This window comes from Paracoccus sp. S1E-3 (assembly GCF_013868135.1).
In the GTDB taxonomy this organism is placed as follows: domain Bacteria; phylum Pseudomonadota; class Alphaproteobacteria; order Rhodobacterales; family Rhodobacteraceae; genus Paracoccus.
Map to the genome: position 1 here is coordinate 1 of NZ_JACEMU010000005.1, position 53,717 is coordinate 53,717.

A 53,717-nucleotide genomic window follows, 5' to 3' on the forward strand; every position below is an offset into this window, starting at 1 on the left:
CCGCCATCAATACACCACCACCGAGCGGATGGATTCGCCCGAATGCATCAGGTCGAAGCCCTTGTTGATGTCTTCCAGCTTCAGCGTGTGGGTGATCATCGGGTCGATCTCGATCTTGTGGTCCATATACCAGTCGACCAGCGTCGGCACATCGGTGCGGCCGCGCGCGCCGCCGAAGGCGGTGCCTTTCCACACCCGGCCGGTGACCAGCTGGAACGGCCGGGTGCTGATCTCGGCCCCCGCCGGCGCCACACCGATCACCACCGAGACCCCCCAGCCGCGATGGGTGCATTCCAGCGCGTCGCGCATCACCTTCACGTTGCCGGTGCAGTCGAAGCTGTAATCCGCGCCACCGATCTGGTCGAAGGGCGTCTTGGTCAGATCGACGATCGCCTGCACGACCGAGCCCTCGATTTCCTTGGGATTGATGAAATGGGTCATGCCGAAACGCTCGCCCCATTCCTTCTTGTCGTTGTTCAGGTCCACGCCGATGATCATGTCGGCCCCGGCCATCTTCAGCCCTTGAATGACGTTCAGCCCGATGCCGCCCAGACCGAAGACCACCGCCTTGGCGCCGATCTCGACCTTGGCGGTGTTGATGACCGCCCCAATGCCGGTGGTGACGCCGCAGCCGATATAGAAGATCTTGTCGAAAGGCGCGTCGTCGCGCACCTTGGCCAGCGCGATTTCCGGCATCACCGTGTGGTTGGCGAAGGTCGAGCAGCCCATGTAGTGATAGATCGGCGTGCCATCCAGCATCGAGAACCGCGTCGTGCCGTCGGGCATCAGCCCCTGGCCCTGGGTCGACCGGATCGCCGTGCACAGGTTGGTCTTGCGCGACAGGCAGGACGGGCATTGCCGGCATTCGGGCGTATAAAGCGGGATCACGTGATCGCCCGGCTTCAGCGAGGTGACGCCCTCGCCCACCTCCAGCACCACGCCCGCGCCCTCATGCCCGAGGATCGAGGGGAAGATGCCCTCGGGATCGGCGCCGGACAGGGTGAATTCATCGGTGTGGCAGATGCCCGTCGCCTTGATCTCGACCAGAACCTCGCCCTTCTTCGGGCCCTCGAGGTTCACCTCCATGACGGTCAGCGGCTTGCCGGGCTCCAGGGCGACTGCGGCGCGGGTTCTCATCTGGATTCTCCTTGTTTTCAATCTCGAAACAGGCTGTCGGCCATCGGGGGTTGGGCCGCGCCGGAAGGGGCCGGTCTTACCTGTTGCTAACCTAGTTTCGCAGGGCAGAGAGGCGCAATCAGACCAAGGTTGGAGAAGCGGTCAACCCTCCTGTTTTTCCGGCGACAATACCGCCGGTTGGCCGTCCAGCCGAAGCTTGGTGGCGGAGAGCGCTTCCGCCTCGGTCTGGTCGTGCGTGACCAGCAGCAATCCCGCACCGCTGCGTTCCAGAAGCCTGTCGGTCAGCGTCAGCATCCGGTCGCGGGTTTCGGGGTCGAGCGAGGCGAAAGGCTCGTCCATGACCAGCACGTCCGGCCCCGCCGCGAAGGCCCGCGCGAGCGCCAGCCGGCGCTGCTGTCCCAGCGAGAGTTGGCGCGGGAAATGGCTTTCGAGACCGGCGAGCCCGACAGCGCCCAGCCAGTCGCGGGCGACCGCATCCGGCGCCCCGGTAACGAGGGTCAGGTTCGACAGCGCGTCACGCCAGGGCAGCAGGGTGGGTTCCTGAAAGACGACCGCCAGCCGGGTGTCGCCCTGCCGGTGCAGATCCGCCGCATCATCCAGTCCGGTGACGATCCGCAGCAGGGTGGATTTGCCGATACCCGACGGCCCCAGCACCGCGAGCCTTCGGCCCGGCGCAAGCTCCAGCGTGACCGGGCCGAGGACCTGATGCGGCCCGAAGGCCTTGCCCGAGAGTTCAATTCTCATCGCGACGCCAGCGGTTCGCCCGCCGCTCCCATGGCCGCAGGATCACATAGTCGATGGTCAGCATGACGATGACAAAGCTCAGCGACCAGGCCATCACCTGCGCCACATCGAACATCTGGAAATACATATGCAGTTTGAAGCCGACGCCGTTGGAGCGGCCAAGAAACTCGACCACCAGCACGATCTTCCAGATCAGCGCGATACCGACCCGCGCGGCCGAGGCGAAATGGGGCGCAAGCTGCGGCAGGATCACATGGCGCAGACGGTCCAGCGGGCGCATGTGATAGGCCCGCGCCATGTCGTCCAGATCCGGCCGAAGCGCGCGGGTGCCGTCGCGCATGATGACGGCGACCAGCGGGATCTTGTTGATGGCCACGGCCATGATCGCGGCGACCTCGTTAAGGCCGATCCAGATATAGCAGAGCACGATCACCACCAGCGCCGGGATGTTCAGGGTCATCACCAATATCGGGTTCAGCCACGCGTCGGCCTTGGCCGAACGACCCAGCCACAGTCCGATCACCGCGCCAACGCCCATGGCCAGAACGAAGCTGGCCGCGACCCGGAACAGCGTCATGCCGGTCTGAAACCACAGATCGCCCGAAACCGCCGCCCGCCAGATCAGCCGCGCGACCGTCCACGGCGCCGGCAGGGTGCGCGGCGTATCGACCAGAACCGCAAGCACCGCCCAACCAAGAACGATCGCCGCCACCGAGGCCAGCGCCGGCAGCCAGACCGGCACCCCTGCGGCCCGGCGCGCGCTGAAGATCGCTCTGGTCATGCTCATGGCCTGCTGCTGGGTGAACCCATTTCATGCCGCGCCGCAGGTCGCCGCGCAAGCGGATGGCTCGGGCGTGGTGCGATCACGGCTGCCAGAACAGACCCTCGGGCAGCGCCGGCAGGCCGCCGGTCAGTTCCTCGCCGCCCAGCTCTGCCATCACCTTGAACATGGCGTCGGCCCCCGCCACATCGACCGGCCCGGAGGGCGGGATTCCGGCGCGCCAGCCATCGCGCAGCGCCACGAATTCGGCGTCGTCCGCGGCATTCATGATCGGACGCAACTCGTCCCAGACCGCATCGTCCGAACCGAGTTTCTGCTTGGTTTCTCCAACCGCCTTGGCGAAAGCGACGGCCAGATCTCGATTTTCGGCAATCCAGGCTTCCGACAGGACATAACCGAGCAATGGCGTGCGTGGATCGAGGCCCAGATCCTTAGCCGCGTCCGAGACCGAGATCACTTCGCGCATGCCCGCCGCCTTCATCTTGGCCATGAAGTGCCAGAAGTTGATCGCACCGTCGACTTCACCCGAAAGCGCGGCCTGCATGATCAGGGGCGGCGCGCCGAAAACCTGTTCGGTGACCGCGGCCAGATCCTCGCCATTGGTCTTGCGGTTCCATGCGCGCAGGATCAGCCATGATTTGTCGACGGGACCGCCGGCGATGCCGATCTTCTTGCCCTTCAGATCGGCCAGCGACTGGACCGGACTGTCGGCGCCGACCAGCACTCCGCCGACCGCCGTCGAATAGGGCAGAAACACGAAATCGCTGCCGGCGGCGCGCTGCTGGGCCACCCAGAGCAGATCCGAGACGATCGCATCCACCGCGCCCCCCTGCATGGCCACCTGCGTCGCCGGATTGCCGGCAAACTCGGTCGTCTGCAGGTCGAAGCCGTTCTCGCGATCGATTCCGAGATCCTGCATCACCTGTAATTCCCACATCACCGTGCCACCGGCCAATGTGCCGACATTGATCGCCTTCTCCTGCGCGACAGCCGTATCAGCGAACGATGCCGCCGCCAAAGCCAGCACCGTGGCAAATCTGCGAAGGAATGTCATGCGCTCCCTCCCGAAGCCTTGTTCGATCAGGCTGGCATGAAGCCGCACGCACCAAAATGCGACTTTGGTCTGATCAGAAGCAGACCAGCTCGGCCTCGGCATCGGCGCTGCGCAATTTGTCGACAGCGGCCGAGAGCATCCCCGCGCCTCGATACATGGACGCCCTGTCCCCCGGCACCTGCTGCATGCGCAAGACGGTCTCGCCCGCGACATAGTCATCGAAGGAAATCAGCGCACCGATCTCGTCGATCTTGCAGGAGCATCGGCGCAGGTTCTCGGGGGAATGTCCGTTCGCCTCCATGCAGAGCAGAACGAAGCGGACCCGATCCTCGGTCGGAAAGTCGTTCGCGGACACCGCTGTCTGGGCGCTGGCCGGCAGCGCCAGCACGGTGATGATGGCGGCGTGAAAGGCCGCGAGCGGTCGAAAATCAGTCATTGTCCATTCTCTCCCGCGACCGGATTCAGCGTCAGGTCAAGGACATAGGGGCGGCCGGTGGGCGTTTGATCGCCGGTCTCGGCCCGCAGGTGCCGGATTGGATCGGTAGGATCGGGGCCAAGGTCGAAGCGCAGCGACAAACTGGCGAAGCCACCCATGCGCGCCGCATTTTCGTCATCCGCAAAGGGCGTCAGAACGACCGCAACCCCTTCAGGCGCCCGCGTGACCTGGGCGCCCGCCCCCATACCGTCGCGTATCCGGTTGCGGATATAGAAAGGGCTGCCGCCGGTCATCCGCGCCATGTCGCGTGTCAGCGCCTCAAGGAAATAGACCACCACCGGATCGCCGGCCGAGATCGGAAACCGGCTTAGGGGGCGCGTTGCCGCATCATTGCGTTCCGACATCTGAAGGATCTGGCTGCCGTCCGCATCGGTCCGCGGTTCCAGCAACAGCTCGCTCTGCGTTGCGCCCGCATCACTGTCACGACTGATCCGCCAGACCAGCCCGGTCGCCGGGGGGTCCCACGGCGCGCGGTCAGCGAAGACGAGATCACTCGCCTCGGAAGTCCAGGCGGCGACCGGCAGGACGAGCGCCAGAAGCACCCAGATCATTCGCGGCAAGGACATCAGCGTTCACCTCTGTTCACGGACAGCATTTTCAAGGGCCGCGCGCAACTGCGTCACGGAGATCGGCTTGGCATGGGCGGGAATACCCAGATCGGCGCAGGCCTCGACCGTGGCGTCATCCAGCCTGGCGGTGACGATAACCCCCGGCACCACGCCGAATTTGTTACGCAGCCCCGCGATCGCCAGCAGGCCGGTATCGCCGTAGCCGAGGTTATAATCGGCGATGATCACATCGGGCGCCGGGGCCGGATCAGCAAGGGCATCCGCGCTGGAGCCGAAGCTTGCGACCCGCATCCCGAACGAATCGGCAAGCAGATGTTCGTAGGCATGGCGCAATCCGGCATCATCCTCGATCAGCATGACCGTCAATCCGCCCAGCCCTTCCGGGACCGGCGCGGCGTCGGCGCTCGCCGTCTCGAAGATTTCGCGTTCGTCGGCCAGCGGCAGCCCGATGCGGAACATCGTGCCGCGTCCGGGGCGGGATTTCATCTCGATCGGATAGCCAAGGCGCCCGCAGGCCCGGCGGACGATTGACAGCCCCAGTCCCATACCGCTCACGCCGTCATTCGGCAGCCGCTGGAATTCGTCGAAGATCCGGCTGCGGTCGGCTTCGGCGATTCCCACGCCGGTGTCATGCACCTCCATCCAGATCCGGTCGCCATCGTGCCGAACGCCCAGCAGGACCTTTCCGGCGGGGGTGTATTTTATCGCGTTGGACAGAAGGTTCTGCGCTATCCGCCGCAGATAGACCATATCGCTTTCGACCGTTGCCGAGCTTGTGGCGACCTTCAGTTGCAACCCCTTGGCCGCCGCGATCGGTCCGAACTCATCCGCCAGCCGTCCGAACATCTCGCCCATCGCGACGGGCTGAAGGTTGAACCGGATCCGGCTGGAATCGAGCCGCGCGATCTCCATGACCGATTGCATCAGCTCCTCGACCGAGGCGAAAGCGCTGCCGAGCCGCGTCAGAAGGCCCCGCTGCTGCGGGGACAGCGGCGTATCGCCCAATGTCTCCAGATACAGTTTGGCCGCGGCAATGGGTTGGATCAGGTCATGGCTTGCGGCACGCAGGAAGCGTGTCTTGGACCGGTTCGCCTGTTCGGCCGCGGCACGGGCCAAAGCAAGTTCCTGATTTCGGTCGCTGAGGTTCTGCAACGCCTTTTCAAGGTCCCGGTTGCGCGCCGCGACCTCCTTTTCCAGCGCCGCTGCCGCCTGAAAAACCGCCCATGCCGAGCCTCGCCGACTTTCGATCCGGGAAAGCCGGTCCAGCAACACTTCGTTGATGCGCTCCAGCTTCTGCTGACGGCGGGTGGCATCGTCTTCGTCACGCAGCACGGTCGTCACCATCCGCAGCCTTTCCCCCTGGCGGCATGAACGCCAGTCCCACGAAGGTCTGGTTCACGTGCAAACCTCCATGCTGCTCGCCCAGCGTATTGAACCCAACGATGCGATAGCGGCCGAAAAGCTCGGCCAGTTCCGACGCATGACGGCTTTTTTCGACCGCCAGCCGACGCAGGATGCAGTCGAAGCCGAGCACCAGTTCGGGAAGCTGCGGCAGCTCCGAAAATGCCGCATCCATATCATCGAAGATATCGTCACTCGCTTCCCCCAGCGTCAGCAGGCTGCCCGGCTCGACCGCCGACATCAGTTCCAGCCCCCCATCGGCACGGACCCCGGCGATGGCGCGGACATGATACTGATCGGCGATGTGAAGCAGCAACGGATAACGGGCAAACAGCATCGGCGAAAGCGAGGCGCGCGGCACGCCGATCAGCCGCGCATATTCCTCCGCCGCCGGTTCGTCGTTCAGCCGCATGATGTTGCGGTCGCTGTCATTGGTTGCCGTGACGACCATACGCTGCGATGTCGGCGTGAAATGCGAGAAGACGACCTCGCGCACGTGAAGGTCGGTTTCCACCATGCAGAGCAGGGCCGAGTCCCGCAGCAGCTGCCTATCCAGCACCATGCAGGCCGCACTGGAATCGCCCATGTCGCCGACCGTCCCGCCCACCACATTCAGCCACGGCAGCGAGGCATCCAGCGTCGCGATCACCACCTCCTCCTGCCCGGCATCGGATTGCGTCAGAAGGATGCCGAAGCTGTTGCGCGCCGGGTCGGCGGAAAAATCTCTCGCGGCTTGGCGCAGCCGGTCCATCCATTCGGTCACCGGCAGGCGTGAGACGTCGGAAAGCTCGACCACGCTGGCCCGGAAGCTGACCTGCGGAAACATCACCGCGACCGAGCGGTCGTGCAGATAGCCGCCGTGATGGAACTCGCCCATCGATGAGCAGGCGATCAGTCTGCAACCTTCGGGCAAACGCGGTAACAGGCCATCGGCGATCGCCTGCAGGCGTGGCGCGGCCGAAACGAACAGCAATACCAGTATCGGCCTGATCGCCCCTGCGGCGGCGTCCAGCTCGGCGATGGCGGCGGCAGCATCCTCGGTGGCAAAAGACAGGCTCACCGGCGCGGCATGCCCCGGTCCGAATCCCGGTTTCGAGAGCGCCCCCTCCGCCATGGCTCAGGTATCGTTGAAAAGCTGCGCGATATTGGCCAGCCGGACCGCCTGCGTCCGACGGCGCACGTCGATCTTTGACATGATGGCGGTCAGATGCGTCTTGACCGTCGCCTCGGCGATAGAAAGGTCGTAGGAAATCTCCTTGTTTGCCTTGCCCATGCAGACCTCGCGCAGAATCCGCAACTGCTGCGGCGTCAGCGTTGCGAAACGGCGGATGATGTCGCCGCGCTCCTCGTCATTCTCGTCGCGCGCATCGGGGTCGTAGTTATCGGGCACCACCATCTCGCCGCTCCAGATACGCTGCAGCGCCGAGACCAGTTCGTCCCGCGGCAATGTCTTGGCCAGAAAGCCATTCGCACCGGCGGTGATCGCGTCGCCGATCACCCCCGGATCGCGATCGGCCGAGATCAGCGTGATCGGGGTCGACGGCAGAAGCCGGCGCAGGGTAACGACGCCTTCGATCCCTTTCGCGTCGGGCAGATTGACATCCAGAATGACCGCGTCTGGCGAAGCGACGGCGATCCGCAGGCAGGCGTCCTGCAGGCTGCGCTCGGTCGCGACGGATTTCAGCCCCAGAGACACCTGCAGCGTCAAGGCCAGCGCGTCACACATCAGCGGATGATCGTCGACGATCAGCAGCGACCGGACCACCGCCGAGGCGCCCGAACGACGCTCTTTCGACATTGCTGAATCAGGCATGGGCATTTCTCCTGTCGTCCCTCGGGGGCGCTTCGGCTTATCCCGTGGCCCCCACCGAAAGGACCTGATCGAACACTGCGCCGTCAATATCGGTCGCATGCACCGTCAATGGCGCCAGCGAGGGCTGGTGCGCGAAGCGGAAAACGGGATTTTCGGATATCGAGATTCCCCCTTCCATGGTGAACAAAGATTCGCCGTCCTGCGTCACCTCGACTGTATCGATAAAACGGGCGGGAATGTTCAGCAATGTGACCTGATCGCGCTGAAATCCCGAGAAATTCGGATGGCGGATCATCAGCGTGCTGATCTGACGCCCGGCCTCGTCGATCGTCTTCAGCCGCATCTCGCCCGCATCGGCGAGGGCGTCGGGACCAGAGCCCGCGGGCGCCGCGCATCCCCCGGACGCCTTCACGAAGCGGCCCGCCATGACTGACCGGCCATCGTCCAGATAGGCGATGGCGCGCAGGTTCGAATAGGCGTCGACCCTGACCCGGATCTCGAAATCCAGTGGCATCATGCGCTCGCCAAAGGTGAATGTCGCCACGACGGGGGATGGGTTCTGATCGACGACGACGATCAGCCTGCGGATCGCCGGCGCCCCCTCGGGCTGGGTTATGCGCACCGGGACCAGCGCTGGATTGGTGGCGCGCGCGGGTGCATCCAGCACCATCACGCCGGCGGCGTCGGCCGGATCGGTATCCTGCTCGATAACGTCATACCGCAGAGCTTCCCAGGTTTCGGAAGGCTGCATCGGATTGTCCTGAGCAGCAGCCGCCAGCCCCGAAAGCATCAGCACCGCCGCGACGAATAGCAGTCTCATCTTCCTCTTCCCCCCGGGCATGTTGGAACAACCGTCTGTCATCGTCCATAGTCCGAAAGTATGAATTCGACTGCCCCGTCGCGATGCTAGGCTGCCTGAAAAGGAGGAGACATGTTCCATCTTCTGGTCGCCGCCTGCCTGACCTCGGACCCTTCTGTCTGCTCGGATCGGCTGCTGCCCGCGGCGGATGCGGCCAGCCGGGCAGAATGCGAGGCGCGGGCCGAGGCGGCGCTGCGCGACTGGGGTGCCCGCGACGGGCTGACCGCGAACAGCCCGCGCTGCGTGGAAACCGGGGCGCTCCCTGCCCTTCGGCTGGACGAAATCGTGCCCGGTGTGCTGGTTCATCAGGGAGTGGTGGCGATGGCATCGGCCGAAAATCGCGGCCGGATCGCCAATATCGGCGTCGTGATCGGGCCGACGATCACGGTGATTGATCCCGGTGGAAGCCGGGCCGAGGCCGAGGCGCTTTATGCCGCGATCCGCCTGCGCAGCGCGGCGCCGATCGGCGCGGTGATCCTGACGCATCCCCATCCGGATCACAGTTTCGGCGCCGCGTTCTTTGCCGAGGTGGGCGCAGAAGTCATCGCCGCCGACGGTTACGAAAGCTATCTTCTGCCGCGCCGCGAGACTTGGCTCGGGTCTTATATCGACGGCATCGGACTGGCTGAAATGCTGGGCAGCGCTTTTGCGCCGCCGACATCCACGCAGGCGCCCGAGGGCTTCGATCTGCTGAAGGCCCCCCAAGCCCATACCAGCGCCGATCTGATGGCGGTGCACAAGCCTACGAGCACGGTTTTTGCCGGCGATCTGATCTTCCGCGAGTTGACGCCGGTGGTGGATGGCTCGCTGACGGGCTGGCTGGATTGGCTGGCGACCACGCGCGCGCCGGCCTCGGGCATGATCGTTCCAGGTCACGGGCCTGTCGCCACGACATGGAACGAAGCCGTGACGCCGATGCGGACCTATCTCCAGACACTCAAGGATACGACGCTGGCCGAAATCGCGGCAGGCACGGCCTTGTCCGAAGCCGTTCCCCGGATCGTCAAGGCCATGCAGCCCCTTGCCCCCGGCTGGGCCGATTTCGATGCGACCACTGCACGCAATGCCGCTTCGGCCTATGCCGAACTGGAATGGCAGTGATCATTTCAGGCGCGACTGGATCTCGCGCGAGATCGCGAAGGCGCGCTGCTCGATCAGGTTCGGCACATCGCAGACATAGCGGATCTGATCCTGCCGTTCCCTGAACATGCGTGTGTTCAGGTCCAGCCTTTCCTCGGCAAGATCGATGGCGTCGTAATCAGGTGGCTGCGTCGCCTCAAGCCGCGCCATTTCATCCCGCAACCCGCCGATACGGTCCTGCATCGCCCGCTGGGCAGTGGTGAATTCGTCGATCTTTGCCACCACCAGCCGCCTGCGTCCTTCAAGCTGATCGAAACTGGCTTCGAAAAGGCCGGTCAGAGTGGTGTTGTCCGCACTGGCCGCGAAGGCGTCCAGTTCCGCGGTCAGTTCCTCGACCGGCAACTTGCGACTGGCCAGCCGCGTCGCCAGTGCCGCCACGTCCGGGCGCCGGGCAGCCTCGGCGCTGGTGGCATCGGGTGCGGGATCGACCCACATCTGGCCGATCGACAATGCCGGGCGCTTCGGGCTTTGGCAGGGCCAATCCGGGTCGGCCGCGATTGCCGGGGACGCACAAAGCACAAGGGTGACAAGCAGGGCTTTCATGTCCGTTTCTCCTTCTTCGCCGGTCGCGACAGGAAGCTGCGGGCCGGGTTGAACAATACCACCGCGAGGCCGAAAAACAGGATCAGGCATCCCGCCGTGACGCCGGCCGACAGCCAGTTCATCTTCGCATACATGGCGAAGCGGATCAGTTCGACCGCATGGGTAAACGGGTTGATCGAGGCGACACGCCACAGCAAGACCGACGATTCCCGCATCCGCCACAGCGGATAAAGCGCCGACGAGGCGAAGAACATCGGGAAGATGACGAAATTCATCACCCCGGCGAAGTTTTCAAGCTGACGGAAGGCCGATGACAGCAGCAGACCCAGCGCGCCCAGCATCAGGCCCGTCAGGATCAGCGCCGGCAGCAGCGTCACATAGCCAAGCAGGGGCAGGCGCACGTCCCAAAGCGCCGCGATGGCCAGAAAGACATAGACCTGCACCACCGAGACAAGAACCGAGGCAAACAGCTTGCATCCGAGCAGGAACCAGCGCGGCCAGGGCGAGGTCAAGAGCACCCGCATCGCCCCGGTCTCGCGGTCATAGACCATCGACAATGATGACTGCATGCCGTTGAAAAGCTGGATCATCGCCACCAGTCCGGGCGTGACATAGACCTCATAAAGCACATAGGTCTCGTATGGCGGCATGATCGAGACGCCGAGGACCGAGCGAAAGCCGGCGGCGAAGATGAACAGCCAGACCAGCGGCCGGACCAGCGCGGCAAAGAAACGCCCGCGCTGGTTCAGAAACCGCAACCCCTCGCGGCGCATGATCCCGGTCAGGACGATCGGCCAGCCGGTCATGTGGTGACCCCGGTCAGGTCGAGGAAGGCACGGTTCATCTCGGCCGGTGCGGCCAGATCGCCCGCGCGCCCCTGCCACAGCACGCGCCCCTGATGCAGCACGGTCAGCGCGTCATCGGGCAGGATCTCGTCCAGAAGATGCGTGGCCCAAAGCGCGGCGGCGCCGCTTTCCGCGACCACCCGGCGGGTCTGCGCCAGCACCTCGGCGCGGGCTTTCACGTCCAGCCCCACGGTCGGCTCGTCCAGCAGCATCAGCGACGGTTTGTGGATCATGGCGCGGGCGATCTCGGCCCGGCGAAGCTGCCCCCCCGAAAGCGTCGTCACCTTGGACCGTGCCCGCTCCGTCAGGTCGACGGCGCCCAAGACCTCGGCGATCCGGGTCTGCGCCTTGGCGCGGGGAAGTGCGTGCAGGCTGGCATGGTAGCGCAGGTTGTCCATGACGGTCAGATCGGGATCAAGCGCGCGCGACTGAAACACGACACCGATCCGGCCAAGGGTCGCGGCGCCCGCTGCCATGTCGTGACCGGCGACAAGGATCCGGCCCGTATCCGGCGCCAGCAACCGCGTCACCAGCGCGAACAATGTCGATTTTCCGGCGCCGTTGACGCCCAGCAGGGCATGAAACTGTCCCGGCGCGACGTTAAGCGAGACATCCGCGAGCGCCCGCCGCTCGCCATAGGCAAAGCTGACGTTTTCGACCGACAGGGCAGGCGTGATCGTCTCGGCCAAGGCTGTCCCCTAATCCCGGCGTCGCGCGGAAAGCTGGAATGTCGCGGGCATGACAGACCTTTCTACTGGATGTTGAAGACCGCCTGCAGGCCGTCCCCAGAGGAGCCGGGCACAGAAAGCGTATAGCGGCCGGGGACGATGGCCACGAAGCTGATGACCGCGGTGCCGGGACTGTCGAACTCGATCGAATGGACCCCCATCGGCCGGATCTCCACGTCGTTCACCACAATCTCGTTGACCCAGATCGCGCGGAAGAAATCACCGCCCGACAGCCCGAGTTCCTGCGAGCCGTCCGCATTGATCGCGATCCGGTAATAGCCGCCGGATTTGAGCGTGTATTCCGCCGTTGCCACCGGTTTGCCCGCACCAAGCACCAGCGGCGCCAGATCGGTGCGGTTGTCCCGCGCGAGAATGCCGGAAAAACCATAGTCGAACTTGCCAGCGCCTTCATGGACGCCGGCTTCGTCCTCGCCTTTCTTTTCATCGTCTTCCGCCTTGGCGGGTGCGGCGGTCTGCGCGTCGGCAACGGGCTGCGTCGCGCTCGGGTCGGCGTCTTTCGCGGCGTCCTGGGCGCTGGCGGGCAGCGCCAGTCCGGCAACGATGAAAAGCGGGGCAAGCAGCCGGGTCATGGAATCTCCTTGTTACGGGCCGTTCGGCGCGACAACGACGCCCCAGGGCTGCTGGCCCACGGGCACGGATTTCACCACCTTGTCGGCCTGAACATCAATCACCGACACGTCATTGGTGTTGCCGTTGGTGGCGAACAGGTATTTCTCGTCCGGGGTGAAGGCCAGTTGCCAGACCCGCTGACCGACCAGCAGATAGTCGATCACCTCATCCGTTTCGCCGTCCACCACCGCCACCCGGTTCGCAGGACCGAGTGCCACATATACCTTTTTGCCGTCCTGCGTCACGCGCACCCCGACCGGCTGGATCGCCTCGGGCAACACGCCCGGAATCTCGAAGCCGATCTTCTTGACGATTTCGCGGGTTGCCGGGTCGATGACGCTGACCGTGCCGCCGATTTCGGCGCTGACGTAAAGCTTGGTCCCGGCGGAATTGTACTGGGCGAAACGCGGCCGGGAATCGACCAGCACATTGCCGACGATCTCATAGGTCTCGGTGTCAATGAAATGCGCCATGTTGGTCGTTTCCGAGGTGTTGATGACGAATTTCCCGTCCGGGCTGATGCCCATCCCCTCGGGCTCGACACCAACCGGAATCTCGGCCAGCACCTGACGCGTCGCGGTATCCACGACCGTGACCAGATTGTCGTCCTCATTGGCGATATAAAGCGGATTGCCCGAGGGGTGGAGGACGAACAGCTCGGGGTCCGGGCCTGAAGGCAGGGTATGGGTTTCCTGCATTGTCTCGGGATCGTAGACGCGGACCAGATCGTCATCCGAGGCGCAGACGTAAAGCTCCTTGCCATCGGGCGAGATGGCGATGCCGCGCGGGCGGTTGCCGGCGGGAAAGGTGCCGATCACCTCCCAGCTTTCGCTGTCGAAGACGGTAATGTCATTGCTGCGCTCGTTGCTGACAAAAACCCGGTTGGCGAGCGCGGGCGTTGCCAGAATGACCGCCAGAAGTGCAAGGGAAAAGCTGCGCATATCACCCTTTGTCCAGTTTGCAGGCCGTTTCCGGCCGGTCCGTGCCCAGCGTATCAAGCTGCGACACCTGATGCAGATAGCCTTCCTGCGGACTGACCGAGACCACGATATTGTCGGTGGCCAGCAGGATGGGCTGACGAAGCTGGTGATCCCAGTCGCGAATGGTCATCTTTTCGCCCTTGAACCCGGCGACCGCGAAGTCGGGGCTTAGAATGTACTGCTTTAATTGCATCGGATCGGTCGAGCCGGTCCGCGTCGCCGCCTCGCCCAGCATCCGCAGCGCCAGCCATGTCGAATAATCCTCGTCCCGCATCGGTCGGCGGGTCGATTTCTCGAAGCGGTTCTGGAACTGCGTCGCGCCCCAGCTTTCCAGCGCCGGCGACCAAAGCCGCGCCCGCAGGCCGGCCGAGCCCGCGACCGGCCGCGCATCCCATGTCTGAAAGGGCAGATAGCCGGCGAAGACCTGATTTTCGTCTGCGGCGATCAGCACGTCATAATCCTCGCCGAACTGGGTATCGACCGGGATCTGCCGCTGGACCAGAACATGGCCGGTATCGCTGCGGCGCGATCCTCCGGTATCGGCGAATTCCTTTTCCACCACGATCTTGGCGTTGAACTTTTTGGCCGACGCCTGATAGGCCGCCTTCAGCGCCTGATCCGAGGGGTGACTGCCCGACATCAGCACCCAGCGACCCCATTTCTTCCACATCAGAAACTGCGTCAGCGCGTCGGCAAGCATCGCCCGGCTGGGCGTGACATGGATCACATTGGCCCGGCAATCGGCGTTTCGCAGATTGTCGCCTTGGGCGAGCGCGTTGAAAATCAGCGCGTCCGGCGCCGTTTCCCGCGCCCGGTCCGCCAGTGCCAGCGTGGTCGCGTCATCGGCAAGCACGGTGACGAATTTCGTGCCCGCGCCAAGAATGCCGTCCAGCGCCTGCACCGCATTCTCGGGCGATGCGGCGACCGTGTCGGTGACGAATTCCTGACCCATGAAACGGCCGGTGGTCGCGTTATCCTCGGTCGCGAGCGTGGCCCCGGCGAAACCCAGATTTTCAGGCACGGCATCCAGCCGCGACACTGGCGGCAACGCCTGCCGGTCGATACGCAGAACCGCCGCGCGCAGCTTGGTCGCTTCGGTGGTCGGCGCCTCCTGCGCGACCAAGGGCAGCGCGGCCAGCAGAACCGCGGCCGCGGCACTCGCTATCAGCTTCATTCCATTCCTCTCCCCCTCGCCAGACTGGGCGGAGGAGCGAGACAGATCAAGGGGGGTCGCTGCCGCTGCGACCTTCGTCGCACTGCCCAAGGGTCCGCCAGACAGCGCCGTTTCAGGGCATATCGTTGAAGGCATTCCTGGTTTGGGCCTTTACGACCAACCTCTGGCCTGACGCCGGGAAGCTCAGATCTCCATCAGATCCTCGCCGACGATCACCTCGCCCGAGAAGTTTTTCCGCACGCCCGAAGTCCAGCTTTCGATGGTTTCGCCCGGGCCGGCGCCCGGCACGAAGTGCCCAGATCGGCGTTATGATTGTCATGATGGTGCCTGATGAAGATTTTGCCCACCTTTTGCGCGCCGATCCCCGCCAGCGTCAATTGCCGCGTCACCCCGTTGGGCAACACGCCACTGATGCGCTTCAACGAGGTGCACAACTCCGTCGCGCTGATCCATACCGGCCGTTCGGGCATCCAGCACATCAACCATCAGGTCGAGACCAATGACGATGTGCTGCGCTCGTTCTATCACCTGCGCGATCAGCGCCTCCCGATCTTTCTGGGAACGGGCCGGCATCCGACCTCGGGCGCGCGGTTCCTGTATTTCAAAGGACCGGACGGCATGGTGTTCGAATATTCGACCGGCGTCATGCTGATCGAGGAGGAGGAAAGCTATCGCCCGCGCCAGTTCAATTTCGAGCCGGACGCGATGTGCATGCGGGGTTCGGCCGAGAACATGAAGCTGTAACGCGACAGGCTCATATCACTCGGTAATCGCTGCCAGATGGCAGGAACGTTTCCCGCCGTGGCCAGAACCTCGTCAAAAAACACCGGAGGAGACTATGCAGAACCAAACCGACAGCCGTTCGCTTCAGGATCTGATCGACGCGACGCCCGATCTGGCCGATTAGTTCTATAACGACACGCTGGCGCCCCATGCCAAGGACCGAGGGGCGCTGTCCCCGGTGCCGCCGGAACTCACCAACTGGCGCGATGAACAGCACGCCTGGCGCGACACCGCCATCCTGTTCGACCAGTCGCATCACATCCCCGAAATGTATTTGAAGGGACCGGATGCGTTCAAATTGGCGAACTATCTGGGCATCAGATGCTTCGAGAAATTCTTGCCGGGCAAGGCCTAGCAGTATCTGGCCTGCAACCATGACGGCTATGTGATCGGCGAATGCGTCCTGCAACATCTGGACGAGGACAGTTTTGAACTGATCAGCGGCACCCATCTGCAGAACTGGGTCGAATACAACACCGTGATCGACGATCATGACGTCACGATCGAGCGCGACCTGCAGACTTCGCAGAACCCGAAAGGCGCCGAGGGCCGCACCCGCACCGGCTTTGGCATGGACGGCCCGAATGCCGAGGCGATCTTTCGGGAGGTTGTCGAGGGCGAGGCACCGTCGATCCCCTTCTTCAACTTCCGCCGCGTGAAAATCGCCGGTTGCGACGTGATCGCGCTGCGTCACGGCATGGACGGCCACAAGGGGGGCGAACTGTCGGGCGCCTATGCCGACGGCCCGAAGGTCCGTGACACACGGAGCTGAACCGCGCGTGATGATCCGAAACCACCGCTGACCGGTTTTTACTGGGGCACCTATCGGGTCGGCACCAAAGACGGCAAGGTCGTGGCCCTGCGCGACTTTGAACAGGACATCAATCCCTCGCCGATCGGGCGGAGGACCCGCGCGATGATCTTCGTCAAGGCGCTGGTGCGACGCGCGGTGATGGATTGGGAGGGCGTCGACGATGTCGATGGCAATGCCATCGTCCCCAACCCGGATACCATCGACGCATTGCTCGACATCTGGCCAATCTTCGAGGCGTTCCAACTGGTCTATGTCTCGAAGGGCCTTCTGCTGGAGCAGGAAAAAAACGTTTCCGCGCCCTCGCCGAATGGTGTTTCGGTGGGGGCGACGCCTATTGCGCAGCCTGCACGCAAGCCTGCGAAGACTGCGCGGCGCGGCAAAACCAGCCGCTGACCTTCGAAGGCTGGCAGGTGTGGGATCTGGTCGGACGGCTTGGCGGACAACTGCGCGTGCTGCCGGGCGCGGTGATCGGCTGGGATCTGAACGCCGCGCTGGGACTGGCTGCGGCGCTGGGCATCCCGGCAGCAGCAACCGCCGAACTATTGCCCATCTTCGAAGCGGTGATGGGCCGGAAGATGAACGAACAGATGGCAGTAAGCTGGTCAGGGGCGATCAGCTTTTGACCTTGGGAACCAGTGTAACGCCCGGCAGGCCATCAAAATGCGCGTCGCAGGTCAGCAACTGCGCGCCACGGGCCTGCGCGGTGGCGAAGATGATGGCATCGGCCGTGGCAAGTTTATGGGCACGGCAGGCCTCGGCCGCAGCCAGCGCGGTTTCGGTATCGAGCGGCACGACCTGACAGATCTGTGTGAAGGCAATGACCTGGTCGGCCTTGTCCTCGCCGATCTCGCGAGTCAGCCATTTCGCCAGCTCCAGCTGCACCATGGTCGGCACCAGCCATTCGGTCTGTTCCGGCAGATGATCGACCAGCTTGTCGCCTGTCGGCGAGGCGATAAGCCATTCGATCCAAGCAGAGGTATCGACAAGGGTCATTCAGTGGCGATCCTTGCGGTCGCGATAGCCTTCGGCATTGGCGCCCTTCGCCAGCCCGCGCAGCGCTTCACGTTTCGGCACCGGCACCAAGAGTACCCCCGTCCCTTTCGGGATGAAGGCAAAGGTCAGTCCGGCCTCCCAGTGCTGGGCAGCACGGATCGCCTTCGGGATGGAGATCTGGAATTTCGTGGACAGGGTCGCGGTCTCGGCCATTGTCATACCCATCATTGATCGATGTACAGAATGTAAGACCCGCATCGCGGAAGATCAAGGAATCCCCTCATGGCAGAGAAACGTGTCAGCGTCCGCCTCGCGACGGTGGGCGGGCGGCATGTGCGCGCCGAGTTGGAAGGCGTCGAAGAGGCCGGGTCGCCGCTTTATCTCCGGGCTCTTCCGAACCTGAAGGCTTGATCAACGCGACCGAGACCGAAGTGCCACGATCTGCGAACTGCGGCATGGCCCCGCATCTGCGAAGCCTCGGCGGATTTCTCACCGCGATCAGCAACTGCAGTTGGACGTCATTGCAATAGAGAGCCGGTTGTTGCGTTGGCGGCGCGTGTCAAGTGACACGCCGCCAGCGCAGCCCCGGCCTGAGAGAGGGAGGCAAGGGAAGCGGGTCGTTTCCAGAACGCAGGAGGATAGTATGATCCACCAGAGCCCCGCCCTGAACAGCGCCTAGCCCGCCTCGGATTGGCGCGACACCATCTCCATCGGCGATATCCTCCGCTGGCCGCTCGGCAGCGACACCGGCCATGGTCTCGCACTGGTCATCGACATCAAGATGATCGGCGGCTGGCACGTGCTGACCCTTGCGCCGGGCGTCGAGGATCACGCACAGCCGGTGCATCCGGGCACGTTGAGTCTGCGGCTCGACGAGGTCCGCACTGCAGGGCTCGGGCGTCCGATCCGCTTCTAGCTGGGGCGCCGGATCAGCGTTGCCCCTCAGCATCCCGGTATAACCGCTGCTGCGGAATCGCCGGTCGTTGGGCATCGCCGCAAACGCATGGCTCGACCCACCCCAACCGCGGCCTGACCCCCGCGGTGAGGGCGCGTCGGCAGATCTTTCCACTCCGTCACCCGCGCCAGCGCAGTGCCTCGACCAGCAGCCTGAAGGCGGCTGTGGCATTGCGGCGGTTCGCATAATAGAGGTGATAGGCAGGCAGATCCGGCACGCGGCCGGGCAGCACGTTGACCAGTCGACCTGCGGTGATATCAGCCGCGACCGTGTCGCGCGGCAGATAGGCCAGCCCGTGCCCGTCCAGAGCGGCGTCGCGGATCAACTCGATGGCGTTCAGGCTGAGCGGCCCCTTGACGCTGACGCGGGTCATCCCCTTCTCGCCCGCGCCGGTCAACGGCCAGGCGAAATTCTGGCCACCTGTCGGCAGGTGCAGGTTGATGCAGCGATGCGCCAGCAGATCCTGCGGCATCTGCGGGGCGGGATGCTGCGCCAGATAGCCGGGCGCGCCGATCACCACCATCGGAATATCGGGCGAGATCCGCACCGCGATCATGTCCTTGGCCACCTGCTCGCCCAGCCGGACGCCGGCGTCGTAACGCTCGGCCACGATGTCGGTCAGGCCATAGTCGACGATCAACTCGACCTCGATATCGGGGTTCTCGTGCAGCAGATCGCGGATGCCCGGCAGGATCACCGTCTTGGCGGCATGTTCGACCGTGGTGATGCGGATGCGCCCTGCCGGGCGGTCGCGGAACTGGCCAAGCGCGACGAGGCTTTCGTCCATCTCCTCCAGCATCGGGGCCACGCGCTGCAACAGCGCCTCGCCGGCGGCGGTGGGCGCGACGCTGCGGGTGGTGCGCGACAGCAGGCGCAGGCCCACCCGCGCCTCCAGGCGCCGCACGATCTGGCTCAGCGCGGATTGCGACATGCCCATGCGGGCGGCGGCGCGGGTAAAGCTCTGCTCCTGCGCGACCGCCACGAAAACGGTCAGATCGGCCAGTTCGTCGCGTCTCATTCATCACCACAGTGATAGGCACATGCAGTTTTTAGATACTAATAGATCAAAGCTCAACGCGCGATATTGGTTTCACCGAAACGCCGCGACCCCCCTGATGCGGTCGCCAGCCTGAAGGAGTTCGCCATGGGCAAGATCAGTTTCACGAACACCAACAACCCGACCATCGACCTGTCGGCAGTGATCAATTTCCCCGAAGGTTTCGACGAATCGAAGTCCTATCCGGCGGTGATCGTCAGCCATCCGGGCGGTGGCGTGAAGGAACAGACGGCGGGCACCTATGCCCGCAAGCTGGCGGATCAGGGCTTTGTCACCATCGCCTATGATGCCAGCTATCAGGGCGAGTCCGGCGGGTTGCCGCGCCAGACCGAGAACCCGGCGGTGCGGACCGAGGATGTCAGCGCAGTGCTGGATTACATGACCACGCTGCCTTACATCGACCGCAACCGGATCGGCGCGATGGGGATCTGCGCGGGCGCGGGCTATACCGCCAATGCCGCGATCAACGACCCGCGCATCAAGGCCGTGGGCACGGTCAGCGCGGTCAATATCGGCCAGATGTTCCGCAATGGCTGGGAAAACAACGTCGCCGATGCCGATGCCGAGCCGCTGATCAGGATGGGTTCCGACGCCCGGACCGAAGATGCCAAGGGCGGCGAACCCGCGCGCTTCCCGCTGGCCCCGATGAACGAGGCCGATGCCCCGAACGAGGAACTGCGGCAGGCCTGGGAATATTACCACACGCCGCGGGCCGAATACCCGACCGCGCCCGGCTATATGACCGCGCGCAGCCTCGATCAGATCATCCCCTATGACGCCTATCACAAGGCCGAGGCCTATCTGACTCAGCCGCTGCAGATCGTCGCCGGCAGCGTCGCGGGCAGCAAATGGATGAGCGACGATCTGTTCGCCCGCGCGGCCAGCAAGGACAAGCATTTCCACATCGTCGAAGGCGCCAATCACATGGACATGTATGATGGCGAAAAGGAAATCGCCGAGGCCGTGGGCGTGCTGGCGCCGTTCTTTCAGAAAAGCCTGAACGGCAAATAAGCCGCGGGCGGGGGCCGGTGGGCGCTCCGCCATTTTCAAACCCCGCATAGAAAGGAATTTCATCATGGAAACCGTTGCCATCCGCAATCCCGGCATGAACTGGGACATCGCCGCGAATATCCTGTTTCCGCCGGGTTTCGACGCCAGGAAGCACTACCCGGCGATGATCTCGAACCACCCGATCGGCAGTTGCAAGGAACAGACCTCGGGGAATGTCTATGGCGCGGCCATGGCCGAGGCGGGCTTCGTCGTGATCGTCCCCGATGCCAGCTTTCAGGGCGGCAGCGGCGGCGCGCCGCGCTGGATCGAAGACCCCGAACAGCGGGTCAAGGATTATCGCGACGTCGTCGACTATGCCCAGACGCTGCCTTATGTCGACCCGGACCGGATCGGCATTCTGGGGATCTGCGGCGGGGGCGGCTATTCGGTCAAGGCCACCATCATCGACAAGCGGATCAAGGCCCTGGTCACCATCACCGGGGTAAATTTCGGCCGCCTGATGCGCGAGGGGTTCAGCAATTTCGACCCGCTCGGCGCGCTTGAGAACATGGCCGCTTTGCGCACCGCCGAAAATGCCGGGGCCGATGAGACGATCAACATCTTCCTGCCGCCAAGCGTCGAAGACGCCAAGGCCGCCGGTCTGACCGATATCGACCTGCTGGAAGCCACCGACTATTACCGCAACCGCTTCCCGGCCGAGGGCGCGGGCACGCGGATGCTGGTGTCGCACGCCGCCCCGGCGCTGGCATGGGACGCCTTCGCCTTCGCCGAAACGCTGCTGACCCAGCCGATGCTGGTGGTGATCGGCGACAAGCCCGGCGGATTCGGCGCGTATCGCGACGGGATGGAGATCTATGGCCGCGCCGCTTCGAAGAACAAGGAGGTGCTCGTGGTCGAGGGCTGGTCGCATTACGACCTCTATGACAAGTCCGAGCCGGTCGGCATCGCGTTGGAACGCGTCATTCCCTTCCTGAAGCAGCATGTCGCAGGCGAACCGGCCGCGCGTGCGGCGGCGGAATAACCACCCTGCAATGGCCCGGCTGCTACGGTGGCCGGGCCGGATGGCCTCACCACAGGGACGAAAGCCATGACCAATCTTCTCATCATCGGGGCCAGCGGCGCGATTGCCCGCCATGTCGTCGCGGCACTCTCCGATCAGCCCACGATCCGGCCGACACTGTATCTGCGCGATGCCGCCAAGCTGGCCGATCTGGACACTTCCGGGATGCGCATCGTCGAAGGCGACGTGACCGACACGGCCAGACTGACCGAAGCGATGGCGGGGCAGGACATCGTCTATGCCAACCTGACCGGTGAGATGGACGTGCTCGCGCAGGCGGTTATCGGCGCCATGGACCGGGCGGGGGTGAAGCGGCTGATCTTCGTGACCTCGCTTGGCATCTATGACGAAGTGCCGGGCAAGTTCGGCGACTGGAACCGCCGCGAGATCGGCGCCTATCTCCCACCCTTCCGTCGCGCCGCCGACCTGATCGAGGCCTCGGATCTGGATTACACCATCCTGCGCCCCGCATGGCTGACCGATGCCGACGAGGTGGATTACGAAGCCACCACCCGTAACGAACCCTTCAAGGGCACCGAGATCGCCCGCAAGGCCGTCGCCGCCTATGTCATGTCGCTGCTGCAAAACCCGGCCAAGGACATTGGCGGCAATATCGGCCTGAGCAAACCCGGCACCGATGGCGACAAACCGGCGTTCGCGTAAGTAATCCCTCGGGAGCGGACTGCCCCCTGCGCTGCTTGGCGTGGTTCGACCACCGGAAACTGTCGACGCCACAACCGCAGCGAAAGCGACGCTTGGGTCGGCAGACTTGTTTGTTACGACATGATGGTCGTGTAGGTTCTTTGGTTGGACCAGGCGCATGCTGCGGACTGACCCGGTCCGCCCATTTCTGTCGCCGAGCGCCGCAACGGATCGCGACCATAGCCAACGATTTCCGCGATCGTCCCGCTGGCGTCTTGAGGCTGAGCATACCGCGCACGGTCGTCGCCCGCGTGCTGACACCCAGATTCCGGGCCTTCGCCGACCAATACCCGGACGTCACCCTAGAGATCGCGGCCGAAAACGGCTTCGTCGATATCGTGAAGCAGGGTTTCGACGCCGGCATACGGTTGGGCGAAAGCCTCGACCGGGACATGATCGCGGTGCGTGTGTCACCTGATCTCCAGAACGGCGGTGGTCGCATCGCCGGCCTACCTTTCAATGTACCCGCCGCCGGAATCGCCCCGAGATCTGCGCCGCCATCGCTGTATCGGCTGGCGTCAGGCCGGAAGCGGCGCGCTTTATCGGTGGGAGTTCGAGTAGGACGGACGCGCACTCAGCGTCGCCGTCAATGGCCCGCTGGTTCTCGATGATCCGGACCTGATGGTGAGTGGGCGTTGGAAGGCATTGTCGCTGTATAAGCCCGCCGGCATCCTCGTCCCTGATGAGCGCGAAGAGTGCTATGAAAGAACTGACGAAATCGCCGGCCTCATGCGCCGATTGCTCGCTGTCCCCGGCACGATGATTTCGCGAAACAACTTCTGTATCCTTCACGGCGATCTGGCGCTTCTGCGTGCCGACTGGACCCTGGTCGGCGACGACGGCGCGACCGTAGCCGAGGGCAGCTCCACCGTGGTGATTCGCAAACAGAATGATGGCCGATGGCTCTATGTCATCGACCATGCATCGGGAGCGAGACTTCCACGCAGTGCCGACAATCGTACAACGTAGTTCGCGACGGCTGCACCCCGATGCTTCGGCCTGGGCATCTGGGCCGCGTCTATGTGGTGGCATAGACAGGCGCGATTGCGCCCTCCGTCTCCGCCACCAGCCTGCCGACCAGTTTGTCCACCCCGACTTCGGCGTCACGGATGGAAGCCTCCAGCCGTTCGTCGGCAAACTCATCATATTCGATGGCGACGTAATGCGCTTCGGTCAGGCCCAGATACCCCATAGGCACGGCGATGCCGCGCTCGACGAGATTCATCGCCTCCAGGCGTCCGCCCGCGTCATAGCCATAGTCGCCGCGCGAGGCGAGAATGACGAGCCGCTTGCCCGGCTCCAGCATCGGCCAATAGGGCTCGCCTTTCCGGCTGCGGTCGAAACCGAAGGTCATGCCGACGCGCACCACATTATCAATCCACGCCTTCAGTTGGGCCGGAACGCCGAAATTGTACATCGGCGCGCCGATCACGACGAGATCCGCACGGATCAGCTCGGCGACCAGCGCGTCGCTTTCCGTCAACCTGTCCCGCGCCGCGCCGTCCCGCCGCTCCGGCGGCGTGAAGGCCGCAGCGATCCAGTCGCCGCTAACCGGCGATGGCGGTACGCGACCGATATCGCGATAGGTCACGAAGTCGCCTGGACGAAACCCCGTCCAGCGCTCGATGAACCGATGGGTCAGACGGCGGGTGTGCGAGCCGCGTGCATCGGTTCCCGAGCGTCCACCGCGAGCGCTGGAATCGATATGCAGGATATTCTGAACGGTCATATTGTCTCCATGGAACTGACGGGCTCATGTGTTGGCCCTTGCTATCGTCGCAAAATGTCTGCTTTCTACTGGACTAACAAAATCGAATCCCTCAGCCGATAGACAAGTACAATTCATCCATGCTTCGTCCTCGGAAACTGCCTCCGCTTCCCGCGCTACGCGCGTTCGAGGCCGCCGCCCGACATCTAAGCTTCCGCATGGCGGCCGAGGAGCTTGCCGTGACACCGACGGCGATCAGTCATCAGGTGCGGCTTCTGGAAGAAACACTCGGCCTGACGCTGTTCGAGCGCCATGTCCGCCGCGTATCGCTGACCAGGGCGGGGACGCACCTCTATCCCGTTCTGCGCGATGGCCTCGATTCCTTTTCGCGCGCCATCACCGAGCTTTATCCTCAAAGCCAGCGACGGGCCGTGACGGTGACGGCGACGACGCTGTTTACCGCTCGCAGGCTCATTCCGGCGCTCGGGGCGTTCCAGCAGGCATGGCCGCAATACGAACTGAGACTTCACGCCACCGACGAAGCCGTCGATCTCCTGAGCGGCGCAGCCGACATCGCTGTTCGGTACGGCGGCGGCCCGTTTCCGGATCTTGTCGCCGAAGCCTTATGCCGCGAGCGCTTCGGCCCAGTGTGCAGCCCATCGCTTGCCCTGTCACAGCCCGAGCAGCTCGCGGCAATGATGCTGATCCATTCGGAATGGCATCGCCGTGACATGCAGCCCGGCTGGGAACGCTGGCGATCCATGGTCAACCTTCCTTCACTGGATACCACATCTGGCCTCCGCTTCACCGACGAAAGCCACGCGATCCAGGCGGCCATCGCCGGGCATGGAGTCGCGATCGCCAGCCTCGTTCTCGTTGAGGACGAACTGGCGCGCGGCGTCCTCGTTCATCCGTTCGGCCCCGTCATTGAGGGGCATGAGTATCATCTGGTTGCGACACCGGAAAACATGGCGAGCGAAGATATTCAGGCCGTGTGCGGTTGGCTGAAGGTCATCGGTTCGCGATAGCCTCAGCATCCGCCGTGCCGGAATGCGACGCAACGGTTGCATGGCCCTTCAGGGCGTCCGCCTTTCCATGTTGTCAAGTAGGCCGGCCAGCACAGTGTGGCTGTCCGTCAGCATGGCGACCTTTTTCTCGACCGCGGCAATCTGCTGGCGCAGGGTCGCCTTCAATTCGTCGCACGGCTCGAATTCACCGCGCCCTTCCAGCGAACAGGGCAGGAACTGCCTGATCGTCGGCAGCGTCATCCCGGCCATTCCAAGGCTTTTGATCCGCTCGACGGTCTCGACCGTCGCGGTCTCATACTCGCGATAACCGCTCGATGTCCGCGATGGCGCCAGCAATCCTTCGCTCTCGTAGTAGCGCAACATTCGAATGCTGACATTCGTGCGCCGCGAAAGCTCGCCAATCTTCATGAACAACCCTTGACCCTGACAGCACTGTCATACCTTAAGGCTTCGGCTCCTTGGAACAAGATCAATCAGGAGCCGACATCATGCCAGTCGATTTTGCCCATCAGACCCAGCTCAACGGCCGCGACGCAACCGCAGCCGATCTCGCGCCCCTGTCCGGCTACCGGCATAGTTGACCGCAACGGCCGCGCCTGCGTCGGCCGGCGCACGCGCAATCCCCGCGCCGATACCCTTCGAGGCGACGGTGACGATCGCGACCCTGTTATGAAGTGCAGCCATGTCACTGCCCCTCCAGATCGATGACAATCTTGCCGAATGGGCCGCGATCGAGATGGTCGAGAGCGGCGGACAAGTCCGAGAACGGGTAGCGCGTGTCGATGACGGGCTTGATCCCGGCCCGATCCGTGGCAGCGACCAGATCCTCCAGCGCGCGCCGGTGTCCGACGCCGATGCCGTGGACCTCGACATTCTTCAGCATGAGAGGCCCTACCGGCGCCGCGATCTCGAAACCTTCCATCACGCCGATCTGGTAGATCTTGCCGTTGATGGCGGCGGCTTGAACGGCCTTGGCAAGGTGCGGGCCGCCGACGAGTTCGACGATGTGGTCCACGCCGTAGTCGCCGGTAAGGCCGTATACCGCCTCGACCCAATCCTCCGTCGTGCGGTTGATACCGTGATCGGCACCGAGCGCCTTCGCTCGCTCGAGCTTGTCGGCGCTACCGGACACGACGATTGCCTGCGCGCCATGCGCTTTGGCGATCTGGAGGGCGAACAAAGCCACGCCGCCGGTGCCTTCGACAAGAACCGTCTCGCCGGCATGAAGCCTGCCCTTTTCGACCAATCCGAACCAGGCCGTCAGTCCCGCGCACGGCAAGGTGCTCGCCTCAGCGTCCGAAAGTGTCTCCGGCGCCCGGACCAGCCATTCCTGCGGAAATGCAACATACTCGGCCAGAACGCCGGGGTGGACGCCTCCCAGCGTGCGATAGGGCGGCGTGCGCGCGTCGCCCAAGGGCGGCCCGTCGATCCAACCGGGCGCGAAAGTCGCGATAACCCGCTCGCCTTCAACGAAGCGGGTGACGTTCTCTCCGAGCGCCACCACGGTTCCGGCAAAGTCGGAGCCGGGCGTGAACGGGAATTCGAGAGGCAGACCCATGCCGCCCTCGATCACCAGCTTGTCACGGTAGTTCAACGACACCGCCGCGACCTTCACCAGAACCTCGCCCGGCAGAGGTTCCGGAATCCGGACCTCCCGCAGTTCCAAGGCATGCCGGCCAATCTCACTCATCTCCCAACGTTTCATCGTTTGCGTCATCGCAAGCTCCTTTGCAGTTGAGCGAGTGGTATATCGTTGAAACGAAGTTGCCGGTGGTGATAAGAATTCCGCTGATCGGTTCCTTTTGGATGACAATGAATGGATGTTTCGCTGTCCGGCGTGGATGTGTTCGTCGCCGCCGTGGAAAACGGCAGCTTCGCGGCCGCCGCCGACCGGCTGCATCTCACGCGCTCGGCCGTCGCCAAGGCCATCGCGCGGATCGAGACGCGTCTTGAAGTGAGGCTGTTCCACCGCACGACGCGCAGCCAGAGCCTGACCGAGGACGGCCAGATCTATTACGAGCGATGCGTCCGCGCGCTCGAGGAGCTGCGAGCGGGCGAAGCCGCGCTCGATTCCGGCCGGCGCGAGGCATCGGGACGGCTGCGCGTATCGGTGCCCGTGCTGTTCGGGCGGCGCTGCGTCGCCCCTGTCCTCGCGCAACTGGCGGCGAACCATCCCAGGCTGGAGCTCGATCTTTCTTTCAGCGATCGACGGGTGGACATCGTAGAGGACGGCTTTGACCTCGCGATCCGGAATGGCGAGGTCGGTCCGGGTCAGGGACTGATGACGCGCACGATCAGCCTCCAGCGTATGACGGTCTGCGCCGCGCCGGACTATCTCGCCGCTCACGGAACCCCGAAAACGCTCGATGATCTTCAAGCGCATCGCGGCGTCGTTTATGGCCGCGCGGGTCGCATCCAGACTTGGCAATTCCCGATCGAGGCGGACAGGCAGGTGCGCGAGGTGACGCCCCCGAACCGGCTTCGCTTCGACGACCTTGAGGCCATCGCGGATGCGGTCGAGGCCGGACACGGTCTCGCCTGGCTCCCCTGCTGGCTGATCAGGGACCCAATGCGACAGCCCGGTATTGTCGGGCTGGCTGCGCACGCGTTCCAGAATCGGATCGACGATGCCGCGGATTTCGGCCTTGATGACGTCGGCATGCTGCTGCGGCTCGGGCACAAGGAAGTTGCCGTGCTCGTCCATCCCCTTGTTCACCAGCGCCGCGCCAAGGCCATAGAACCAGCGGCGCAACTGATCAGAGGGCACGTCCTTCAGCCCCAGAAAATCGCCCACCGCGCGCACGCTGACCGGTTCCAGATATTCGGTGACGATATCGCCGCGGCCCTTGTCCTTGATCCCGGCCAGCACCTTGCGGGCGATCGGGCGGACCAGATCGTCGACATAGGCCGGCACCCGGTTCTTGCGCAGATGCGGGTCGATGAAGGACCGCAGTTCGGTATGCAGCTCTCCTTCCGAGGACAGCACGTTGCCCTGACCGAACAGGCGCATATGCGCCGGATCGGAAGCGCCGTGGAAATGCTGGCTGTCCATCGCCACCTGCCGGACCTCGTTCCAGCGCGTGACCAGCCACATCTTCATCGAGGGCACCCAGGCGATGGGCGTATCCTCGCGCAGCCGGGCATAGATCGGATAGGGGTCGCGGCTAAGCTCCTGCTCCAGCAGCACGGGGTCGATCTGCGCCAGCCAGTCGGGCGTATAACTGGTTGCTTCGGTAACTGTCATCATCTCCTCCAAAATGACCGTGTGGCGATCCGGGGCGGCGTCAGGTCGCCGCCGCGCTGACCGCTTCTTCTTCGAGATACGGATTGCCGCGACGCCAGTGCCACGGATGGATCTCGACGGTTTCGAACAGCCCGGCCTGATTGTACGGGTCGGCATCGACAAAGCTTTGCGCCCCGGCCACGCTCTCCGCCTTCAACACGATGAGCGATCCCCGTTCGGTCCCATCGGGGGACAGAAGCGGACCGGACTGCAGCACCCTGACCCCCGGCGCGCCGCCGTCGAGATGGCGCATGTGGCGCTGTTTGGTCTGGGCGCGCAGCGCCTGCAATCCGGGTCGGTCGGCGGCGATGACTGCAAGAAACATCTTAGGCCGCCCGGACAGGAATTAAGGTGCTGCCCGGTTTCTGGCCCAGGTCGGACAGGTCGGGGTCTTGCTGCCGAAGCGGCTGCGGTTGACCGGCTGCGCAACCGAAAACTCCAATCAACGAACTGCGCGCGGTCGCGAAAGACGACCATTGGCGGCCGAAATGCCGGTTTTTCATGTTTTTCCTCCGCTTGCGACGAGAGGCGGGGATGCCGCCTGTGCCGATCGACAGCCTCCTCGCCATCGTTATGCGGCATTTATGACAGATCGGATGCAATACCATCAAATGATAAAAGTGAGGCACATAATACCTAATTGGTATGTTTCGTGGCTGGGGTGCCTTGTCCAAGATAGGCCTGATGTTGGTGCGGAGACGGTTCCCCCCCAAAAGTGCAGACCAACGGCCAGCTTGCTAAGATCAACGCGGCGATCGAACGGCTGCTCGATCTCCTCGGAAGCGTTGGGGATGCACAAGGAAGCTGCCAAGACTGACCGCCGTGAACAGGGCCGCCAGCCGCAGCGTCAGCCGCATCGGCGTGGCCGACAGAAGCTCGCGCCAGCGGTTCATCCGTCGATCCGGTAGCCGGCGCCATGGACGGTCTGGATCAACTCGGTCGCAAAGGGCTTGTCCAGCTTGGCGCGCAACCGCGAGATATGGCTTTCGACCACATTGGTCTGCGGATCGAAGGTCAGGTCCCAGACCGCTTCCAGCAGCATGGTGCGCGTCTGCACCCGGCCCTTGCGGCGCAAAAGGCATTCAAGCAGCGCAAATTCGCGCGGCAGCAGGTCGATGTCGATGCCTGCGCGGGTGACCTTGTGCCGGATCAGGTCCATGCGCAGATCGCCGGCGGTCAGCACACTTTCATCCTCCCGCCAGGCCGGGCGACGGCCCAGGGCACTAATCCGGGCCGATCATTCGCCAAAGGCGAACGGCCTGACCAGATAGTCGTCACCGCCCGCGTTCAGCCCCTCGATCCGGTCATCGACTCCGCCGAGGGCAGTCAGAAAGATCGCGGGAGTCATGTTTTTGGAAGCGCGCAGGGTGCGAACCAGCGACAGCCCGTCGAGATCGGGCAGCATCCTGTCCACGACCAGCACGTCAAAATCATTGGTCTGTGCGATGATCAGCCCGTCGCGGCCATTTCGGCACAGATCCGCGACGTGGCCTTCCTCCTGCAGGCCCCGTAAGATGTAATCGCGGGTGGTGCGGTCATCTTCGATCACCAGAATGCGCATCAGGATACCCTTCTACGGCCGGCCCCGAAAAGGGCCGGCGATTTCGGTTGTCCGGGCGCGGTCTCAGCTCGCATCATCGGCGTCTTCGCCCTGCTCGCCCTGTTCCTGTCCGTGTTCGCCGGCGGCTTTCGTCATCGTGCCATCGGTCGACATGGCGAATTCTTGCGTGGTGCCGTCGGCATTGGCAAGCTCGACCTCGATCGGGCCCGGTTTGCCGTTTGCATGTCCGGCGCTGATCGCCATGACCTTGCCGGCGGCGCCCTGCTCGGCCTTGCTGACCAGTTCGGCCAGCGGCGCGCCAAGCTGGGCCGGGTTGACAATATCGCCAGTGACCTGGCCCCCACCGCGGCGGTTTTGTCGGCCAATGTCTGCGGCTGCCCGCTAATGCGCGCAATTGCAGTTTTTGGTGTCTGGTGTTGATGTGGCGTTGATGTAGAACGCGCAAAGGCCGATGGTATGGGAATACCATCGGCCTATCGTTTTGATATTTTGGTTTTTGGTTGCGGGGACAGGATTTGTAAACTGTTTCGCAATGTCCAAAGCGATCATCCCGCCCTGCCTCACAATAGCAGCCTGAGGCCTTGCACGCAACGCATACTCAACTGCGCGCCCTGCTCCGCCGAACCCAATCCGCCCCGCCGTAGCTTACCGCATAGATGAAGACCTCGCGCACGTCATCATCGACTGCGAACACCACGATGCCCTTTCGTCCGGCCGGGATCGCCCGAAGCCCCGGAGAGATCTCATCGCGTCTGCTCCCCTTGTGCGGGGTCAGCGCGAGACTGCGGATCACCTGTTCGATTTCATCAAGCTTGGCCGCAGCACTGGATGCTCCCGCATAGTCAGAGATCCATTCGGCAATCCAGTCGAGGTCGTCGGCTACCGAAGGATGGAAGCGAATGCGGTAGGTCACCTCTCACCAGATGCCAGGCGGGCGCGAGCCCGGGCGAATACCTCATCACCATCAACGAAGGCATCGCGTGGCGTCTGCAGCCTGCTTCGGATCTCGTCGGCGAAGACACCGAGCGCGATCTCGCGCTCCTCCTCGTCCTGGATCATCTGCTCCAGCGCAGCCGCGACGAGCGCAGATTGCGAGGCGAAGACACCTGCCCCGACCTTCTCCGTCAGGAAACGGTGATGGCGGTCCGTGAAACTCAGCGTGGTTTTAACTGTCATGAAAGCCCCCACAGTATGACTACATCATACCTGAAGCAGCTTCGGACTCAATCCATTTCGACGAGCAGCATACAGCATACAGATGATCAATCTGCATTCATGAGCCGGACCTCCCCGAACACCCCACATGCTTCAATAGCAACTTCACCCCCGAGATTCCTTCACCATTCGCGCCTATGTTTTACTTATCGCAATCGGTGCGCCGGCCATTTTGTCCCCACTGACACCGAAGACCGCAACGGAGATCGCCCTGGCCTGCGCCGCTTCCGACGCACTAAAATCATGCCGATGCACCCCATCGACTCGCCATCCTCCAAAGCCCTGATCAAGGTGGATCGTCAGTTGACGCCCATCTTTCAAGGTGATCGCCAGGCTTCTGTTATGCGCCATCTTTGCCTTTGTAAGCAGACGGACATCCGCTCCCGGCACCAGTTGGCACATGACCTCACGCCGCGCCGTGTCGGCGGGAAATGTGTCGTGAAGGAAGCGTGGCTCTTCTCGCGGCCTGCCAGCGAAGGCCAGCGTGATCTCCTTGCGGGCGTCACCTGCGCCCGGCGCAGATTTCAGCACCTCGGACAAAAGCCGAAGCGTGTAGGGTGAAAGCAGATAGCGATCACTGTAAGATAAGCTTTGCACTCCGACAGACTGCATCGCTGCGATCTCCAGCGGAGCCTTTCCTGACAACCAGGACCAGAACCGCCGTCCAAAGCCAGAGGCAGGTCCATCCACATCTGTGCCGATATTCAAAAGATGGGCATTACCCACACCAAGTTCGATCAGCTTCTGCACAGACAATTTTGCACCGATTGCCAACTCGGGTGCAGGCCCCATCAGCACCGGCGCTGTCGTCCCGCTTCCCCATTCAGCCCCCGGAAATGCCTCTGGCGGCCCCATAACCGCGAGAGCCTCGCCACCGACACCGCAATCCAGACTGAGGAAAACCGGGGCATCGCCTGCCATCGGCAGCTGATCCACGCGATGAAAGTCGGCTACCGATGACAAAGCAAAGATCGCCAGCTTGCGAGAAAGATCGAACCCAGCTACCGTCAAAGCTGTGGCTGGCAAGTGAATACGGGGGCGAACCCCGGCCTCCGACAACTTTGCAAGAAGCCGCCGCATCCGCCAGGAGCCAAAATCCCACTCCCCCGGATCGCCATGAAGCCAGATGTCTAGAGAACGCAACCGCCCTGATTGCAACCGCTCGGCGACGAGATCTGTAGCGCTTCGACCCGCCAACCTCGTCCGGGGTCCAAATACCTGCTCACTCGCATCCAGGGCCAACCGCATGCGCAACGCCTGCGCCAGATCGCGCGCACCGGGCCGATTAAGAACAATATCACGCCGGTTGAGATCAGGGCGCAGGATGCACGACGGGCAGCCCTTGCGGCAGCCGTCCGGACAATCCAGCAAAACAAGAGCGCGGTCGAGACAGGCCTCCAGCATCGACGGCTCGGCCATACGCGCAACAAGCCCTGCCCCGCCGGCAGCCCGATCATGGAGGAACAGCGACAGGCGCGCATCCTGTGCTGGCCCGGTCGAACGATCCGTCGCCGGGCCGATTTCGTCCGGCTCGACCCCCAGTCTCTCGGCCAGTGCCTCACGCAAAGCCGCAGCCAGGGCTAGGACCGCTCCGGCAGCAGGGTCGGCAGGCAGCTGCCATTCCCAAACATCTGTTCGCATGATCTGGGCCAGATGCACATTGTGCTGAATGCGTCCGGGCGTATTGGCCGATGGACAATACCCATCATGGGTCAGCTTCAGTCGGCGCCCCAACAGCAACGGCCGGTGAGAACGCATCGTCTTCGACGTGACAGTGGGGATGCCCGGCTGCGGCCTCGGCTCCGCCTCTGCGCGCCCACAATCAAGACAGATGGCGAATCCACCCCCCAATGGCCCCGCCACGGAGGGTGCCACCAACCCCGCCGGATCTGCGCGCATCCGCCCGACGCCATCGCCAAGCGCAATCCAGTCACCACCATGGGCCGAAAGGCGCAAGGGATCGGTTTCAACATGGGCAAGATTTTCATAGCCGACATGGGCAGGTTTAGCCCCGAGGAAACCGGCAGGCCGCAGCACCTTGCGATAACTCAGACCGCTGTGTCCACAGCGCGGACAAACAGCGGGTTCGCCTGCTTCAAGGTCAAAAGAGTGACAGGCCTCGCAGGACCACAACGTGCGCAAATCCTCAAGCCTCGAGGCATCTGTGCCTGCCTCCCACGCCGGTAAGATTCCTTCCGACTGGTGAACAAGACCATCAATCACCAGTTCCGCGCTCGGTGCATATTCCCGGATCGCCTGATCAAGCGGGCGCGATGCCGTGCCACGGCGGAGGTGGCTGGTTCCCTCATCCGCATCAGCTGGACTCTGGGACAGATTGGCGAAGGTCACCACATCGGTCGGGAAGCCATAGGCCGGCGTAAAGCCGCGCCGTGCCAATTCTCCAAGCAAGAACTCCCCTGCAAGACGCCGCGCCCTGAGTTCCATTGCCTTGCGTGCATCTTTGTCAGCTGCCGCCTCCGCACCTTCAAGCAAAGTGCGATGTTCGGTGCGCCAACGCGAAACCAGACGCTCGAACGCATCATGGCATTGCGCGACAAGCGCATACACCGGGCGAGCCTCGAGGCATGTGCCCATAACCAATGGCGCGATCCGGCTCGCCTGCGCTTCTCCCCACGCGCCGGCAAGCGCAATCAAGAAGGCGTCGGCCATGGCCTCGGGAAGAGCCGGCAGATCGGCCGCCTCCCCTGCCCCGAGGAATGCACCGATGCTACCCCTGACGTCCTGTCCGCCGTTCCCGGACAGCCATGCCGTCAACAGGGCGGCGTTGACATGGCGCTGCACCAGCGAGGGGCTGTCGAACCAGACCTTCGGCGCAACGATGGGTCGGCGCAGGAAATCGGCCGGGCTTTCGAAAACCCGGCGATCAAGTGGCAGGTCACGGCAGAAGGTCAGGGTAAAGGCCCAGGACTCCCCCCGTCGGCCGGCCCGGCCCGCACGTTGCCGATAGTTCGAAAGCGCGGGCGGCACGTTGGAGTTTACCACCAATCGCACATCAGCGATATCAACCCCCATCTCCATCGTGGTCGAACAGTTGAGCAGATTGATGCGCCCCTCGCGGAACTTTTCCTCGTAACGTTGTAGCGTTGCCCGTGGAATCTGCGCGGAATGCTCCTGCGCCCGGATATAGGGCGGGAAGGCAGCAAGCCGGTCGTGCAGATCTGTCCAAATTCCGCGTCCACGCAAAACGGCCACCTCGGGGGCTGTCTCGGTCCAACGAGCGACCTCTGCCCGTTGATCGGGTGTCAGTCCGCCGGCATTGGCGACGGGCAGGCGTGGCATGGTGATCTCTGTCATGACTTGCAGGGGGGCGTTCGGACTGCGACCGCCCGCAGACCAGCCATAGGGCCTGCGCGTGACCGGGCAGAGCCAGACACGATCCAGCCGCTCGACGGCGGCGCGCGAGAAATCCAGACGCCAGGCGCCTTGCCCCGTGTCGCGTGCGGCATTGGTGCATATCATCGTCCAAAGAGAGTCCAGAACCTCTCCTGCCCGGTCCTGATCCAACGCCGAATCCGGGCTGCCACCCGTCAACGCATAGATCAGCTGCACCAGCTTGTGACGCTCAGTCCTGGGTCCCGGCCAACGCCTGGCACGGTCCGGCATCTGGTCGGGGGGAGTATTTGCCGCATGGATCGTATTCAGCCGTCCAAAGCGCGGCGCAACAAGCGGCACCATATCCAGCGGCATCTCGACCGACAGCGCCTGACGGAACACCATATCGGCAGCCAGATGCGCAAGGGCTGCCCATCCCTCAGCGTCAATCCCTGCTTGTGCAAGCGGAGCCGGCGGCCCGAAAAGACGCGCCTGCTCCGCCATCTTCGGGAATGTCAGACGCAGCAAGCCCATCGTCTCGGGGTTGTTCTGGACACGCGGGCGACGGAACAGTTCGCGAAACAGAAAGGCTTCGGCAAGTTTCACCGGATCATCGGCCATTTCCTTGCCGATGCGGCGGCTGCGCCAAATGTCTCCGGCAAACTCCGCCAGATCGACATGCCCTGCAAAGCGCTGCACCAGATCGCGCCAGGCGACCGGCGCAGACGCAGCTCCGGTCAACATCGTCAACTCGCGTTCTTTGTCGTCAGCCATATCGTCGAACCCCACGGCCCGAAGCTTTGCCACCTCGCCTTGGAGTTTTGCAACACGGGCAGGGTCGGCAGTCTCCCCCTGCTGCACCCTGTGCCAAAAAAAGGCCCGGGTCAGACTTCGCTCCGCATCCTGTTGCAATTTGGCGGCAAGGCGCGCGACACCCTGACGACTGTCGGTAAAAGTCAGTGCCCGCCGCCCACCGGCGGGCAAACCGGGCACTTGTTCTGGCGGCACTATGTCTTCAATCAGCCCACCAAGCGCATTGCCCAACAGGAAGGCGGGGCCGAAATGCAGACCCATCAATCGGGCGGAACCGGCGCTGTCACAACAGTTTCGATCAGCCGGATCATAAAACAATTGCATCCTGCGGCCACGGACGCCATCTGGTATCGCATTGTCATAGATGCGCCCGTCATCGGCGAGCCATATTCCATCCCCGGCAGACAGCCAGGCAAAACCGCGATCCGCTTCGCCCCCCTCCCCCTCTTCAGGCTCTGCATCAAGCGCGTAGTCGTCCCCTTCGTCCGGCTCGGGCGGCTCCAATCGGGGCTCTGCCCCCCCATGGTAAATACCTTGCAAGAAGACCTGCCCACAGTCTGAACAGGAAACCACTTCGTAAACCGGTGCGCCACAATCGCAACGTGACCGTGCCGAGAACCAGACCGCACCAAAGGGCCAACCCGCTTCATCGCCTGCCAGGTCAGGCTGGCGACACTTGCAGGACGCATCGGGGCAAGCCCAGATCCCACCTTGGGAACGGTGGAAGATATGACCGCGCCATGGCAGCAAGGGCCGCCCCTGGCGGGTCGCAGTCCCCAAAAGATCGAGCAGCTGCGAGGCCTTCGCCCGTTCCTTCGGATTACCTGTTAAAATCTCTGCCACGCGCGAAAGGGGCAAGCCATTCCGGGACATCTCATTGCACAGCTTCTGAACTCTGGGATGCGGTGCCAGAACGGCGGCGGCCTCTTCAGGCGCCATCAGGGCAAGCCTGTCCGGATTCAGTTGAACATCCGGACCCTGTGCGGGCAGAACCGGCGCATCTTCCTTCCCCTCGACAATCGCGACCCGTGCCTCATCCTGACCGGCGAGCGCCGCCGCGAAAGCACGCAGCTTTGCCGGAGCATCCGCTTCGCCACCAATCGTGGCCGAGGTCGCCATCAGCCTCACATCTTCCGAGGCAACTCCGAACCCCGCCCTCACCCGACGCAGCAAAAGCGCCATCTCTGCCGCCTGGCTGCCAATATAGCTGTGGGCCTCATCCAGAACGATCCAGCGCAAGGCACCCTGGCTGACCTCAAGCAACGGCCGGTCCTTCGTCCGCAGCAGCAGATATTCGAGCATGGTGATATTGGTCACCAGAATTTCAGGCGGGCATTCGCGGATCTTCGCGCGCGAGCGCAGTTCGATCCTGTCAGATTTGATCACAGCTTCCCGTTCGGTCTCGGGTGTGTCACCATTCAAAAGCGCGAAGCGGACCCTGCCTCCCAAACCCGCCGCCCAGGCCGCGAGGCGCTCGCGCTGGCTCTCGATCAGGGCGTTCAACGGATAGAGCAGGATAGCCCGCACCCCGCCACCGGGTCTTGGATTGGCCAGGATGTCCTGCAGAATCGGAATCAGGAAGCACTCGGTCTTGCCCGCACCGGTGCCTGCCGTCACTAGAACCGAGCTGTTACCCTCAAGACTGGCACGCCACGCCTCCAGCTGATGCTGACGAGGTTGGCTGTCTCGTGCCATCGCTTTGCCTTCAGCCTGGTCGAGGGCAGTCACAAGACCTTCGCTCAGCAGCCCACCCGCCAGATCGCTCATGGTTTCATTTGCAAGCTGCCATGATTTCGCAACCTCGATCACCGGGTCGGCAATCAGGGCCGCAGGAGAACCCGGAGGCACAGACAGCACACGCAGAAGCAGCGCATTGAGCCCAGTTGATGCCAGTCGCGAACGAGCAACCATGCCGCGAGCCGAACGCTGCGCCAGGTGATCGAGTGCCGGTATAAGATTTGAATTGGATTGGGTCATCGGGTCGCTTCCAATGCGAGAGTCAGGGCGGCAGGCAGAGCCGTATCAAACCAGACCGGATCAGCCGCGCGCAGAGCAATGAGCTGCAGATACTCTTGGGGGGTGGGGTTTGATCGCCCCCCCGTTGCAACTTCGGCTGCAACCAGTGGGGCGTGCAACAGCGGGCGGGCGTCATCGGTCCCCGGCAAGGCAACTTTCAACTTCCGGGCTGACAAGCCCGACACACCATCGGGCAGGCGGGAAAAACGACGAAGCGCATCCTGCGCCGCATCTGCAAGACGATCGCGAGCTTTGGGCACGGCCAGTGGGATAGAAGCACCGGTCGCCGTCAGTGCCTGGGGCCATTCGCCGGCCCGTGCAAAAGCCTGCCCAAGATGCACCGCCAACTCGGGCCGCAATGCAATGATTTCCCCGGCGGCCTTCGCCAGCCGCTCCGCCACCAGCGAGCCGATATCTTCCTCACCGATACCCGCGTTGCGCAGCCGATGGCGCAACCCATCCCGAACAGAAACCAGCGCTTCGGTCCAGGCGGCGCAAGAAACCAAAGGCCACCATAAGGGGCTTTCGGTCTCTGTCAGCAGGGCTGCGGCACGATCTGCACGGCCAACACGCAGCAGAAGCGCTACCGCAGCGGCAGGCACGCGGGCAAGAGCCTGCACCTGATCAAGCGCAGAAGCATCCCCGGCATCTCTGACCGCAAGGATCAGGCTCCATATCCTGTCCCATCCAATGTCATCGGGTTCAGGCAGCAAACGCCGCCACTCCTGTGCGTAATCCTGAAGGCGCTGCTCACGCGAAGACCATTCTCCGGGTTGCGCCGACCAGACCATAGGTCGCATTACACCACGGCTTTCCGAATAGCCCTGGACAAACCAAAGCCCATCACCATCTCCGAGCCAAACTGCCGGGTCCGTGCGGCTTTCGACATTAACCCTCACGATCCGGGCAGGGTCATCGAGACAGACCGCCGTCAGGCGCGTCACACCTGTCCCCAGATGCCAGAAGGGTCCCGCAGGCTCGGCACTCCAATCATATCGGCCGATCTCCAGTCGGGGCGTTTCCTGCCCACCTCCGATGAGACGCAAATTCACCCGACCATCGGCGCTTTGCAGCGCGAGGGCCTGATCAATCACATTGCTGAACTGGATCAACGGCACCGCCCCACCCGCGGAAAAGGCCACAGGCGCCCCGCCAAGAGCCATACGCAACTGCACAGCCCCGCCGTTTGCGGGCAAAACACCACGCCAGCCGGCCATCCCCTGTCTGGAAATCGGACGATTTCCCGTCACGCGCGCGCCCTGTGCATCAATAAGCCGGGCCACGCGAGAGGGCCAAAGGCCCGTCATGGCCAAGGTTTCCCCGTTGCGCGGATCGGACAGCCGAATATCCAGAGACGCCGGTTGTCCTTCAACAGTGAGCTCCAGCACCGCACGCCCGTCCGCACCGATCACGGCAGCTTCCCGATGCCCTCCGCCCCCAAGATGCAGATGAAGGCCCTGCGGCAGGCCAGAGGCTTGAAGACGAACCTCTCCATCAGAAATCTCATGCAAAGAGATCTTCATCGTTTCCGGCAAGACAATGTATCGGCACCTTGCAAGAATCACACCTGCATCTTGCCATTCTGCGACGCTCCCCCCCAACAGGCCGGCCACCGCTTTTGTGCGCACATGCGTGCCAAGCGGCCGCATCGGGCCATCGCCTTCAACGCCCAGGAGCATCGGGGACCCGCCCGCGTCAGTCCCCGTCCCGAAAGCGGCACCAATATTTCGGGAAATTCCGCATCGGCATCGACTGCCCGCCAGAGCGATGGCGCTTCATCCGGCGCGGGTTGCCCAGCGTCAATCACGATCCGGGCCAGAAACCGCCCGTCGGCATGCGCATTCAGGAACACCGGCTCGTCAGGTGCAGCAGGCATCAGCAGCGCCCCGCGCCCGGCATTGCGCACCAGTTCCCAGCCACCTTCTGCCGGGATACCAAGGAAGCCCGCACCCGTATCATTCGTCAGCCGCAAGCGCAGATGGTGATCGACGCCTGACAGATTTGCATGCGGCAGAAACGCTCGCTCCGGGATTTCGGCTACACCAAGCCAGGGACCGCCGGGCTGCTTGCGCAACTGCCTGCGCACCAGAACGGGCGTTGGTCTTTCGCCGCTCCGTTCGCTGATAAGCACCGGACGGACCAGCGCTTCAAAAGCCTCTTGCGACAGCCGAAGGGGCAAAGCCTGGCGCCAACCAGGATGATTGGCATCAAGCCAGGGTTCGGCGGCTTCGACGACCATATCTCCAGGCAAGAGATTTCTGGCCGCAACAATCGCCAGGGCGAGTTCGGCCATAAGGCGAGCCTGCTCTCCGATGCGCAAAACCTGGGGCAGATCATCGACCAGCCTAAGGGCCACGGTATCGGCAATCGACACCCCGAGAGCACCCTCGGCCTCGATGGCGGAAACAAGTCTCAGCAGCGCTCCGCGATATCTGGGGGCATTTGCGAGTGCGAGATCGGGCAATCCCCCCTCGGCAAGCAAGGTGTAAAGAAACTCCCTATGCCCATGATCGCTACGCCGGAGCTTGCGCCTCCAAGCGGCAAGACCACGATCGGTCAACTCGATTGCGGCGGGTCGATCATAGTCGAGTGCAATACCTTCGAAAACGAACTCCCAGCTCAACTGTCCTCCCCGAAAACCCGTCCGGATATGCTCTGCCGCCCAAAGCACAAAGCCCTGCGCGGTCGATGGGGTAAGTCCGCCCATAGCGATCCGCATACGCAAAAAGGAACCCAGAGTCTCTCGTTCGGCATCGGTAACGCCATAGGCGTAAAGCGGGCGCCCATCAGGATGTTGCAGCCCGTTCCGAGCAAGAATTGACTGAACAATCTTCATAGAAAGGCTCCAAGCATCAAATCATCACAAAGAAGGGTAAAAGCGTCCGCAGTCGTCAAACCTTGACGTAGGTCACATAAAAACCACGGATCATCGTAAGCGGTGCGCGAACCCCGTCTGTGTTTCAGGTTGACGGCTTTTGGAAGGCCCAAGGCATGAGGTCGTCGATGCGCGACACGGGGTGGCCGTTGGCGATGGCGGTCAGTGTTGCGCGCAGGTAGGCGTAGGGATCGACCGCGTTCAGTTTGCAGGTCTCAATGAGTGAGGCCATGCGGGCCCAGGCGCGCGCGTGTCGGTGATGACCGCACGAAAGATCACGCAGCATTGCCTCTCTCGGGGTTGTTCTGTCACAACAACGGGTATATCGTTTATCGACGATTAACGAAGCTATTGGAATCACGCGTGCCTCAGAACGATCACCTTGCAGATCTGGCAAAGGGGCTGGCTCATCCGGCCCGTCTTCGCATCCTTCGGCATTTGCTGGCCACCCCCGGCTGCATCGGCGGTGACATCGTGGATGCTGTCGGCCTGGCACAGTCCACGGTGTCAGAGCACCTGCGGATCCTCAAGGCTTCGGGGATCATCTCGGGCGAGATCGACGGGCCGCGCGTGTGCTATGCGCTGAACCCCGCTGCGCTGGCCCCGCTGGCGGAGTTCATCGCCAGCCTGACACCGCCCCCCGGCGATGCCTGCTGCGTCCCCACCCGGAAGGAAACCGCATGAGCCTGTTCGAACGCTGGCTGACCCTGTGGGTCGCCCTCTGCATCCTTGTGGGCCTTGTCCTGGGCAACCTCGCGCCCGGCCTGTTTGGTGTGCTGGCCGGGCTGGAATATGCCTCGGTCAATCTGGTCGTGGCGGTTCTGATCTGGGCGATGGTCTATCCGATGATGATCGCCATCGACTTCGGCTCGCTAAAGGATGTCGGGCGGCGGCCAAAGGGGCTGGTCATCACGCTGGTGATCAACTGGCTGATCAAGCCCTTCACGATGGCGGCGCTGGCGGTGCTGTTCTTCAACCACGTCTTCGCCGGGCTGATCGACCCGGCCAAGGCGCCCGAGTATATCGCGGGGCTGATCCTGCTGGGCGCCGCGCCCTGCACGGCCATGGTCTTCGTCTGGTCGCAGCTGACGAAGGGCGATCCGAACTACACGCTGGTGCAGGTCAGCGTGAACGACCTGATCATGGTCGTGGCCTTCGCGCCGATCGTGGCGTTCCTACTCGGTGTCACCGACATCACCGTGCCGTGGGAGACGCTGATCCTGTCCGTCGTCCTCTACATCGTCATTCCGCTGATCGCAGGCTGGCTGACGCGACGCACCTTGATCGCGCAGGGTCGGTCGGTCGAGGATTTCTCCGCGAGGATCAAGCCCGCCTCGGTCGTCGGGCTGCTCGTGACCGTGATCCTGCTCTTCGGCTTCCAGGGGCAGGTCATCATTGCCCAACCGCTGCTGATCGCGCTCATTGCCGTGCCGATCATCCTGCAATCCTACGGCATCTTCGCGCTTGGCTATGCCTGGGCCTTTGCGTGGCGGTTGCCGCACAAGGTGGCGGCGCCCTGCGCCCTGATCGGAACGTCGAACTTCTTCGAACTGGCGGTGGCGGTGGCCATCGGCCTCTTTGGCCTCAACTCCGGTGCCGCACTCGCCACGGTTGTGGGCGTGCTGGTCGAGGTGCCGGTGATGCTGTCGCTGGTCGCCTTCGCCAATCGCACGCGGGGAAGGTTTCCAGCATGAGCTTTCCCGTCGTCATCCACCATAACCCGGAATGCGGCACCTCGCGCAATGTCCTCGGGATCATCCGCGCCGCCGGATATGCGCCCGTGGTCATCGACTACCTGAAGGAAGGCTGGACCCGCCCGCAGCTTCTGGCGCTGTTTGCCGCCGCCGGAATCAGCCCGCGCCAGGCGCTGCGCGTGGCCCGCTCCCCGGCCGAGGAGATGGGCCTGACCGCCGCGGACGTGACGGACAATCAGCTTCTGGATGCGATGGTCGCGCATCCGATCCTCGTGAACCGGCCCATCGCCTGCACGCCCAAGGGCGTGCGCCTGTGCCGCCCGTCCGAGGTGGTGCTGGACCTGCTGGACCGCATGCCCCCCGGCCCTCTGGCCAAGGAGGACGGGCAGATGATCATCGACGCGGAAGGAAACCGTCTTGTCTGATACGCCCAACATCGACGATGCGCTGTTCCCCGCCATCGACCGTGACCGGCTGTTCGGTGGCACGGCCTCTGCGCATCCGCCGCGCCTCCTGATCCTCTACGGCTCACTGCGCGCCCGCAGCTTTTCGCGGCTGGCGGCCGAGGAAGCGGGCCGCATCCTGACGCGGCTTGGGGCCGAGGTCCGGTTCTTCAACCCCTCAGGCCTGCCGCTGGTCGATGACGGCGTGGAAGCGACCCACCCCAAGGTGCGCGAGTTGCGCGATCTGGTGGCCTGGTGCGAGGGGATGGTCTGGTCCAGCCCTGAGCGGCACGGCGCCATGACCGGGCTGATGAAAACGCAGATCGACTGGATCCCGCTCTCCGACGGCGCCGTGCGGCCGACGCAGGGCAAGACGCTGGCCGTCATGCAAGTCTCGGGCGGATCGCAGAGCTTTAACGCGGTGAACCAGATGCGCGTCCTCGGCCGCTGGATGCGGATGCTGACGATCCCCAACCAATCCTCGATCCCGAAGGCGTTTCAGGAGTTTGACGAAGCCGGGCGGATGCGCCCCTCGCCGCTCTACGACCGGATCGTGGACGTGATGGAAGAGTTGATGAAGTTCACCCTGCTGACGCGCGATCGGGCCGATTACCTCGTGGACCGCTATTCCGAGCGCAAGGAAAGCGCCGAGGCGCCGTTGAAACGGGTGAACCTGTCAGCTGCCACTTGAGGCGCGGCGCAGCGTGCCTTCCAGCGGCACCGCCCCGGAAAGCGTATTCGAGATCGTGCCGTATTTCAGGACGTTGCGGTGCAAAAGATCAAGGCGCTGGTCGGTCTCGGCACTGTCCACGACAATCTCGTAGCGGATCAGGGTCAGCTTCGGTGGCGCATCCTGGCGCAGGGCTTCCAGCCGCACCTCAGCCCCGTCGATCTGGAAGTGCAGCATCGGCGTCACCCGCTCGATCCCTTTCAGCATGCAGGCCGCTAGGGCCGACAGCAGCAGTTCCACGGGGTTCATCGCATCAGGCCGCCCCGCCAGATCGGTGTCGAGCGTGACTTGCGCCTCCTTCGCAATCGCGAGACTGCCATGCGCATCGATGCGGCGGGCGTGGACGCGATACTCCATCAGAGGAGCCGCCCGATTTCTTCCGCTGTCAGCACCTTTCCGGTCGAGACGACCTTTTCATCGACCACCAGCCCCGGCGTCGACATCACGCCATAGGCGGCGATTTCGGCGAAATCGGTGACCTTGACGATCTCGGCCTCCTTCCCGGCAGCCGCAGCCGCCACTTTGGCGTTTTCGCCCAAGGCGATGCATTTCTTGCAGCCCGAGCCGAGAATCTTGATGATCATGATGCGGTCCTTTCTCAGATGAACCAGGTGGAAATCGCGTTGAAGATCAGCCCGATGGACAGGATGCCAAGGGTCACGACGCCGGTGAAGGTGACGAGGAGCGGCATCCTGACCACCCGCTTGAGCATGATCAGCGATGGCAGCGACAGGGCGGTCACCGCCATCATGAAGGCCAGCACCGTGCCAAGGCCCACCCCCTTGCCCACCAGCGCCTCGGCGATCGGCAGTGTCCCGAAGATGTCGGCATACATGGGGACGCCCACCAGCACCGCCACCGGGACCGACCACCATTTGTCCTGACCCAGCAGGGCCGAGATCACGTCGGCAGGCACCCAGTTGTGGATCGCGGCCCCGATCCCGACGCCGATCAGCACGTAGGGCCAGACGCGATGGACGATCTCCACCACCTGATCGCGCGCATATGTCACGCGCTCGCCCCGCGTCAGGATCGCGGCTTCGCCCGAGACGGGAACGGTGCGAACGAATTCCGCCACCTGACCCTCCATCCCCAAACGGCCGATGATCGTTCCGCCCACGACGGCGACCACCAGCCCCACCGCCACATAGGCAAGGGCAATCGGCCAGTTGAAGATCGAAGCCAGCAGGATCACCGAGGCCAGATCCACCAGCGGCGAGGAGATAAGGAAGGAGAACGTCACCGCCAGCGGCAGGCCTGCGGCGGTGAAGCCGATGAAGAGCGGGATCGACGAGCAGGAACAGAAGGGCGTCAGCGTACCCAGAAGGGCCGCGAGCGTGTTGGCGCCAAGACCGGACCGCCCGCCCAGCATGGCGCGGGTGCGTTCGGGCGGAAAATGGCTCTGGACATAGGAAATGGCGAAGATCAGCACCGAGAGCAGGATGAAGATCTTGATCACGTCATAGACGAAGAACTGCACCGACCCGCCAATTCGCGAGGCGGGGTCCAGCCCGATGGCCGCCACGCCCGCGCCCACCAGATCGTTGAGCCAGGTCATCCGCAGCAACTGGTCGTTCAGCCAGCCGAACACGCTCATGCTGCTCGCTCCGTAACCATGATCGGCCGCTCGAGGGCAGCGTCAACAAGGCGGGCGAGTGCCAGCGGCAGGTCCGGGTTGATCCGGTAGCGCACCCATTGCGCATCGCGCCGGTCCAGCACCAGCCCCGCCTGCCTCAGCACCAGCATGTGCCGCGACATCCGGCTTTGGGTTGCGCCCAGCTTTTGCATGAATTCGCAGACACAGTGTTCCGAGCCGTCCGCCAGCAAGCGCATGGCTTCAAGGCGGGTCGGTTCGGCCAAGGCAGACAGAACGGCCAGGATCATCGGAGGCACTCCCCTTCATGCGCATCTGCGCATGAGCGGGCAATCCGTGCCGTGATCTGGATCAAGCGATGCGAAGTGACGACCAATTTGCGACGCACGAGAAGCGCATCGAGCGCGATGCAAGAAAAAATGGAACGTCGTGCAACTTGGCCACCTGCGCCTCCTTCACGATCTTCCCATGCTCGCTGATCACGCAGATCGCGGTTTTCTCCAGCGACACATCCAGCCCGACAAACAGCTTCATCCCGCAGTCATCCATGTGGATCCGATACGGGAATGGCGCCACTTTGCCCTCGATCTTGCAACAGTAACGGGCGGGTCGCGACGCAGGCCCCGTTACGGCATCTCGTTCTGGCTTAAAGCCAGAACAAGACGGTTGCGGCGAGCATGATGGCTGAGAAGAAGGTTTCCGGGCACCGGTCGTATCGGGTGTCGGAGCGCACCCTGCCGCTGCATCCGCAACTGGTCGCGCTCGGGCTGATGGAGCATGCTCGCCTGGCGCTGAAGGGACCGCTTGGCGATCTGTTCCCCGATCAGCGGCCAAAGTCCGGCACCAAGTTCGGCGATCCGCTGGACTACCGCTTCCGGCTGCTGATCCAGCGCCAGCTCTCGGGCAACCCCGAGGGCAAGGTGCTGCACAGCTTCCGGCACTATGTCGCGACGCAGCTGGGCCGGATCGAGGGCTTGCGTGAACAGGTGCGCAAGGACATCCTGGGCCATGCGGGCGACTCGATCACCGCCGAGCGCTATAGCGAGACGACCCCGCTGGCCGCCAAGCTGGCCGCTCTTCGTCAACTGCCCCCGCTGCCCGTGCGTGATCTCGCGGCAGATGTTCGGGCAGTTGAATCTATGCGGGCCGTGGCCCGCAAGACCCGCAAGGATGGGCCTTGCCCGTCCGCGCAGTTGCCCCTTGGGCGACGGAGCGCCTCCCCGGCGTAAGGGGCAGACCACCGAGGTAGCTTTAGCTACCTATAGTCTGTCACTATGGGTAGGCCGAAGGCGCCAAAACACCCCTCCAATCCTCCGCGCGCGGACCTCTTCTTTCTGCCGCGATGCGGCCCTCTGATCCCGTCGTTCGCAGGGTCTGACGGACCGCCATTTGCAGCGATCTGCCGCCCGCATTCGGCACCCGCCGGAATGGCGCCGACATATTTCCGAAATTCGAGGCCGTTAGCGCCTTAGGTTTTTTCGCGGATGCGCGATAGCTGGATGGCCATGATCCAAACCAGGGACCCCAATCATGGCCTTTCAATTCGTCCATATCGAGACCTACTCAGAGCAACCCAAAGCCGTCAAAGGCGCCCCGGACCAGTTCAACAGCGCCGAACAGGTTCTGGGCGAGGCGGCGCGGGAGGGGCACTTTTCACAGCATGTCGAGAACCCGCAACAAGCAAAAGAGCTGACGTATCCCGGCTCGGTCACCGGCAGCAGGTCCTCGGCCCGTGCCTCCATCCAGTCGCGCGCCGCCGGTCCCTGACACTTCGGGCAGTGCCGGTTTTTGCAGCTGTTATACGCGACATGCTGGTGGCCGCACTTTGTGCATCCCGCCACATGCCCGCCGAACGCCTCGGTCCGGCAGGCCTCGATGGCCGACATGACCTTGAGCTGGGAGAGGCTAACATGCCCGGCATTGGCCCGCCGCCACGTGGAACCATGGGCGCGAAAGATGTCAGCGATCTCCAACTTCGGCCGGGGCACCCCGGCGTCCGGTCACTCCAGACTTCGCTTCACCGTCTGATCCTGCAACCTGGCCAGCATCTCGTAGGGACTGACGGTATCCCGGATCGTCTTGGTTGCCACGTGGGTGTATCGGGCGGTCGTCGTCAGCTTGGCATGCCCGAGCAGCACCTGGATCACGCGCACATCGGTATTGGCCTCCAGCAGGTGCGTGGCGAAGCTATGGCGCAACGTGTGCAAGGTGGCGGGCTTCCTGACGCCGGCCATGTGCTTGGCCGAGGTGAAGGCCCGGTTCAGCTGGCGCGGTGAGATCGGGTTGATCCTGGGCTTGCCGGGAAACAGCCAGCCTTCGGGACGTGCTTCGCGCCACCAAGCACGCAGCAACTCCAGCAATCCGGGCGACAGCATGACCTTGCGGTCCTTCTGGCCCTTGCCCTGCTCGACATGGATCAGCATCCGGTCGCTGTCGATGTCGCCGATCTTGAGATTGCAGACCTCGGCGGCCCTGAGCCCTGCACCGTAGGAGATGCTGAGCGCCGCCCGATACTTGAGCCCGGGCCCCGGCGCCGCCATCAGGATGTCGGACACCTCCTCGACGCTGAAGACTACCGGCAGCTTGCGCGGTTCGGTGCGAAACTGCATGTAGCGCTTCATCTCCTCCCGCCCGCAGGTCATGCCGAAAAAGAACCGAAGCGCCACGATGCGCGTGTTGAAAGTCGACGGCGTGACCCCGGTATCCGTCATGTGAAGCTGATAGGCGCGCAGATCCTCCGGCGTCGCCCTATCGGGTGACCGCCCGAGAAAGGCCGCGAAATCTTTGATGGCCCGGATGTGGGACTTCTGCGCCTTGTCGCCCATCCCGCGGATGCGCATGTCCTCGATCATCCGCTGGCGTAGCGGGCTTACGCTCTCCTCTGTCATGGAAGCCTCCTGTCTGATGATTGAGAAGGCCCCAATCGTCAGGCAGGATCGTCCATTCCCAAATGCACAAGAGTCAGATCAGCGCGCAACGCCCGCCACACGCGCCATTGCCGCGCGAGCGGCTTCGTCCTCGGGCCGAGGCGTGCCATGTCGCTCTGCCAGGATGGTCACACGGCCTGCCGCACCGCCGCATGACCGCATCGAGCCCATTTCGACAAATGCTGCGAAGGCTATAAACGACCGCTATGGGGACACATCTGGCGGCGGCGGCTGAACTTACAGCCCTGAAGAAGTGCCGTGAGGTGCAGTTGAATCCGTGCCTGCCAGAAGCAGACACGGCGCAGAGGCCATATGAAATTAACGTGTTACCCAATGCCTCCGGTCAAATCCTGCGCAAGCATCAGCGCATTGCCGTCGGGATCGTAAAAGGTCGCCGTCTTGACCATGCCCTCGACGATATCCGTCTCGCCATCAAATTTGACTTTTGCCTGCTCCAGTTTCTGCCGCGCTGAATCCAGATCAGCTATCCCAAAGACTGGCACGCAGTTGCCGGGTGCTGGCTTGGTGTGCTCGCCAAGGCCAATGACGACACCGGGCGTGTTGGTCCGAAGCTCGGTCCAGCCCGCGTCATCGGCATGATAGAGCAGCTCAAATCCCAGCATGGTTTCGTACCATTTCGCGCTTGCATGGCGATCTTTGACCGACATGGCGATGGTGATGGTCTGATCTACCGAAACGAGTGACATGGGCTTTCCTTATGATTCAAAATATACTAACTATACTTTATGGACATGAAGATATTTGTCAACATCACTTCAAGAGCTTGGGCGATGCCCATATTATCGGGCCTGCATTCAGGTATCGCCGGACGGCAAGCGCCACTCTTGGCTGCGACGGGCGCAAGCAGGACAGCCTTCGCGCAAAGCATGGATCATTTAATCGAACTGGGTTTGCTTGAACGAAACCCCGGTTACGGTCATCCGCTGCGCCCGGAATTCCGGCTTACAGAGCTGGGGAGGACGGTCGCGACCATAGCCGACAAAATTCACAGAGTTTCTACAGAGGAAGATTGGCCGTTGCTGCGCCGGTCATGGACTTTGCCGGTTCTGACGTCACTCCACAAACCAAGCCATTTCATGGACATCAAGCGACGCCTGCCGACGATTACAGATCGGGCGCTGTCTCAGTCACTGAAATCAATGGAAGCAAGGGACTGGGTGTGCCGCAGCGTGGATGGAGGCGCCCGCCCGCCTAGATCCATCTATAGTGCGGTGAACACTGGTGACCTTATCAGTCAGGTTATTGCGCCAGAAGTCGTTTTTGTTAGCCGACCCGGCCCTCATTGAAAGATGATGGAAGTCGGATAATCTGCGAAAGCGGCCATTGAACCGACCGGAGCCAACGGCAACTTCGTCCCGCATTGCTGCCGCCCGGTCCAAGATAATGCTGTATAGGAGGTCGAATGACCGGTTAGGTGACGCTGGAACGCCGCGCGGCGCCGCCCACAAGCGGCAGGTTTGGGCCGGGCGTGCCATGTCGCTCTGCCAGGATGGTCACACGGCCTGCCGCACCGCCGCATGACCGCATCGAGCGACTGGACGGCCGCTTCGGCGGACCCGCAGCTTAGCGAGGTGTTCTCCGTTCGGGTCTAGACATACTCCGTAATGCGTTTCAACAAGGCGACACCGGCACCTGATAGAACGCCGCAAGAAGACGTAAGCTCTTGACGACGCCCGGTGTCGAGCGGGTGGGGTCCTGTTATGTGACCGTAAACTGCCCCATCATGCCCGCATCCTCGTGTTCGAGGATGTGGCAGTGATTGAACCGCCCCGGGTTTACCGGAGAGTAAAACACTCAAAGGATGAGCCCTATGACCAAGCAGAGATTCACCCCCGCCTATCCTGCCGAGCTTCGCGAACGCGGTGTTCGGCTTTTTCGAGAGAACCGCGCCGGTTACGCCAGCGACACAGCTGCTTACAAGGCAATTGCGCCGAAGCTCGGCTGTTCACCCGACAGTCTGCGTGTCTGGTGTCAGCAGGCCGAACGTGACGCTGGGCGACGCGGTGGGCTGACAAGCGCCGAGAAGGATCGGATCAAGGAACTGGAGCGCGAGGTCCGTGAACTGCGTCAAGCGAACGAGATCCTGAAGAAGGCCAGCGCATATTTCGCGGCGGCGGAGCTCGACCGCCCGTTTCGCAAATGATCGCGTTCATTGGTGATCACCGTAGTGTCTTTGGTGTCGGGCCGATCTGCCGGGTTCTGGGGATCGCACCATCGACGTATTACGCCTTCAAGACAGTGGAGCACGATCCGGACCTGGCATCGGACCGGGCCAGGCAGGATCGGCTGGACATGGCGGCGATCAAGAAGGCCTTCGATGGCAGCCGAGGCCGCTATGGCGCGCGCAAGGTCTGGCATCAGCTGCGCCGCGGCGGTCACGATATCGCCCGCTGCACGGTGGAGCGGCTGATGAAGGTCATGGGATTACAAGGTGTTGTGCGGGGCAAGAAGGTGATCACCACTAACCCCGATACGGCCCAACCCTGCCCGGACGACAAGGTGAACCGAGCCTTCGTGGCAGACATGCCAAACGAGCTGTGGGTTTCGGATTTCACCTATGTCTCCACCTGGCAGGGTATGGTTTACGTCGCCTTCGTGATCGACGTCTTTGCCCGCAAGATCGTCGGCTGGCGCGTCTCGACGTCGATGACGACAGGCTTCGTGCTCGACGCACTAAACCAGGCCATCTGCCAGAGGGCGCCGTCCGAGGCTGACAAGCTAATCCACCACAGCGACCGCGGCAGCCAATACCTGTCGATCCGATACACCGAGCGACTGGCAGAGGCGGGTATCGACACATCCGTCGGCAGCGTCGGGGATTCCTATGACAATGCCCTCGCGGAAAGCATCATCGGCCTGTTCAAGACCGAGGTCATCAAGTTCCTTGGACCCTGGAAGTCGGTTGGTCATGCTGTGACCCCCGATGTTCATCCGGCTGAACCCAGAGTCCTTTGCTGAATTTGGCGCGGTTGCGCCGACGGAGCAATGGGCGATCTGCGCAGCAGTTCAGTTGCGCGAAGCTGATCGCCCATTGCGGTGAGTTGGGCGGCGAAGACCGCCGGGGCCTGATAACCGAGGGCCGAATGCGGTCGCTCGGTGTTGTAGATGGCGGAATGGGACCTGCCGTCGGAGTTCACGACCCTGCGCCGCCTGATGGAAGCGCGGATGATCAAGGCAGGACGCCGCGAGTATGTTCAGGTTCTGCGCCTGCTCGAGACCTTCGACATCGACGATCTCCACGCTGCGGTGAAGAAGTGTCAATCGGCACGCAAAACTGACCCCCTATCGGCGTCCAAAATTGACCCCTCTTTGCGTCGTCGAGATCAGGGCCTGAGCCGACGGAACTGATCACGGAGTGGAGGCGGGTCAGGCCCTGATCGGGGTCAGGCGCGGTTCTTGAAGCGCCATGACTCGTTGCCGGTTTCGATGATCTCGCAGTGATGGGTCAGGCGGTCGAGGAGCGCCGTGGTCATCTTGGCGTCGCCGAAGACGGTCGGCCATTCTCCGAAGGCCAGGTTGGTGGTGACGATGATGGATGTGCGTTCGTAGAGACGGCTGATGAGGTGGAAGAGCAGCTGTCCGCCGGATTGCGCGAAGGGCAGATAGCCGAGTTCATCGAGAATGACGAAGTCGAGGCGGGTCATGTAATCGGCAAGCCGTCCCTGCTTGCCGCCGCGGGTCTCGGTCTCGAGCCGGTTCACCAGATCGACGACGTTGTAAAAGCGGCCGCGGGTGCCATTGCGAATGAGCGCACGGGCAATGGCAATGGCGAGGTGGGTCTTGCCGGTGCCAGTGCCGCCGATGAGGACGACATTGCGCTGGTCCGCGACGAAGCTGCCGGTGGCCAGCTCCCGAACCAGCCCCTCGTTGATCGGTGTTCCAGTGAAGTCGAACTCTTCGATGTCCTTGGCAAGTGGCAGCTTGGCGACTGTCATCTGGTAGCGGATGGATCTGGCCTGCTTCTCAGCAATCTCGGACTGCAGCAGGTCACCGACGATGCGGGGTGGTTCGTGCTGGCGCTTGATGCCCGCGGCCATGACCTCGTCATAGGCGTTGCGCATCCCGTAGAGCTTGAGGCTGCTCATCAGGTCTAAGATCTGGGTGCGTTCCATGTCGGCTGGTCCTCCTGAGGCTGTCATAGCGGGCGCAGTCGGCCACGGGTTCGTGGGTCAGGCGCAGCGCGGTGGGGGTGAGTAGAAGTGGTGGCGGGGTCGGGTCGCGTCGTCGGGCGAGGATGTTGATGACGACCGGGGCGGAATGGACGCCCTGATCCACGGCCTCGCGGCAGGCGGCTTCGACGGCTTGGAGCCCGTCATCGGGCACGCAGCTCAGGATCTGGACCATCTGCCGGTCGCCGTCATCGCTGCCCTTCAGCTTGCGCCGGATCGCGGCCATGGCGGGCGGAAGCACCCAGTCCTTGAACGGAGCTCCATTGCGCAGTGCTCCAGGTTTGCGTGCCAGAACAGGCACATAATGCCACGGATCATAGACGGTCTGGCCTCTCCCGAAGGCGCGGGCATGCTCGCCAACCACCACGCCATCCTGCCGGATCACGATGCGTTCGGCGTAAGCATGCACATCTACGGGACGTCCGACTGCCGTGGCCAAGACCGAGTATTTGTTGTTGTCGAACCGGACCGTGCAGGTCTTCGATACCGAGGCGGGCACGCTGTGGAAGCCATCGAAGCGGCCGACGTATGGAACGAGGTGGGGCCGCTCTGCCTCGAACATCCCCCAGATCGTCTTGTCGGTCTGTTCGGGATGGCGGTGCGCCTTTGCGTAGGCCACGCATTTGTCCAGCAGCCAGGCGTTCAGTTCGTCCAGACTTTTGACGCGGAGGCGCGGCGTAAAGAACCGTTCCCGCACCAGCCCGACCTGGTTCTCGACTTGTCCCTTCTCCCAGCCCGATGCGGGTGTGCAGGCGACCGGTTGAACAAGGTAATGGCTGCACATCTGCAGGAAGCGGCGATTGTAATGCCGTTCCTTGCCCGTGAAGACCGCTTCAACCGCCGTCTTCATGTTGTCGTAAATCCCGCGCGTGCAGGTGCCCTTGAAGAAGGCGAAGGCCCGGTCATGCGCGTCAAAGACCATCTCTTGACTCTCGCGCATGTAGGCCCGGGCGAACATCATCCGGCTGTGGCAAAGCCGGATATGCGCTACCTTCACCGTCACCGTGACGCCCGAGATCACCACGACCTCATGGCTCCAGTCGAACTGGTATGCCTCACCCGGTGCGTAGTAGAGCGGCACATAGGCTTCGGCTGTCATCGCGCCCCGGTTCTGCGACCAACCCTTCGCGAACCGGCGCACGGCATCATAGCCGCCTTCGTATCCCAGCCCGCGCAAGTCCTCAAAGATGCGGATCAGCGTCAACCGTTCCCGCGACGGCTTGTTCGCATTTGATGACAGGAACTGTTCGAGCTGCCCTTGCCACGGCCCTATCCGCGGCATCGGTTGCCCTGACCAGCGTTGCGACCGTCGCACCCAGATTCCGTTCGAGCGCGATAACAACCGGTCGGCTGACCCCGATCCGATTGGCCAGTTGCGCCTGGCTCAGCCCCCGCGCCCGCCGCCGATCGGCCAGAGCCCGCGCCGCCTGCACCCGGTCCGGCGCCCAGCCCCAGTGCAGATCCAGCGCCACCATGACCGCGACCAGCGCTTGAACACCACCCTCGCCCCGCTCAAGCGCCCGAAGCGTCGGCAGGCTGATCCTGGCTGAGGCCGCGACCTCGGCTTGGGTCAGTCCGCGTGAGCGACGCGTTGTGCGCAGAGTGTTCATGTCAAGAATTGCTTGTTTCTTGGCGGTCAAAAAGGAAAGTATTCATGACACTATTTGCACCAGATCCACTCGTCCGCGCCAGATAACAAACGTCGATAAGGGCGGAGAGCCGACTTGCGGCAGTGCGGCGCAGCATTGGCAACAATCTGTATAAGCCGACATTCAGGGGCAAGATCACGAGAGACCGGCACGAGCTAATGGTCGGGCGGGATTTGCACCTACGACCTTCAGGTTATGAGCAGATCAGAGGCGAAATTCGGGCACCCCGTAATTTCAGTATGTTACGGGACAATCGATTGATTTATTGCGATTTCCATGCCGACGCTCAACTGCATTGAGCGACATCTGACGGAACAACCTGCACGAGAACTGCAGCCAAGGGTTGAGGTGGCGTTGAGGTAGATGATTTTTCCAGCATCGTAAGTCTG

Annotated in this window: 62 protein-coding genes, 7 pseudogenes and 1 other annotated feature; of the genes and pseudogenes, 23 read left to right on the forward strand and 46 right to left on the reverse strand. The window is 63.1% G+C overall.

Features of this window, described 5'->3' with window-relative positions; translation table 11 throughout:
- Positions 1–6: 6 nt before the first annotated feature.
- The 10 genes from H1S04_RS10045 to H1S04_RS10090 all read right to left on the reverse strand — a co-directional run bounded on the left by H1S04_RS10045 (position 7) and on the right by H1S04_RS10090 (position 8,815).
- On the reverse strand, positions 7–1,137 hold the full coding sequence (locus H1S04_RS10045) for an S-(hydroxymethyl)glutathione dehydrogenase/class III alcohol dehydrogenase (RefSeq protein WP_181745478.1): 1,131 nt from the start codon (positions 1,135–1,137) through the stop codon (positions 7–9).
- 141 nt (positions 1,138–1,278) lie between these two features.
- Positions 1,279–1,881, reverse strand: a complete 603-nt coding sequence (locus tag H1S04_RS10050) for an ATP-binding cassette domain-containing protein (RefSeq protein WP_181745479.1) — start codon at positions 1,879–1,881, stop codon at positions 1,279–1,281.
- Positions 1,871–2,668, reverse strand: a complete 798-nt coding sequence (locus H1S04_RS10055) for an ABC transporter permease (protein WP_255435559.1) — start codon at positions 2,666–2,668, stop codon at positions 1,871–1,873. Before H1S04_RS10055 ends, H1S04_RS10050 begins: the two co-directional genes overlap by 11 nt.
- A gap of 76 nt (positions 2,669–2,744) precedes the next feature.
- Entirely contained in the window at positions 2,745–3,716 is a 972-nt protein-coding gene (locus tag H1S04_RS10060; RefSeq protein ID WP_181745480.1) for an ABC transporter substrate-binding protein, read from the reverse strand.
- Positions 3,717–3,789: 73 nt separating this feature from the next.
- Entirely contained in the window at positions 3,790–4,152 is a 363-nt protein-coding gene (locus H1S04_RS10065; RefSeq protein ID WP_181745481.1) for a hypothetical protein, read from the reverse strand.
- Positions 4,149–4,778, reverse strand: a complete 630-nt coding sequence (locus tag H1S04_RS10070; RefSeq protein ID WP_181745482.1) for a hypothetical protein — start codon at positions 4,776–4,778, stop codon at positions 4,149–4,151. Before H1S04_RS10070 ends, H1S04_RS10065 begins: the two co-directional genes overlap by 4 nt.
- Positions 4,779–4,784: 6 nt before the next feature.
- On the reverse strand, positions 4,785–6,122 hold the full coding sequence (locus tag H1S04_RS10075; RefSeq protein ID WP_298948924.1) for a hybrid sensor histidine kinase/response regulator: 1,338 nt from the start codon (positions 6,120–6,122) through the stop codon (positions 4,785–4,787).
- Positions 6,103–7,242: an FIST signal transduction protein gene (locus tag H1S04_RS10080; RefSeq protein WP_181745484.1), complete on the reverse strand. Its 1,140-nt coding sequence runs from the start codon at positions 7,240–7,242 to the stop codon at positions 6,103–6,105. The genes H1S04_RS10075 and H1S04_RS10080 overlap by 20 nt, the downstream gene beginning before the upstream one ends.
- A 57-nt stretch (positions 7,243–7,299) precedes the next feature.
- Positions 7,300–7,995 (reverse strand): response regulator transcription factor, encoded by a 696-nt coding sequence (locus H1S04_RS10085; RefSeq protein ID WP_255435560.1) that lies wholly within the window; start codon positions 7,993–7,995, stop codon positions 7,300–7,302.
- A gap of 37 nt (positions 7,996–8,032) precedes the next feature.
- Complete coding sequence (locus H1S04_RS10090; protein ID WP_181745486.1) at positions 8,033–8,815, reverse strand: quinoprotein dehydrogenase-associated SoxYZ-like carrier; 783 nt, start codon at positions 8,813–8,815, stop codon at positions 8,033–8,035.
- A 111-nt stretch (positions 8,816–8,926) separates the two neighbouring features.
- On the opposite strand from H1S04_RS10090, the gene H1S04_RS10095 reads away from it, so the two are divergent.
- Positions 8,927–9,955 (forward strand): MBL fold metallo-hydrolase, encoded by a 1,029-nt coding sequence (locus H1S04_RS10095; protein ID WP_181745487.1) that lies wholly within the window; start codon positions 8,927–8,929, stop codon positions 9,953–9,955.
- Here H1S04_RS10095 and H1S04_RS10100 read toward each other — a convergent pair whose 3' ends face one another.
- From H1S04_RS10100 to H1S04_RS10125, 6 genes are all read right to left on the reverse strand, one after another.
- Entirely contained in the window at positions 9,956–10,537 is a 582-nt protein-coding gene (locus H1S04_RS10100; protein WP_181745488.1) for a hypothetical protein, read from the reverse strand.
- Positions 10,534–11,343, reverse strand: coding sequence for an ABC transporter permease (locus tag H1S04_RS10105; RefSeq protein WP_181745489.1), 810 nt, complete (start codon positions 11,341–11,343; stop codon positions 10,534–10,536). Before H1S04_RS10105 ends, H1S04_RS10100 begins: the two co-directional genes overlap by 4 nt.
- Positions 11,340–12,071, reverse strand: a complete 732-nt coding sequence (locus tag H1S04_RS10110; protein ID WP_220185188.1) for an ATP-binding cassette domain-containing protein — start codon at positions 12,069–12,071, stop codon at positions 11,340–11,342. The genes H1S04_RS10105 and H1S04_RS10110 overlap by 4 nt, the downstream gene beginning before the upstream one ends.
- A 62-nt stretch (positions 12,072–12,133) precedes the next feature.
- Positions 12,134–12,655, reverse strand: a complete 522-nt coding sequence (locus H1S04_RS10115) for a hypothetical protein (protein ID WP_370470522.1) — start codon at positions 12,653–12,655, stop codon at positions 12,134–12,136.
- Positions 12,656–12,712: 57 nt separating this feature from the next.
- Positions 12,713–13,681, reverse strand: a complete 969-nt coding sequence (locus tag H1S04_RS10120) for a YVTN family beta-propeller repeat protein (protein WP_181745491.1) — start codon at positions 13,679–13,681, stop codon at positions 12,713–12,715.
- A gap of 1 nt (position 13,682) precedes the next feature.
- Positions 13,683–14,894 carry an ABC transporter substrate-binding protein gene (locus tag H1S04_RS10125; RefSeq protein ID WP_181745492.1) on the reverse strand — a complete coding sequence of 404 codons (1,212 nt, stop codon included), beginning with the start codon at positions 14,892–14,894 and terminating at the stop codon, positions 13,683–13,685.
- Positions 14,895–15,224: 330 nt separating this feature from the next.
- On the opposite strand from H1S04_RS10125, the gene H1S04_RS10130 reads away from it, so the two are divergent.
- The 5 genes from H1S04_RS10130 (at position 15,225) to H1S04_RS10150 (ending at position 17,114) form a co-directional block, all read left to right on the forward strand.
- Positions 15,225–15,638 carry a VOC family protein gene (locus tag H1S04_RS10130; RefSeq protein WP_181745493.1) on the forward strand — a complete coding sequence of 138 codons (414 nt, stop codon included), beginning with the start codon at positions 15,225–15,227 and terminating at the stop codon, positions 15,636–15,638.
- Between the two features lie 217 nt (positions 15,639–15,855).
- Positions 15,856–16,032 carry a hypothetical protein gene (locus tag H1S04_RS18905; RefSeq protein ID WP_181745494.1) on the forward strand — a complete coding sequence of 59 codons (177 nt, stop codon included), beginning with the start codon at positions 15,856–15,858 and terminating at the stop codon, positions 16,030–16,032.
- Between the two features lie 6 nt (positions 16,033–16,038).
- Complete coding sequence (locus tag H1S04_RS18645) at positions 16,039–16,449, forward strand: hypothetical protein (protein ID WP_366521940.1); 411 nt, start codon at positions 16,039–16,041, stop codon at positions 16,447–16,449.
- Between the two features lie 27 nt (positions 16,450–16,476).
- Positions 16,477–16,884 carry a hypothetical protein gene (locus H1S04_RS10145; protein ID WP_255435569.1) on the forward strand — a complete coding sequence of 136 codons (408 nt, stop codon included), beginning with the start codon at positions 16,477–16,479 and terminating at the stop codon, positions 16,882–16,884.
- Positions 16,885–16,901: 17 nt separating this feature from the next.
- Positions 16,902–17,114, forward strand: coding sequence for a hypothetical protein (locus tag H1S04_RS10150; protein ID WP_298948911.1), 213 nt, complete (start codon positions 16,902–16,904; stop codon positions 17,112–17,114).
- Here the strand turns inward: H1S04_RS10150 and H1S04_RS10155 are convergent.
- Together H1S04_RS10155 and H1S04_RS10160 are read right to left on the reverse strand one after the other, a co-directional pair.
- Positions 17,104–17,484: a type II toxin-antitoxin system VapC family toxin gene (locus tag H1S04_RS10155; RefSeq protein ID WP_181745497.1), complete on the reverse strand. Its 381-nt coding sequence runs from the start codon at positions 17,482–17,484 to the stop codon at positions 17,104–17,106. The genes H1S04_RS10150 and H1S04_RS10155 overlap by 11 nt on opposite strands.
- Complete coding sequence (locus H1S04_RS10160; protein ID WP_166331314.1) at positions 17,485–17,697, reverse strand: AbrB/MazE/SpoVT family DNA-binding domain-containing protein; 213 nt, start codon at positions 17,695–17,697, stop codon at positions 17,485–17,487.
- Between the two features lie 69 nt (positions 17,698–17,766).
- On the opposite strand from H1S04_RS10160, the gene H1S04_RS18650 reads away from it, so the two are divergent.
- Both H1S04_RS18650 and H1S04_RS18655 read left to right on the forward strand, forming a co-directional pair.
- A complete protein-coding gene (locus tag H1S04_RS18650) occupies positions 17,767–17,895 on the forward strand; it encodes a hypothetical protein (protein WP_255435561.1) in 129 nt (42 codons plus the stop codon).
- Positions 17,896–18,265: 370 nt separating this feature from the next.
- The gene (locus tag H1S04_RS18655) at positions 18,266–18,400 is read left to right on the forward strand and encodes a hypothetical protein (protein WP_255435562.1); all 135 of its coding nucleotides are present in this window, start codon (positions 18,266–18,268) and stop codon (positions 18,398–18,400) included.
- Between the two features lie 157 nt (positions 18,401–18,557).
- On the opposite strand, the gene H1S04_RS10165 is transcribed toward H1S04_RS18655, so the two are convergent.
- The gene (locus H1S04_RS10165) at positions 18,558–19,457 is read right to left on the reverse strand and encodes a LysR family transcriptional regulator (protein WP_181745498.1); all 900 of its coding nucleotides are present in this window, start codon (positions 19,455–19,457) and stop codon (positions 18,558–18,560) included.
- Positions 19,458–19,583: 126 nt separating this feature from the next.
- On the opposite strand from H1S04_RS10165, the gene H1S04_RS10170 reads away from it, so the two are divergent.
- The 5 genes from H1S04_RS10170 to H1S04_RS18515 all read left to right on the forward strand — a co-directional run bounded on the left by H1S04_RS10170 (position 19,584) and on the right by H1S04_RS18515 (position 23,238).
- Entirely contained in the window at positions 19,584–20,507 is a 924-nt protein-coding gene (locus H1S04_RS10170; protein WP_181745499.1) for an alpha/beta hydrolase, read from the forward strand.
- 64 nt (positions 20,508–20,571) lie between these two features.
- On the forward strand, positions 20,572–21,528 hold the full coding sequence (locus H1S04_RS10175; protein WP_181745500.1) for an alpha/beta hydrolase: 957 nt from the start codon (positions 20,572–20,574) through the stop codon (positions 21,526–21,528).
- A 66-nt stretch (positions 21,529–21,594) separates the two neighbouring features.
- A complete protein-coding gene (locus H1S04_RS10180) occupies positions 21,595–22,230 on the forward strand; it encodes an SDR family oxidoreductase (RefSeq protein ID WP_181745501.1) in 636 nt (211 codons plus the stop codon).
- Between the two features lie 290 nt (positions 22,231–22,520).
- Positions 22,521–22,880, forward strand: a complete 360-nt coding sequence (locus H1S04_RS10185) for a LysR substrate-binding domain-containing protein (RefSeq protein WP_370470520.1) — start codon at positions 22,521–22,523, stop codon at positions 22,878–22,880.
- Between the two features lie 34 nt (positions 22,881–22,914).
- Positions 22,915–23,238, forward strand: coding sequence for a hypothetical protein (locus tag H1S04_RS18515; protein ID WP_220185196.1), 324 nt, complete (start codon positions 22,915–22,917; stop codon positions 23,236–23,238).
- A gap of 49 nt (positions 23,239–23,287) precedes the next feature.
- On the opposite strand, the gene H1S04_RS10190 is transcribed toward H1S04_RS18515, so the two are convergent.
- Entirely contained in the window at positions 23,288–23,998 is a 711-nt protein-coding gene (locus H1S04_RS10190) for an FMN-dependent NADH-azoreductase (protein WP_181745502.1), read from the reverse strand.
- Positions 23,999–24,117: 119 nt separating this feature from the next.
- Here H1S04_RS10190 and H1S04_RS10195 point away from each other — a divergent pair, with 119 nt between their 5' ends.
- Positions 24,118–25,005: a LysR substrate-binding domain-containing protein gene (locus H1S04_RS10195; protein ID WP_181745503.1), complete on the forward strand. Its 888-nt coding sequence runs from the start codon at positions 24,118–24,120 to the stop codon at positions 25,003–25,005.
- Positions 25,006–25,053: 48 nt separating this feature from the next.
- Here the strand turns inward: H1S04_RS10195 and H1S04_RS10200 are convergent, their stop codons facing one another.
- The 3 genes from H1S04_RS10200 to H1S04_RS18910 form a co-directional block, all read right to left on the reverse strand.
- Positions 25,054–25,413 (reverse strand): MerR family transcriptional regulator, encoded by a 360-nt coding sequence (locus tag H1S04_RS10200; RefSeq protein ID WP_181745504.1) that lies wholly within the window; start codon positions 25,411–25,413, stop codon positions 25,054–25,056.
- Positions 25,414–25,524: 111 nt separating this feature from the next.
- Positions 25,525–25,689 carry a hypothetical protein gene (locus tag H1S04_RS10205; protein ID WP_220185189.1) on the reverse strand — a complete coding sequence of 55 codons (165 nt, stop codon included), beginning with the start codon at positions 25,687–25,689 and terminating at the stop codon, positions 25,525–25,527.
- A gap of 1 nt (position 25,690) precedes the next feature.
- Positions 25,691–26,905, reverse strand: a complete 1,215-nt coding sequence (locus H1S04_RS18910) for an NAD(P)-dependent alcohol dehydrogenase (RefSeq protein WP_367275803.1) — start codon at positions 26,903–26,905, stop codon at positions 25,691–25,693.
- On the opposite strand from H1S04_RS18910, the gene H1S04_RS18915 reads away from it, so the two are divergent.
- Positions 26,822–28,309: a LysR family transcriptional regulator gene (locus H1S04_RS18915; RefSeq protein WP_181745506.1), complete on the forward strand. Its 1,488-nt coding sequence runs from the start codon at positions 26,822–26,824 to the stop codon at positions 28,307–28,309. The genes H1S04_RS18910 and H1S04_RS18915 overlap by 84 nt on opposite strands.
- On the opposite strand, the gene H1S04_RS10220 is transcribed toward H1S04_RS18915, so the two are convergent.
- The 10 genes and pseudogenes from H1S04_RS10220 to H1S04_RS10270 form a co-directional block, all read right to left on the reverse strand.
- Complete coding sequence (locus H1S04_RS10220; RefSeq protein ID WP_181745507.1) at positions 28,290–28,613, reverse strand: YciI family protein; 324 nt, start codon at positions 28,611–28,613, stop codon at positions 28,290–28,292. The two genes, H1S04_RS18915 and H1S04_RS10220, sit on opposite strands and share 20 nt — an antisense overlap.
- Positions 28,614–29,031: 418 nt before the next feature.
- Positions 29,032–29,181, reverse strand: a complete 150-nt coding sequence (locus H1S04_RS10225) for a hypothetical protein (protein ID WP_181745508.1) — start codon at positions 29,179–29,181, stop codon at positions 29,032–29,034.
- Positions 29,178–29,849, reverse strand: a pseudogene (locus H1S04_RS10230) (response regulator transcription factor). The gene H1S04_RS10225 and the pseudogene H1S04_RS10230 overlap by 4 nt, the downstream one beginning before the upstream one ends.
- Positions 29,850–29,912: 63 nt before the next feature.
- The gene (locus tag H1S04_RS10235; RefSeq protein ID WP_181745509.1) at positions 29,913–30,092 is read right to left on the reverse strand and encodes a hypothetical protein; all 180 of its coding nucleotides are present in this window, start codon (positions 30,090–30,092) and stop codon (positions 29,913–29,915) included.
- A gap of 355 nt (positions 30,093–30,447) precedes the next feature.
- Entirely contained in the window at positions 30,448–30,762 is a 315-nt protein-coding gene (locus H1S04_RS10245; protein WP_085502597.1) for a type II toxin-antitoxin system RelE/ParE family toxin, read from the reverse strand.
- Positions 30,759–31,025 carry a hypothetical protein gene (locus H1S04_RS10250; RefSeq protein WP_220185190.1) on the reverse strand — a complete coding sequence of 89 codons (267 nt, stop codon included), beginning with the start codon at positions 31,023–31,025 and terminating at the stop codon, positions 30,759–30,761. The genes H1S04_RS10245 and H1S04_RS10250 overlap by 4 nt, the downstream gene beginning before the upstream one ends.
- 174 nt (positions 31,026–31,199) lie before the next feature.
- On the reverse strand, positions 31,200–37,187 hold the full coding sequence (locus H1S04_RS10255) for a DEAD/DEAH box helicase (RefSeq protein WP_181745511.1): 5,988 nt from the start codon (positions 37,185–37,187) through the stop codon (positions 31,200–31,202).
- Positions 37,184–38,749, reverse strand: coding sequence for a hypothetical protein (locus tag H1S04_RS10260; RefSeq protein WP_181745512.1), 1,566 nt, complete (start codon positions 38,747–38,749; stop codon positions 37,184–37,186). The genes H1S04_RS10255 and H1S04_RS10260 overlap by 4 nt, the downstream gene beginning before the upstream one ends.
- Positions 38,750–38,787: 38 nt before the next feature.
- The gene (locus tag H1S04_RS10265; protein ID WP_181745513.1) at positions 38,788–40,062 is read right to left on the reverse strand and encodes a hypothetical protein; all 1,275 of its coding nucleotides are present in this window, start codon (positions 40,060–40,062) and stop codon (positions 38,788–38,790) included.
- A gap of 124 nt (positions 40,063–40,186) precedes the next feature.
- A pseudogene (locus H1S04_RS10270) lies at positions 40,187–40,351 on the reverse strand (transposase domain-containing protein); the annotation flags it as partial.
- A gap of 113 nt (positions 40,352–40,464) precedes the next feature.
- Between H1S04_RS10270 and H1S04_RS10275 the strand changes: the two are divergent.
- From H1S04_RS10275 to arsH, 4 genes are read left to right on the forward strand one after another with little or no spacing between them, the layout of a single operon-like run.
- Entirely contained in the window at positions 40,465–40,785 is a 321-nt protein-coding gene (locus H1S04_RS10275) for a helix-turn-helix transcriptional regulator (RefSeq protein WP_181745514.1), read from the forward strand.
- Positions 40,782–41,795 carry an ACR3 family arsenite efflux transporter gene (arsB, locus tag H1S04_RS10280; RefSeq protein ID WP_181745515.1) on the forward strand — a complete coding sequence of 338 codons (1,014 nt, stop codon included), beginning with the start codon at positions 40,782–40,784 and terminating at the stop codon, positions 41,793–41,795. The genes H1S04_RS10275 and arsB overlap by 4 nt, the downstream gene beginning before the upstream one ends.
- Positions 41,792–42,220, forward strand: a complete 429-nt coding sequence (arsC, locus tag H1S04_RS10285; protein ID WP_181745516.1) for an arsenate reductase (glutaredoxin) — start codon at positions 41,792–41,794, stop codon at positions 42,218–42,220. The genes arsB and arsC overlap by 4 nt, the downstream gene beginning before the upstream one ends.
- Positions 42,213–42,929 (forward strand): arsenical resistance protein ArsH, encoded by a 717-nt coding sequence (gene arsH / locus H1S04_RS10290; RefSeq protein ID WP_220185192.1) that lies wholly within the window; start codon positions 42,213–42,215, stop codon positions 42,927–42,929. Before arsC ends, arsH begins: the two co-directional genes overlap by 8 nt.
- Here arsH and H1S04_RS10295 read toward each other — a convergent pair.
- From H1S04_RS10295 to H1S04_RS18920, 6 genes and pseudogenes are all read right to left on the reverse strand, one after another.
- Positions 42,915–43,325, reverse strand: coding sequence for an OsmC family protein (locus H1S04_RS10295; RefSeq protein ID WP_220185193.1), 411 nt, complete (start codon positions 43,323–43,325; stop codon positions 42,915–42,917). The two genes, arsH and H1S04_RS10295, sit on opposite strands and share 15 nt — an antisense overlap.
- Positions 43,325–43,552, reverse strand: a complete 228-nt coding sequence (locus H1S04_RS10300) for a thioredoxin family protein (RefSeq protein WP_181745517.1) — start codon at positions 43,550–43,552, stop codon at positions 43,325–43,327. The genes H1S04_RS10295 and H1S04_RS10300 overlap by 1 nt, the downstream gene beginning before the upstream one ends.
- Before the next feature lie 14 nt (positions 43,553–43,566).
- Positions 43,567–44,565, reverse strand: coding sequence for a permease (locus H1S04_RS10305; RefSeq protein ID WP_181745518.1), 999 nt, complete (start codon positions 44,563–44,565; stop codon positions 43,567–43,569).
- Positions 44,562–44,852 carry a metalloregulator ArsR/SmtB family transcription factor gene (locus H1S04_RS10310; RefSeq protein WP_181745519.1) on the reverse strand — a complete coding sequence of 97 codons (291 nt, stop codon included), beginning with the start codon at positions 44,850–44,852 and terminating at the stop codon, positions 44,562–44,564. The genes H1S04_RS10305 and H1S04_RS10310 overlap by 4 nt, the downstream gene beginning before the upstream one ends.
- Before the next feature lie 61 nt (positions 44,853–44,913).
- Entirely contained in the window at positions 44,914–45,096 is a 183-nt protein-coding gene (locus H1S04_RS10315) for a hypothetical protein (RefSeq protein ID WP_181745538.1), read from the reverse strand.
- Between the two features lie 112 nt (positions 45,097–45,208).
- Positions 45,209–45,292 (reverse strand): annotated as a pseudogene (locus H1S04_RS18920) (IS5/IS1182 family transposase); the annotation flags it as partial.
- Between the two features lie 800 nt (positions 45,293–46,092).
- Here H1S04_RS18920 and H1S04_RS10325 point away from each other — a divergent pair.
- The gene (locus H1S04_RS10325; RefSeq protein ID WP_181745539.1) at positions 46,093–46,329 is read left to right on the forward strand and encodes a hypothetical protein; all 237 of its coding nucleotides are present in this window, start codon (positions 46,093–46,095) and stop codon (positions 46,327–46,329) included.
- Here H1S04_RS10325 and H1S04_RS10330 read toward each other — a convergent pair.
- The 3 genes and pseudogenes from H1S04_RS10330 to H1S04_RS10340 form a co-directional block, all read right to left on the reverse strand.
- Positions 46,272–46,550 (reverse strand): annotated as a pseudogene (locus H1S04_RS10330) (transposase zinc-binding domain-containing protein); the annotation flags it as partial. The gene H1S04_RS10325 and the pseudogene H1S04_RS10330 overlap by 58 nt on opposite strands.
- A 12-nt stretch (positions 46,551–46,562) precedes the next feature.
- Positions 46,563–47,450, reverse strand: a complete 888-nt coding sequence (locus tag H1S04_RS10335) for a site-specific integrase (protein WP_028720870.1) — start codon at positions 47,448–47,450, stop codon at positions 46,563–46,565.
- Between the two features lie 365 nt (positions 47,451–47,815).
- Entirely contained in the window at positions 47,816–48,196 is a 381-nt protein-coding gene (locus tag H1S04_RS10340; RefSeq protein ID WP_181745521.1) for a VOC family protein, read from the reverse strand.
- A 39-nt stretch (positions 48,197–48,235) separates the two neighbouring features.
- Between H1S04_RS10340 and H1S04_RS10345 the strand changes: the two genes are divergently transcribed.
- On the forward strand, positions 48,236–48,796 hold the full coding sequence (locus tag H1S04_RS10345; RefSeq protein ID WP_181745522.1) for a winged helix-turn-helix transcriptional regulator: 561 nt from the start codon (positions 48,236–48,238) through the stop codon (positions 48,794–48,796).
- A gap of 412 nt (positions 48,797–49,208) precedes the next feature.
- Here the strand turns inward: H1S04_RS10345 and H1S04_RS18925 are convergent, their stop codons facing one another.
- Positions 49,209–49,304 carry a multicopper oxidase domain-containing protein gene (locus H1S04_RS18925; protein WP_181745523.1) on the reverse strand — a complete coding sequence of 32 codons (96 nt, stop codon included), beginning with the start codon at positions 49,302–49,304 and terminating at the stop codon, positions 49,209–49,211.
- Positions 49,305–49,320: 16 nt separating this feature from the next.
- Between H1S04_RS18925 and H1S04_RS18665 the strand changes: the two are divergent.
- Together H1S04_RS18665 and H1S04_RS18930 are read left to right on the forward strand one after the other, a co-directional pair.
- Positions 49,321–50,411 (forward strand): annotated as a pseudogene (locus H1S04_RS18665) (IS3 family transposase); the annotation flags it as partial.
- Positions 49,608–49,724: a sequence feature (AL1L pseudoknot), on the forward strand. Its footprint overlaps the pseudogene before it by 117 nt.
- A 204-nt stretch (positions 50,412–50,615) precedes the next feature.
- Positions 50,616–50,765, forward strand: a pseudogene (locus tag H1S04_RS18930) (IS21 family transposase); the annotation flags it as partial.
- 128 nt (positions 50,766–50,893) lie between these two features.
- Here the strand turns inward: H1S04_RS18930 and istB are convergent.
- The 3 genes and pseudogenes from istB to H1S04_RS18935 form a co-directional block, all read right to left on the reverse strand.
- Positions 50,894–51,622, reverse strand: a complete 729-nt coding sequence (gene istB / locus H1S04_RS10370) for an IS21-like element helper ATPase IstB (protein WP_181745526.1) — start codon at positions 51,620–51,622, stop codon at positions 50,894–50,896.
- Positions 51,555–52,967 (reverse strand): annotated as a pseudogene (gene istA / locus H1S04_RS10375) (IS21 family transposase); the annotation flags it as partial. The pseudogene istA and the gene istB, both read right to left, overlap by 68 nt.
- A complete protein-coding gene (locus H1S04_RS18935) occupies positions 52,861–53,289 on the reverse strand; it encodes a helix-turn-helix domain-containing protein (protein ID WP_370470523.1) in 429 nt (142 codons plus the stop codon). The pseudogene istA and the gene H1S04_RS18935, both read right to left, overlap by 107 nt.
- Positions 53,290–53,717 lie beyond the last annotated feature (428 nt).

Bases quoted from the DNA above. Each gene is read 5' to 3' on its own strand.
- H1S04_RS10255 (WP_181745511.1), bottom strand. From the start codon at position 37,187: ATGACCCAATCCAATTCAAATCTTATACCGGCACTCGATCACCTGGCG.
- H1S04_RS10325 (WP_181745539.1), top strand. From the start codon at position 46,093: ATGGCCTTTCAATTCGTCCATATCGAGACCTACTCAGAGCAACCCAAA.
- H1S04_RS10235 (WP_181745509.1), bottom strand. From the start codon at position 30,092: ATGGCGATCAGCGCCGGACATGCAAACGGCAAACCGGGCCCGATCGAG.
- H1S04_RS10305 (WP_181745518.1), bottom strand. From the start codon at position 44,565: ATGAGCGTGTTCGGCTGGCTGAACGACCAGTTGCTGCGGATGACCTGG.
- H1S04_RS10220 (WP_181745507.1), bottom strand. From the start codon at position 28,613: ATGTTTCTTGCAGTCATCGCCGCCGACCGACCCGGATTGCAGGCGCTG.
- H1S04_RS10260 (WP_181745512.1), bottom strand. From the start codon at position 38,749: ATGAAGATCTCTTTGCATGAGATTTCTGATGGAGAGGTTCGTCTTCAA.
- H1S04_RS10070 (WP_181745482.1), bottom strand. From the start codon at position 4,778: ATGTCCTTGCCGCGAATGATCTGGGTGCTTCTGGCGCTCGTCCTGCCG.
- H1S04_RS18650 (WP_255435561.1), top strand. From the start codon at position 17,767: ATGGCAGAGAAACGTGTCAGCGTCCGCCTCGCGACGGTGGGCGGGCGG.
- H1S04_RS10315 (WP_181745538.1), bottom strand. From the start codon at position 45,096: ATGAAGCTGTTTGTCGGGCTGGATGTGTCGCTGGAGAAAACCGCGATC.
- H1S04_RS10165 (WP_181745498.1), bottom strand. From the start codon at position 19,457: ATGAGACGCGACGAACTGGCCGATCTGACCGTTTTCGTGGCGGTCGCG.
- H1S04_RS10100 (WP_181745488.1), bottom strand. From the start codon at position 10,537: ATGAAAGCCCTGCTTGTCACCCTTGTGCTTTGTGCGTCCCCGGCAATC.
- H1S04_RS10160 (WP_166331314.1), bottom strand. From the start codon at position 17,697: ATGGCCGAGACCGCGACCCTGTCCACGAAATTCCAGATCTCCATCCCG.
- H1S04_RS10300 (WP_181745517.1), bottom strand. From the start codon at position 43,552: ATGATCATCAAGATTCTCGGCTCGGGCTGCAAGAAATGCATCGCCTTG.
- H1S04_RS10120 (WP_181745491.1), bottom strand. From the start codon at position 13,681: ATGCGCAGCTTTTCCCTTGCACTTCTGGCGGTCATTCTGGCAACGCCC.
- H1S04_RS10345 (WP_181745522.1), top strand. From the start codon at position 48,236: ATGGACATGAAGATATTTGTCAACATCACTTCAAGAGCTTGGGCGATG.
- H1S04_RS10225 (WP_181745508.1), bottom strand. From the start codon at position 29,181: ATGAACCGCTGGCGCGAGCTTCTGTCGGCCACGCCGATGCGGCTGACG.
- H1S04_RS10335 (WP_028720870.1), bottom strand. From the start codon at position 47,450: ATGACAGAGGAGAGCGTAAGCCCGCTACGCCAGCGGATGATCGAGGAC.
- H1S04_RS10050 (WP_181745479.1), bottom strand. From the start codon at position 1,881: ATGAGAATTGAACTCTCGGGCAAGGCCTTCGGGCCGCATCAGGTCCTC.
- H1S04_RS18655 (WP_255435562.1), top strand. From the start codon at position 18,266: ATGATCGGCGGCTGGCACGTGCTGACCCTTGCGCCGGGCGTCGAGGAT.
- H1S04_RS10045 (WP_181745478.1), bottom strand. From the start codon at position 1,137: ATGAGAACCCGCGCCGCAGTCGCCCTGGAGCCCGGCAAGCCGCTGACC.
- H1S04_RS10175 (WP_181745500.1), top strand. From the start codon at position 20,572: ATGGAAACCGTTGCCATCCGCAATCCCGGCATGAACTGGGACATCGCC.
- istB (WP_181745526.1), bottom strand. From the start codon at position 51,622: ATGGAACGCACCCAGATCTTAGACCTGATGAGCAGCCTCAAGCTCTAC.
- H1S04_RS10340 (WP_181745521.1), bottom strand. From the start codon at position 48,196: ATGTCACTCGTTTCGGTAGATCAGACCATCACCATCGCCATGTCGGTC.
- H1S04_RS10090 (WP_181745486.1), bottom strand. From the start codon at position 8,815: ATGAGACTGCTATTCGTCGCGGCGGTGCTGATGCTTTCGGGGCTGGCG.
- H1S04_RS10170 (WP_181745499.1), top strand. From the start codon at position 19,584: ATGGGCAAGATCAGTTTCACGAACACCAACAACCCGACCATCGACCTG.
- H1S04_RS10200 (WP_181745504.1), bottom strand. From the start codon at position 25,413: ATGAAGATTGGCGAGCTTTCGCGGCGCACGAATGTCAGCATTCGAATG.
- H1S04_RS10205 (WP_220185189.1), bottom strand. From the start codon at position 25,689: ATGGCTGCACTTCATAACAGGGTCGCGATCGTCACCGTCGCCTCGAAG.
- H1S04_RS10265 (WP_181745513.1), bottom strand. From the start codon at position 40,062: ATGAAGATTGTTCAGTCAATTCTTGCTCGGAACGGGCTGCAACATCCT.
- H1S04_RS10195 (WP_181745503.1), top strand. From the start codon at position 24,118: ATGCTTCGTCCTCGGAAACTGCCTCCGCTTCCCGCGCTACGCGCGTTC.
- arsC (WP_181745516.1), top strand. From the start codon at position 41,792: ATGAGCTTTCCCGTCGTCATCCACCATAACCCGGAATGCGGCACCTCG.
- H1S04_RS10295 (WP_220185193.1), bottom strand. From the start codon at position 43,325: ATGGAGTATCGCGTCCACGCCCGCCGCATCGATGCGCATGGCAGTCTC.
- H1S04_RS10250 (WP_220185190.1), bottom strand. From the start codon at position 31,025: ATGACAGTTAAAACCACGCTGAGTTTCACGGACCGCCATCACCGTTTC.
- H1S04_RS10180 (WP_181745501.1), top strand. From the start codon at position 21,595: ATGACCAATCTTCTCATCATCGGGGCCAGCGGCGCGATTGCCCGCCAT.
- arsB (WP_181745515.1), top strand. From the start codon at position 40,782: ATGAGCCTGTTCGAACGCTGGCTGACCCTGTGGGTCGCCCTCTGCATC.
- H1S04_RS18935 (WP_370470523.1), bottom strand. From the start codon at position 53,289: ATGAACACTCTGCGCACAACGCGTCGCTCACGCGGACTGACCCAAGCC.
- H1S04_RS10055 (WP_255435559.1), bottom strand. From the start codon at position 2,668: ATGAGCATGACCAGAGCGATCTTCAGCGCGCGCCGGGCCGCAGGGGTG.
- H1S04_RS10310 (WP_181745519.1), bottom strand. From the start codon at position 44,852: ATGATCCTGGCCGTTCTGTCTGCCTTGGCCGAACCGACCCGCCTTGAA.
- H1S04_RS10065 (WP_181745481.1), bottom strand. From the start codon at position 4,152: ATGACTGATTTTCGACCGCTCGCGGCCTTTCACGCCGCCATCATCACC.
- H1S04_RS18915 (WP_181745506.1), top strand. From the start codon at position 26,822: ATGGATGTTTCGCTGTCCGGCGTGGATGTGTTCGTCGCCGCCGTGGAA.
- H1S04_RS10130 (WP_181745493.1), top strand. From the start codon at position 15,225: ATGAAGATTTTGCCCACCTTTTGCGCGCCGATCCCCGCCAGCGTCAAT.
- H1S04_RS10095 (WP_181745487.1), top strand. From the start codon at position 8,927: ATGTTCCATCTTCTGGTCGCCGCCTGCCTGACCTCGGACCCTTCTGTC.
- H1S04_RS10060 (WP_181745480.1), bottom strand. From the start codon at position 3,716: ATGACATTCCTTCGCAGATTTGCCACGGTGCTGGCTTTGGCGGCGGCA.
- H1S04_RS10085 (WP_255435560.1), bottom strand. From the start codon at position 7,995: ATGCCTGATTCAGCAATGTCGAAAGAGCGTCGTTCGGGCGCCTCGGCG.
- H1S04_RS10125 (WP_181745492.1), bottom strand. From the start codon at position 14,894: ATGAAGCTGATAGCGAGTGCCGCGGCCGCGGTTCTGCTGGCCGCGCTG.
- H1S04_RS10105 (WP_181745489.1), bottom strand. From the start codon at position 11,343: ATGACCGGCTGGCCGATCGTCCTGACCGGGATCATGCGCCGCGAGGGG.
- H1S04_RS10155 (WP_181745497.1), bottom strand. From the start codon at position 17,484: ATGACCCTTGTCGATACCTCTGCTTGGATCGAATGGCTTATCGCCTCG.
- H1S04_RS10190 (WP_181745502.1), bottom strand. From the start codon at position 23,998: ATGACCGTTCAGAATATCCTGCATATCGATTCCAGCGCTCGCGGTGGA.
- H1S04_RS18910 (WP_367275803.1), bottom strand. From the start codon at position 26,905: ATGCAGCCGGTCGGCGGCGGCCGCGAAGCTGCCGTTTTCCACGGCGGC.